The sequence below is a fragment of the Fimbriimonadaceae bacterium genome (assembly GCA_023957775.1).
In the GTDB taxonomy this organism is placed as follows: Bacteria; Armatimonadota; Fimbriimonadia; order Fimbriimonadales; family Fimbriimonadaceae; genus JAMLGR01.
The window spans coordinates 57,672-115,342 of the sequence record JAMLGR010000011.1 but is presented as its reverse complement, the minus strand read 5'-3'; the positions used below and the strand labels follow the sequence as shown (position 1 = coordinate 115,342).

48 protein-coding genes (2 of these 48 cut by a window edge) are annotated in these 57,671 nt (G+C 65.2%); 26 read left to right on the top strand and 22 right to left on the bottom strand.

Annotated elements, in window-relative coordinates:
- From M9921_10660 to M9921_10650, 3 genes are all read right to left on the bottom strand, one after another.
- On the bottom strand, window positions 1-684 hold the 5' end (the start) of the coding sequence (locus tag M9921_10660) for a PAS domain-containing protein (GenBank protein MCO5297307.1). The gene continues 1,959 nt to the left of window position 1, outside the view; the window shows 684 of its 2,643 coding nt (coding positions 1-684); the start codon lies at window positions 682-684; its stop codon lies beyond the left edge, outside the window.
- A gap of 185 nt (window positions 685-869) precedes the next feature.
- On the bottom strand, window positions 870-1,475 hold the full coding sequence (locus tag M9921_10655; protein MCO5297306.1) for a hypothetical protein: 606 nt from the start codon (window positions 1,473-1,475) through the stop codon (window positions 870-872).
- A 114-nt stretch (window positions 1,476-1,589) separates the two neighbouring features.
- Window positions 1,590-2,885, bottom strand: a complete 1,296-nt coding sequence (locus M9921_10650; protein MCO5297305.1) for an MFS transporter — start codon at window positions 2,883-2,885, stop codon at window positions 1,590-1,592.
- A gap of 150 nt (window positions 2,886-3,035) precedes the next feature.
- On the opposite strand from M9921_10650, the gene M9921_10645 reads away from it, so the two are divergent.
- From M9921_10645 to M9921_10610, 8 genes are all read left to right on the top strand, one after another.
- Window positions 3,036-4,676: an NAD(P)-binding protein gene (locus M9921_10645; protein ID MCO5297304.1), complete on the top strand. Its 1,641-nt coding sequence runs from the start codon at window positions 3,036-3,038 to the stop codon at window positions 4,674-4,676.
- A complete protein-coding gene (nifJ, locus tag M9921_10640) occupies window positions 4,669-8,217 on the top strand; it encodes a pyruvate:ferredoxin (flavodoxin) oxidoreductase (GenBank protein MCO5297303.1) in 3,549 nt (1,182 codons plus the stop codon). The genes M9921_10645 and nifJ overlap by 8 nt, the downstream gene beginning before the upstream one ends.
- Window positions 8,218-8,335: 118 nt before the next feature.
- Window positions 8,336-9,214, top strand: coding sequence for a sulfide/dihydroorotate dehydrogenase-like FAD/NAD-binding protein (locus tag M9921_10635; GenBank protein MCO5297302.1), 879 nt, complete (start codon window positions 8,336-8,338; stop codon window positions 9,212-9,214).
- Complete coding sequence (gene gltA, locus M9921_10630) at window positions 9,207-10,700, top strand: NADPH-dependent glutamate synthase (GenBank protein ID MCO5297301.1); 1,494 nt, start codon at window positions 9,207-9,209, stop codon at window positions 10,698-10,700. Before M9921_10635 ends, gltA begins: the two co-directional genes overlap by 8 nt.
- Window positions 10,678-12,633 (top strand): 2-oxoacid:acceptor oxidoreductase subunit alpha, encoded by a 1,956-nt coding sequence (locus tag M9921_10625; protein ID MCO5297300.1) that lies wholly within the window; start codon window positions 10,678-10,680, stop codon window positions 12,631-12,633. Before gltA ends, M9921_10625 begins: the two co-directional genes overlap by 23 nt.
- A gap of 10 nt (window positions 12,634-12,643) precedes the next feature.
- Window positions 12,644-13,630, top strand: a complete 987-nt coding sequence (locus M9921_10620) for a thiamine pyrophosphate-dependent enzyme (protein ID MCO5297299.1) — start codon at window positions 12,644-12,646, stop codon at window positions 13,628-13,630.
- A 13-nt stretch (window positions 13,631-13,643) separates the two neighbouring features.
- On the top strand, window positions 13,644-15,797 hold the full coding sequence (locus M9921_10615) for a ferredoxin (protein ID MCO5297298.1): 2,154 nt from the start codon (window positions 13,644-13,646) through the stop codon (window positions 15,795-15,797).
- A gap of 30 nt (window positions 15,798-15,827) precedes the next feature.
- The gene (locus tag M9921_10610) at window positions 15,828-17,294 is read left to right on the top strand and encodes a PQQ-dependent sugar dehydrogenase (protein ID MCO5297297.1); all 1,467 of its coding nucleotides are present in this window, start codon (window positions 15,828-15,830) and stop codon (window positions 17,292-17,294) included.
- Window positions 17,295-17,382: 88 nt separating this feature from the next.
- Here the strand turns inward: M9921_10610 and M9921_10605 are convergent, their stop codons facing one another.
- Window positions 17,383-19,038: a serine hydrolase gene (locus M9921_10605; protein MCO5297296.1), complete on the bottom strand. Its 1,656-nt coding sequence runs from the start codon at window positions 19,036-19,038 to the stop codon at window positions 17,383-17,385.
- 74 nt (window positions 19,039-19,112) lie between these two features.
- Between M9921_10605 and M9921_10600 the strand changes: the two genes are divergently transcribed.
- Complete coding sequence (locus M9921_10600) at window positions 19,113-19,484, top strand: copper amine oxidase N-terminal domain-containing protein (protein ID MCO5297295.1); 372 nt, start codon at window positions 19,113-19,115, stop codon at window positions 19,482-19,484.
- Between the two features lie 152 nt (window positions 19,485-19,636).
- On the opposite strand, the gene M9921_10595 is transcribed toward M9921_10600, so the two are convergent.
- Window positions 19,637-20,482, bottom strand: a complete 846-nt coding sequence (locus tag M9921_10595) for a DMT family transporter (GenBank protein ID MCO5297294.1) — start codon at window positions 20,480-20,482, stop codon at window positions 19,637-19,639.
- 117 nt (window positions 20,483-20,599) lie between these two features.
- Here M9921_10595 and M9921_10590 point away from each other — a divergent pair, with 117 nt between their 5' ends.
- The 3 genes from M9921_10590 to M9921_10580 all read left to right on the top strand — a co-directional run bounded on the left by M9921_10590 (window position 20,600) and on the right by M9921_10580 (window position 22,614).
- A complete protein-coding gene (locus M9921_10590; GenBank protein ID MCO5297293.1) occupies window positions 20,600-21,508 on the top strand; it encodes a pirin family protein in 909 nt (302 codons plus the stop codon).
- A 9-nt stretch (window positions 21,509-21,517) separates the two neighbouring features.
- Window positions 21,518-21,871, top strand: a complete 354-nt coding sequence (locus M9921_10585) for a hypothetical protein (protein ID MCO5297292.1) — start codon at window positions 21,518-21,520, stop codon at window positions 21,869-21,871.
- A gap of 80 nt (window positions 21,872-21,951) precedes the next feature.
- Window positions 21,952-22,614, top strand: coding sequence for a DUF1080 domain-containing protein (locus M9921_10580; protein MCO5297291.1), 663 nt, complete (start codon window positions 21,952-21,954; stop codon window positions 22,612-22,614).
- An 83-nt stretch (window positions 22,615-22,697) separates the two neighbouring features.
- Here M9921_10580 and M9921_10575 read toward each other — a convergent pair whose 3' ends face one another.
- Window positions 22,698-24,089, bottom strand: a complete 1,392-nt coding sequence (locus M9921_10575; protein ID MCO5297290.1) for a hypothetical protein — start codon at window positions 24,087-24,089, stop codon at window positions 22,698-22,700.
- A 169-nt stretch (window positions 24,090-24,258) separates the two neighbouring features.
- Between M9921_10575 and rocD the strand changes: the two genes are divergently transcribed.
- Window positions 24,259-25,470: an ornithine--oxo-acid transaminase gene (rocD, locus tag M9921_10570; GenBank protein ID MCO5297289.1), complete on the top strand. Its 1,212-nt coding sequence runs from the start codon at window positions 24,259-24,261 to the stop codon at window positions 25,468-25,470.
- Here rocD and M9921_10565 read toward each other — a convergent pair whose 3' ends face one another.
- Window positions 25,471-26,316, bottom strand: coding sequence for a DUF6159 family protein (locus M9921_10565; GenBank protein ID MCO5297288.1), 846 nt, complete (start codon window positions 26,314-26,316; stop codon window positions 25,471-25,473). It lies immediately after the preceding gene.
- A 207-nt stretch (window positions 26,317-26,523) separates the two neighbouring features.
- Between M9921_10565 and M9921_10560 the strand changes: the two genes are divergently transcribed.
- A complete protein-coding gene (locus tag M9921_10560) occupies window positions 26,524-26,826 on the top strand; it encodes an RNA-binding protein (GenBank protein ID MCO5297287.1) in 303 nt (100 codons plus the stop codon).
- Between the two features lie 71 nt (window positions 26,827-26,897).
- Here M9921_10560 and M9921_10555 read toward each other — a convergent pair whose 3' ends face one another.
- Window positions 26,898-29,573: a DUF5703 domain-containing protein gene (locus M9921_10555; GenBank protein MCO5297286.1), complete on the bottom strand. Its 2,676-nt coding sequence runs from the start codon at window positions 29,571-29,573 to the stop codon at window positions 26,898-26,900.
- Between the two features lie 42 nt (window positions 29,574-29,615).
- Here M9921_10555 and M9921_10550 point away from each other — a divergent pair, with 42 nt between their 5' ends.
- The gene (locus M9921_10550) at window positions 29,616-30,317 is read left to right on the top strand and encodes an alpha/beta hydrolase-fold protein (GenBank protein MCO5297285.1); all 702 of its coding nucleotides are present in this window, start codon (window positions 29,616-29,618) and stop codon (window positions 30,315-30,317) included.
- A gap of 223 nt (window positions 30,318-30,540) precedes the next feature.
- Window positions 30,541-31,275 carry a spondin domain-containing protein gene (locus tag M9921_10545; GenBank protein MCO5297284.1) on the top strand — a complete coding sequence of 245 codons (735 nt, stop codon included), beginning with the start codon at window positions 30,541-30,543 and terminating at the stop codon, window positions 31,273-31,275.
- An 85-nt stretch (window positions 31,276-31,360) separates the two neighbouring features.
- Here M9921_10545 and M9921_10540 read toward each other — a convergent pair whose 3' ends face one another.
- On the bottom strand, window positions 31,361-32,623 hold the full coding sequence (locus tag M9921_10540) for an alpha-L-fucosidase (protein MCO5297283.1): 1,263 nt from the start codon (window positions 32,621-32,623) through the stop codon (window positions 31,361-31,363).
- Between the two features lie 44 nt (window positions 32,624-32,667).
- Between M9921_10540 and M9921_10535 the strand changes: the two genes are divergently transcribed.
- Window positions 32,668-33,846, top strand: coding sequence for an alpha/beta hydrolase-fold protein (locus M9921_10535; protein ID MCO5297282.1), 1,179 nt, complete (start codon window positions 32,668-32,670; stop codon window positions 33,844-33,846).
- Between the two features lie 60 nt (window positions 33,847-33,906).
- Here M9921_10535 and M9921_10530 read toward each other — a convergent pair whose 3' ends face one another.
- The gene (locus tag M9921_10530) at window positions 33,907-34,590 is read right to left on the bottom strand and encodes a PEP-CTERM sorting domain-containing protein (GenBank protein MCO5297281.1); all 684 of its coding nucleotides are present in this window, start codon (window positions 34,588-34,590) and stop codon (window positions 33,907-33,909) included.
- Window positions 34,591-34,789: 199 nt separating this feature from the next.
- Between M9921_10530 and M9921_10525 the strand changes: the two genes are divergently transcribed.
- Together M9921_10525 and M9921_10520 are read left to right on the top strand one after the other, a co-directional pair.
- A complete protein-coding gene (locus tag M9921_10525; GenBank protein MCO5297280.1) occupies window positions 34,790-35,947 on the top strand; it encodes a hypothetical protein in 1,158 nt (385 codons plus the stop codon).
- Window positions 35,947-36,243 (top strand): MoaD/ThiS family protein, encoded by a 297-nt coding sequence (locus M9921_10520; GenBank protein MCO5297279.1) that lies wholly within the window; start codon window positions 35,947-35,949, stop codon window positions 36,241-36,243. The genes M9921_10525 and M9921_10520 overlap by 1 nt, the downstream gene beginning before the upstream one ends.
- A 111-nt stretch (window positions 36,244-36,354) precedes the next feature.
- On the opposite strand, the gene moeB is transcribed toward M9921_10520, so the two are convergent.
- Window positions 36,355-37,524, bottom strand: a complete 1,170-nt coding sequence (gene moeB / locus M9921_10515) for a molybdopterin-synthase adenylyltransferase MoeB (protein MCO5297278.1) — start codon at window positions 37,522-37,524, stop codon at window positions 36,355-36,357.
- Between the two features lie 285 nt (window positions 37,525-37,809).
- On the opposite strand from moeB, the gene M9921_10510 reads away from it, so the two are divergent.
- Together M9921_10510 and M9921_10505 are read left to right on the top strand one after the other, a co-directional pair.
- On the top strand, window positions 37,810-39,966 hold the full coding sequence (locus M9921_10510; protein MCO5297277.1) for a glycosyltransferase family 4 protein: 2,157 nt from the start codon (window positions 37,810-37,812) through the stop codon (window positions 39,964-39,966).
- Window positions 39,947-40,942 carry a hypothetical protein gene (locus tag M9921_10505; GenBank protein ID MCO5297276.1) on the top strand — a complete coding sequence of 332 codons (996 nt, stop codon included), beginning with the start codon at window positions 39,947-39,949 and terminating at the stop codon, window positions 40,940-40,942. Before M9921_10510 ends, M9921_10505 begins: the two co-directional genes overlap by 20 nt.
- A gap of 24 nt (window positions 40,943-40,966) precedes the next feature.
- On the opposite strand, the gene M9921_10500 is transcribed toward M9921_10505, so the two are convergent.
- Window positions 40,967-41,500 carry a DUF3291 domain-containing protein gene (locus M9921_10500; protein ID MCO5297275.1) on the bottom strand — a complete coding sequence of 178 codons (534 nt, stop codon included), beginning with the start codon at window positions 41,498-41,500 and terminating at the stop codon, window positions 40,967-40,969.
- A gap of 180 nt (window positions 41,501-41,680) precedes the next feature.
- Between M9921_10500 and M9921_10495 the strand changes: the two genes are divergently transcribed.
- Window positions 41,681-42,694 (top strand): dihydroorotate dehydrogenase-like protein, encoded by a 1,014-nt coding sequence (locus M9921_10495; protein ID MCO5297274.1) that lies wholly within the window; start codon window positions 41,681-41,683, stop codon window positions 42,692-42,694.
- Window positions 42,695-42,708: 14 nt separating this feature from the next.
- Here M9921_10495 and M9921_10490 read toward each other — a convergent pair whose 3' ends face one another.
- Genes M9921_10490 through meaB form a run of 4 tightly spaced genes read right to left on the bottom strand, consistent with a single transcriptional unit; the run spans window position 42,709 to window position 46,910 of the window.
- On the bottom strand, window positions 42,709-43,851 hold the full coding sequence (locus tag M9921_10490) for an acyl-CoA dehydrogenase family protein (protein MCO5297273.1): 1,143 nt from the start codon (window positions 43,849-43,851) through the stop codon (window positions 42,709-42,711).
- A complete protein-coding gene (locus M9921_10485; GenBank protein ID MCO5297272.1) occupies window positions 43,851-44,270 on the bottom strand; it encodes a cobalamin B12-binding domain-containing protein in 420 nt (139 codons plus the stop codon). Before M9921_10485 ends, M9921_10490 begins: the two co-directional genes overlap by 1 nt.
- Before the next feature lie 8 nt (window positions 44,271-44,278).
- Window positions 44,279-45,910, bottom strand: coding sequence for a methylmalonyl-CoA mutase family protein (locus M9921_10480; protein MCO5297271.1), 1,632 nt, complete (start codon window positions 45,908-45,910; stop codon window positions 44,279-44,281).
- Complete coding sequence (gene meaB / locus M9921_10475; protein ID MCO5297270.1) at window positions 45,891-46,910, bottom strand: methylmalonyl Co-A mutase-associated GTPase MeaB; 1,020 nt, start codon at window positions 46,908-46,910, stop codon at window positions 45,891-45,893. Before meaB ends, M9921_10480 begins: the two co-directional genes overlap by 20 nt.
- 153 nt (window positions 46,911-47,063) lie before the next feature.
- On the opposite strand from meaB, the gene M9921_10470 reads away from it, so the two are divergent.
- Window positions 47,064-48,443: a Gfo/Idh/MocA family oxidoreductase gene (locus tag M9921_10470; GenBank protein ID MCO5297269.1), complete on the top strand. Its 1,380-nt coding sequence runs from the start codon at window positions 47,064-47,066 to the stop codon at window positions 48,441-48,443.
- Between the two features lie 30 nt (window positions 48,444-48,473).
- Here M9921_10470 and M9921_10465 read toward each other — a convergent pair whose 3' ends face one another.
- The gene (locus tag M9921_10465) at window positions 48,474-49,328 is read right to left on the bottom strand and encodes an FAD:protein FMN transferase (GenBank protein MCO5297268.1); all 855 of its coding nucleotides are present in this window, start codon (window positions 49,326-49,328) and stop codon (window positions 48,474-48,476) included.
- Between the two features lie 91 nt (window positions 49,329-49,419).
- Between M9921_10465 and M9921_10460 the strand changes: the two genes are divergently transcribed.
- From M9921_10460 to M9921_10450, 3 genes are all read left to right on the top strand, one after another.
- The gene (locus tag M9921_10460; protein ID MCO5297267.1) at window positions 49,420-50,283 is read left to right on the top strand and encodes a formylglycine-generating enzyme family protein; all 864 of its coding nucleotides are present in this window, start codon (window positions 49,420-49,422) and stop codon (window positions 50,281-50,283) included.
- Window positions 50,284-50,393: 110 nt separating this feature from the next.
- Entirely contained in the window at window positions 50,394-51,389 is a 996-nt protein-coding gene (locus M9921_10455; protein MCO5297266.1) for a PEP-CTERM sorting domain-containing protein, read from the top strand.
- A gap of 54 nt (window positions 51,390-51,443) precedes the next feature.
- Window positions 51,444-52,442 (top strand): ThuA domain-containing protein, encoded by a 999-nt coding sequence (locus M9921_10450; protein ID MCO5297265.1) that lies wholly within the window; start codon window positions 51,444-51,446, stop codon window positions 52,440-52,442.
- Window positions 52,443-52,814: 372 nt separating this feature from the next.
- Here the strand turns inward: M9921_10450 and M9921_10445 are convergent, their stop codons facing one another.
- The 5 genes in view from M9921_10445 to gnd are tightly spaced (at most 16 nt apart) and all read right to left on the bottom strand, a layout consistent with a single transcriptional unit that may run on beyond the window.
- On the bottom strand, window positions 52,815-53,762 hold the full coding sequence (locus M9921_10445; GenBank protein MCO5297264.1) for a class I mannose-6-phosphate isomerase: 948 nt from the start codon (window positions 53,760-53,762) through the stop codon (window positions 52,815-52,817).
- Entirely contained in the window at window positions 53,759-55,402 is a 1,644-nt protein-coding gene (pgi, locus tag M9921_10440) for a glucose-6-phosphate isomerase (protein ID MCO5297263.1), read from the bottom strand. The genes M9921_10445 and pgi overlap by 4 nt, the downstream gene beginning before the upstream one ends.
- A gap of 16 nt (window positions 55,403-55,418) precedes the next feature.
- Entirely contained in the window at window positions 55,419-56,171 is a 753-nt protein-coding gene (gene pgl / locus M9921_10435) for a 6-phosphogluconolactonase (protein ID MCO5297262.1), read from the bottom strand.
- Window positions 56,168-57,565 (bottom strand): glucose-6-phosphate dehydrogenase, encoded by a 1,398-nt coding sequence (gene zwf / locus M9921_10430; protein ID MCO5297261.1) that lies wholly within the window; start codon window positions 57,563-57,565, stop codon window positions 56,168-56,170. The genes pgl and zwf overlap by 4 nt, the downstream gene beginning before the upstream one ends.
- Window positions 57,558-57,671: the 3' portion of a decarboxylating 6-phosphogluconate dehydrogenase gene (gnd, locus tag M9921_10425; GenBank protein ID MCO5297260.1), read on the bottom strand. Its footprint extends 894 nt past the window's final position; only the last 114 of its 1,008 coding nucleotides appear in the window; the start codon falls outside the window, past its right edge; the stop codon is at window positions 57,558-57,560. The genes zwf and gnd overlap by 8 nt, the downstream gene beginning before the upstream one ends.

The window sequence follows — 57,671 nt, the reverse complement described above, 5'->3', positions numbered from 1 at the left end:
CTCGTCCCGCTTCCGTGCCGTGATGTCGCGCAAATAGATCACCAGGCCGTGGGACGAGGGGTAGACGGCGACGTCCAGCCAGGCGCCGCGCTTCTCATCGAACTGCTCGAGGCGCTGGGGGGCCGAGGTCGCCAACGCCTCCCGCACCTTCGCTTCGATCTCCGTGGAGACCCAGTGGGGTGCGACCTCCCACAAAGTGCGCCCAAGCACCGTCTTCGAAGCGCCCATCGCCCGGATCGCCTCGTCGTTGACCTGGATCAGCCGCAGATCCGGTGCAACGACCACGAGCCCGTCGGTGACGCTGTCCAGAAGGCTCGCCATCCGGAGGCGACTGTCCTCAAGGTGCGTCGCGATTTCACGGTTGAAGATCGCAGAATTCCTGAGCCGTTCGCACAGCCAGGTGATCGTGAGGGCGACCAACGTGTAGGACGCGGTCACCACCTGCTCTCGATACCCGAGGGCTCCCGTGTCCCCGCGCAGAAAGAGGACCGCCCCGAGCACAGCGGTCGCCACCGAAGCGAACAGGCCCGGGCCGATGCCTCCGATGTACGCCGAAACGACGACCGCGAAGAGGAGCAACGCGATGGGTCCGCGCGGGCCGAGAAGGGGGTCCAGGCCAAGTCGGAGCCACAAAGCACCGGCGACCGCCGCTGAGGCGACCGCATAGCCAATCCAGGGAGGCAATCGCCTCCCTCCGACCTGGATGCTCACGACACTCTCACCCGATCCACCATTCCGTCACGCAACCGTTGAAGGAAGATCCGGCGAGGGTCTTGGCAGGTCCTCGCCGGGCGGTTCCCAAACCCAAGCATACGACGCCTCACCCGAATCGCCAAAGGATGCCGATGAGGGAGTGGGCGGCCTCGTCTCTACCGTGTCGCACCACGGCCGGAGGCGGTCGCGGCATCCATCGAGGCGTAGGATGCGACGTCGAGGCCCCCATACTTCGCGAGAATCCCCTCGACCTTGGACTCCGACACGGTCCCGGAAGGCGCCGTGACGGCAATCAAGGCGCCGCTCGCGGCCAACGTCTCGTGGTAGCGCACGATCATGTCCTCGCCGACACCCTGGTCCTTGAGATAGCCGGTCAGCCCGCCCGCAATGGCTCCCGCCGCGGTTGCACCGGCGACACCGGCCAGCGCCGTGCCGAGCGCCCCGCCGCCGAGCACCAATCCGACGCCGGGGATGAACACGGTCGCCGCCGCAGCCAGCACACCCAGACCCAGGCCGAACCCCGCCCCCACTTCCGCGCCGGCAGCGGCGTCATCGGCCGTGGTCGTCGTGATGCCTGTTTCGACATTTTCGCGGAGCCGAACCGAATGGCCAAGGGCCGTCTGGTTGGAACGGTCAAGGTACTCGTGGTCGAACACCACGCTCACGTCGTCGGATTCCACGCCGTGGTCGAGCAAAGCCCCGATGGCCTTCTCCGCACCGTTGGACTCTTCAAATCGCGCTAGAACCGTTCGTCTCATCATCAGCGTTCCTCCTAAGGGAAACCGTCGGATCGGCGCCTCAGCTGCCACCCGCGGTCCCACTTGCCGTTTTCCAACGCGCGTGCGTCGAGCGGGGATCCCATCTAAACGGATTTCTTACTCCACCGCGGCGGGCGTGGGCGCCGACGTCTCGGAGGGGCGTTCGCCGACCTCGTGTTCCGACTCGTGCGTGTACTCGACCAGGGCCGTCGCGCGCGACCACAGTCCCGCGACCCCGACGCAGAGCGCGCCGCCGAGCACGATCGAGAACCGCACTCCGGCCAATGTCGCCACGGCACCGGCCTCGAAGTCCCCCAGTTGAGGACCCGAGATGTGGAACAGGCTGCTGGTCGCGGTCATGCGGCCGCGCAACTCGTCGGGCGTCGCAAGCTGCCGGATCGTCTGCCGCATCACGGTGCTGATCATGTCGGCGGCCCCGCCGACCGCCAAGCTCAGGGCGGCAACCCAAAGGTTGGGGGACAACCCAAACGCGATCGTCGCGAGACCAAACACCCCGATCATGATCACGACCAATCGCCCCTGTCTCCGCACCGTCGGCATCAGCGCCAGACCGGCCGCGGCAAGCATCGCTCCCACCCCGGTGGCGGCCGACAGCACGCCAAACGCCACCGCGCCCAATCCCAAAACGTCGGCGGCAAAGGAGGGGATCAACGCCTCGGCGCCCGACAGGAACGTCGCCCAAAAGTCGATCCACATCGCGCTGCGGACGGCGGGAGTCCGGTTCACGAAGGTCAGGCCGTCCTTGATGCGATCCAGGACCTCCCAAATCGACCGCGCGCGGTCCGCGGCGTTCTGCGCCCGCATCGACGGGAAGCGGTAGATCACGAGCAGCACAGCGCCAAACGAGATCGCGTTGAGCGCGTAGCACAAGCTGATGCCGCCCAGCCCCGCCAAGCCGCCCGAGGCGATCAGAACACCCGCCAACATCGGACCGAGCACGTCGGTCAAACGCCACGTGATGCCGTTGAGGCTCGCCGCGTTCGGAAAATCCGTCCGGGGAACGAGGTTCACCACGAGCGATTGGCGCGCAGGACCGTCGAACGCCCTCGCGACCGAGTAGATCGCCACGACCACGTACATCGGCCACACGGACTCCTCCGCCCGCAGGCTCAGCAAGAACAGGGCGAGCGCGGTGATCGCCATCCCGGTTTGCGTTGCGAGGAGCACTTTGCGCCGATCGGCTTGGTCGGCCAGCACCCCGCCAAAGAGCGTGAACAAGACCAGGGGTCCGACGCGGACGAGGCCCAACAGCCCCACCATCAGCGGGCTTCCGGTCAGTTGGAAAATATGCCACGCCAGTGCGGCTCCCTGGATGCGGGTCCCCAAATTGGATACAAACGCGCCCGTCAGATAGCTGCGAAAGTAGTGGTGGCGGAGTGCGGGCAGGCGCATGGGCGGGGGTTCAACCCATTATGAAGCCCTGCACGGCCTGCCGTCCGTTCTCTGTCCAACGAAACACGGACAGAGTAGCAAGGTCACGCTCCCAAGTCCAACATCGCACAAGATGGAAGCGGGGGACGGGCCTCCCCCTGAGGAGAGCCCATGGACGAACGTCGTGCCGATCTGACGCAAACACCCGACCTTCGACGCGAAGGGGGGACGGGTGCAACCCGCACGCGTCGCCCGATCTACCAGGACCTGATGCCTCCGTGCAACCACGCCTGTCCCGCGGGCGAGAACATCCAGGCGTGGCTCGCGCACGCGACGGCGGGAAGGTTCCGAGAGGCGTGGGACGTGCTCGTCGCCGACAACCCCCTCCCGGCCGTGCACGGACGCGTCTGCTACCACCCGTGCGAGAGCGCCTGCAACCGCGGCGAACTCGACAACGCCGTGAGCATCCACGCCGTGGAGCGCTACCTCGGCGACCTCGCTTTGGAGGAGAAGTGGACGCCGAAGGTCGATGCCAAACCGTCCGGCAAGCGCGTGCTGGTCGTCGGCGGCGGTCCGAGCGGTCTCTCCTGCGCCTACCACCTGGCCCGGTTCGGGCACCAAGTGGAAATCCGCGAAGCCGGCCCGCTCGCGGGCGGCATGATGCACTTCGGAATCCCCGCGTACCGCCTGCCCCGCGACATCCTGGCCGGAGAGATCTCCCGCATCGAGCGCATGGGCGTCTCGATCGTCGTCAACCACAAGGTCGAGGACCTTCGGCGCGAGATGAAAGAGGGCCGCTTCGACGCGGCGTTTGTGGCGGTCGGCGCTCACCTTGGCAAGAAGACCGAAATCCCCGCACGCGACGCGGGCAAGATGCTCGATGCCGTCCACTTCCTCAAGGACGTGGAGCTTGGGGAGGCCCCCAAACTTGGGCGCCGGGTGGCGATCTACGGCGGCGGGAACACGGCGATGGACGCCGCGAGGGTCGCCGTCCGCCTCGGCCACGAACCGATGATCATCTATCGGCGCGACCGCGACCACATGCCGGCGCACGCCTTCGAGGCCGACGAGGCGATGGAAGAGGGCGTCCAGATCCACTGGCTGCGCACGATCAAGTCGATCGACGCGGGTTCGATGACGGTCGAAGTGATGGAGCTCGACGCGGACGGGCGGCCGCGAGGCACCGGTGAGTTCGAAACGCTCGAAGCGGACGATCTGATCCTCGCCCTTGGCCAGGACACCGACACGGGCTTCCTTCGCAGCGTTCCCGAGATCGAGTTCAAGGACGACGGCACCGTGGTGGTGGACGGGTCCATGATGACCGGCCACCGGGGAATCTTCGCCGGGGGCGACATGGTGCCCTCGGAGCGCACGGTCACCATCGCCGTGGGGCACGGGAAGAAGGCCGCGCGGCACATCGACGCGTACCTCGAGGGCCAGATGTACGCGAAGCACTGCACTTCGGACATCGCCACGTTCGACAAGCTGCACCTTTGGTTCTACACCGAGGCGGCCAAGCGGATGCAGGGCCAACTGGAGATGGGCGAGCGGCGCAGCGGCTTCGGCGAGGTGGTACGTGGCCTCACGGAGTCCGAAGCCTCCTACGAATCGCAGCGGTGCCTCTCGTGCGGGAACTGCTTCGAGTGCGACGGGTGCTACGGCGCCTGCCCCGAAGACGCGGTGATCAAGCTTGGCCCGGGGAACCGCTACCGCTACGACTACGATCGCTGCACGGGGTGCGCGGTGTGCTTCGAACAGTGTCCGAGCCACGCGATCACGATGGTTCCGGAACCGGAGGGTGGCCATGTCTAAGAACCGCCTCGTCGATACGATCGACGGCAACGAGGCCGCGGCGTCGGTCGCTTACCGCGTGAACGAGGTGTGCGCGATCTACCCGATCACTCCCTCGTCCACAATGGCCGAACTCGCCGACCAGTGGTCGAGCGAGGGGCGCACGAACGTGTGGGGCAACGTACCCGACGTGGTCGAGATGCAGAGCGAGGGAGGCGCAGCGGGCACGGTCCACGGCGCCCTCCAGTCCGGTTCGCTGACCACGACCTTCACCGCGTCCCAGGGCCTCATGCTGATGACGCCCAACATGTTCAAGATCGCAGGCGAACTCACCTCGTGCGTGATCCACGTGGCGGCGAGGTCGCTGGCGACCCAGTCGCTCTCGATCTTCGGGGACCACCAGGACGTGATGGCCGTGCGGCCCGCCGGGTTCGCGCAACTCGCCTCCTCGTCGGTCCAAGAGGCGCACGACATGGCGCTGATCGCACAGGCCGCCACTCTGGAGGCGAGGTTGCCGTTCCTGCACTTCTTCGACGGGTTCCGCACGTCGCACGAGATCAACAAGATCGAGCTTCTCTCCGACGACCAGATCCGAGAGATGGTCGACGAGAAGCTGGTGATCGCCCACCGGCGGCGCGCGCTCAACCCCGACCACCCCTTCGTTCGGGGAACCGCCCAGAATCCGGACGTCTATTTCCAAGCCCGCGAGGCTTGCGGTGCCTACTACGAGCGGTGCCCCGAGATCGTGGAACACGCCATGGAGCGCTTCCACAAGATCGCGGGAAGGCGTTACCGTCTCTTCGACTACTTTGGCGATCCGGACGCCGAGCGCGTGATCGTCCTCATGGGTTCCGGCGCCGAGGCAGCGCGCGAAACGGTGGAACACCTCGTGGAGCGCGGAGAGAAGGTGGGAGTCGTCCAAGTCCACCTCTTCCGCCCGTTCTCCGCATCGCACCTGCTGCAAGCGCTGCCGGCGTCGGCCCGAGCCGTGGCGGTCCTCGATCGGACCAAGGAGCCGGGCGCGGCGGGCGAACCGCTCTACCTCGACGTGGTGGCGAGTCTGTCCGAAGCCCATGCGGAGGGGCGGTTGGACGCGATGCCCAAGGTGGTCGGCGGCCGGTACGGCCTCTCCTCGAAAGAGTTCCACCCGGGCATGGTCAAGGCCGTGTTCGACGCGCTGGCAGAAGGGCGCCCGAAGAACCACTTCACCATCGGCATCGACGACGACGTCCTGCACACGAGTCTGGCGTACGATCCGGAGTTCTCGACCGAAGGGGACGACGTCCACCGGGCGCTCTTCTACGGCCTGGGCGCCGACGGAACGGTTGGTGCCAACAAGAACACGATCAAGATCATCGGGGACGATCCCCAGTTCTACGCGCAGGGCTACTTCGTGTACGACTCGAAGAAGTCGGGCTCGCAGACCGTGTCGCACGTGCGCTTCGGGCACAAGCCCATCCGCTCGACGTACCTGATCCGTTCCGCCCAGTTCGTAGGCTGCCACCAGTTCGCGTTCGTGGAACGCATCGATGTTCTGCGCCACGCCGCCGAAGGCGCCACGCTGCTCCTCAACAGCCCCTACGCGGCCAGCGAAGTTTGGGAGCACCTGCCGCGCGCGATGCAGGAGCAGATCCTGAAAAAGAAGGTGCGCGTGTTCACGATCGACGCGTCGCGGGTGGCGCGCGAAGTGGGCATGGCCAACCGCACGAACACGATCATGCAGACGTGCTTCTTCGCCATCTCCGGGGTTCTGCCGCGCGAGGAGGCGATCGAGAAGATCAAGAACGCTGTCAAGAAGACCTACGGCCGCAAGGGCGAAGAGGTCGTGCGCAAGAACTTCGAAGCGATCGACCAGACCCTTGCCAACCTGCAGGAAGTCCCGATTCCCGCCCAGCCCGTCGGCGACGTGCGGATGCGCGCGACGGTCCCCGACGCCGCGCCCGAGTTCGTGCAGAAGGTCACCGCGGAGATCATGGCCGGTCGGGGCGACGCGCTCCCGGTAAGCGCGCTGCCCGACGACGGGACCTACCCCAGCGGCACGTCGCGCTGGGAGAAACGCGACATCGCCGAGTTCGTCCCGATTTGGGACCCCGAAATCTGCATCCAGTGCGGCAACTGCGCGTTCGTGTGTCCGCACGCGACCATTCGGGCGCGGCTGTTCTCGCGCGACCGGCTCGAAGCCGCCCCCGAGGGCTTTCCCAGCGCTCCGATCGACGCGCGCGGGTTCCCAGACACGCAGTACGCGTTGCACGTGTTCGAGGAGGATTGCACCGGGTGCGCGCTCTGCGTGGAGGCGTGTCCCGTGCGCAGCAAGGAGGAGGCGGGGCGGCGCGCGATCAACATGGCCCCCAAGCCGCAGCACGGCGAGGCCTCGAAGGCTCGCGCGGCGTTCTTCGAGTCGCTGCCCGTGAACGACCGCTCGTCGGTGGACTTCTCCACGGTGCGCGGCACGCAGTTCCTGGAGCCGTTGTTCGAGTTCTCCGGCGCGTGCGCGGGTTGCGGCGAAACCCCCTACCTGCGGTTGCTCACGCAGTTGTTCGGCGACCGGATGATGGTCGCAAACGCCACGGGATGCTCGTCGATCTACGGCGGGAACCTGCCGACCACCCCCTGGTCGGTCAACCACGAGCATCGCGGTCCGTCGTGGTCGAACTCGCTGTTCGAAGACAACGCGGAGTTCGGGCTGGGGATGCGCCTGGCCGCCGACCGCCACATGGCGCTTGGACACCGCATGCTGCGGGCCTTGGCCCCCGACCTGGGCCAGGAGTTCGTGGAGGAGTTGATCCACGCGCCGCAGCGCCTGGAGTCGGAGATCCGCCGCCAGCGGGACCGTGTCGAGGAGCTGCGCAAACGCCTCGCGACCCTCGATCGCCCCGAGGTCGCCCAGCTCGAATCCGTGGCGGACCACCTCGTCCGCCGCAGCGTGTGGATCGTCGGAGGCGACGGATGGGCCTACGACATCGGCTCGAGCGGCTTGGACCACGTGCTGGCCAGCGGGCGGGACGTGAACATTTTGGTGATGGACACGGAGGTGTACTCGAACACGGGCGGGCAAGCGTCGAAGGCCACGCCCCTGGCCGCGGTGGCGAAGTTCGCCAACGCGGGCAAGCAGGTGGGCAAGAAGGATCTGGCGCTCCAAGCGATCGCGTACGGGTACGTGTACGTGGCGCGCATCGCCCTTGGGGCGAACCCCCAGCAGACGCTGCTCGCTTTGCGCGAAGCGGAGACGTTCCCCGGACCGTCGCTCGTGCTGGCCTACAGCCACTGCATCGCCCACGGCATCCCGATGGAGACCGGGCTCGACCAGCAGTCGCGCGCCGTGCACAGCGGCTACTGGCCCCTCGTTCGGTTCAATCCCGAGCTTCGGGCAGCGGGCGTCAACCCGTTCGCCCTCGACTCGGCCAAGCCCACGCTGAAGCTGAAGGAGTTCACCGACAACGAGCTCCGGTTCCGCATGCTCCGCCAAACGAACCCGCGGAACGCCGACAAGCTGATGGACGACGCCCAAGCCGCGGTCGAGCGGAGGTGGAAGCTCTATGAGGAGATGGCGTCGCTCAGCTAGGAGCCGATGATCGTTGATAAACGACAAACGACCCTGACACCCGTCATAGCGTCCCCGCACCTCGCCCGCCACACTTTGAATGGAGGCTTCCGCACGGAAGCGCCAAGTAGATAGGCCCTTGAAAACCGAACCATCATCCAAGTTCGAGATCGTGACGCGCGAGGATTACTCCGACGTCACGTACATGCTGGAAGTCCACCACCCCCTGATGGCCAAGGCCGCGCAACCGGGCCAGTTCGTGATCGTGATGTCGCACGCCGGAGGCGAGCGCATTCCCTTGACGATCGCGGACTTCGATCGGGAGAGGGGGACGATCACCCTCGTGATCCAAGCCGTGGGCAAGACGACCCGAGCCATGCAGCAGACCTGCCAGGTCGGAACGACGCTCCACGGACTGGCCGGTCCCATGGGCGTCCCGAGTCCGCTGAAGGGGCACAAGAAGGTCGTGTGCGTCGGCGGAGGTCTGGGCGTGGCGCCGGTCTTCCCACAGGCGCGCGGATTCAAGGAGGCGGGAGCCCAAGTGATCGGGGTGCTCGGATTCCGCACGAAGGACCTCGTCTTTTGGGAAGACCGCTTCCGCGAGATCTGCGACGAGCTGATTCTGTGCACCGACGACGGCTCCGCCGGACTCAAGGGGTTTGTGAGCGACGGCATCCGAGCGGCGATCGACCGCCACAACGACATCGACGAAGTCGTCGCGATCGGACCGCCGATGATGATGCGCGCTTGCGCCGAAGTGACCCGGCCCCACGGCATCAAGACGGTCGTGAGCCTGAACCCGATCATGGTCGACGGGACCGGCATGTGCGGCGGGTGCCGGGTCAAGGTTGGCGGCAAGGTGCTGTTCGCGTGTGTGGACGGCCCCGATTTCGACGGCCATCAGGTGGACTTCGACGACTTGACGATGCGGCTCAAACGTTACGCCGAAGAGGAGCGCGTTGCAATGGAGCGCTGGAGCGAGACGTGCCGCATGCGCAAGGAGGCGGACGATGGCTAAGAAACGAACGATCCGGAGCATCCCGCAAACGCGGACCCCGGTTCGCGAACTCGATCCGAAGGAGCGCGCCAGGAACTTCGAAGAGGTGAACTGCGGCTACACCGAGGCCGAGGCGATCCTGGAAACCGAGCGCTGCCTCTTCTGCCCCGAGCCGCTTTGCATCTCCGGGTGCCCGGTGAGCATCGACATCCCCACGTTCATCCGCCAGGTGGGGGAGCGCGACTTCCGAGGGGCGTACGACACGATCGCGGCGACCAACCTCTTGCCAGCCGTGTGCGGGCGCGTGTGCCCGCAGGAGAACCAGTGCGAAGGCGTGTGCGTGGTGGGCGAATCGCTCGAACCCGTCGCGATCGGTCGCCTCGAGCGGTTCGTCGGCGACCGCGCCATCTCCGGCGGCTGGGCCAACCTCCCCTACACGGAGCCCAACGGATTCAAGATCGGCGTCGTCGGTTCCGGCCCAGCCGGGATGGCCTGTGCCGCCGACCTGGCAAAAGCGGGTTGCGCGGTGACCGTGTTCGAGGCGTTCCACGAGCCCGGCGGCGTACTCCGCTACGGCATCCCCGACTTCCGTCTTCCCAATTCGGTGGTGGACGCCGAGATCGAGAACCTCAAGAAACTCGGGGTCGAGTTCGAGTGCAACACGCTCGTCGGCCGACTGTTCACGATCGAGCAGATGATCGACGAGATGGGCTTCCACGCTGTGTTCATCGGAACGGGCGCGGGCTATCCCTCGATGCTCGGTATCCCCGGGGACTCGCTGAACGGCGTGCTCTCGGCGAACGAGTTGCTGACCCGCTGCAACCTGATGGGCGCCCGCAACTTCCCCAACGTGGACACCCCGCTGCCCCTGGGCAAGCGGGTCGCGGTGGTGGGCGCGGGCAACACGGCCATGGACGCCCTGCGCGTGTGCCTGCGGTTGGGCGCGGAGCAGGTGTCGTGCGTCTATCGCCGCTCCAAGGCCGAGGCGCCGGCTCGCGCGGAGGAGGTGCACCATGCCGAACAGGAGGGGATCGCGTTCCACTGGCTCACCAATCCGGTGGAGGTCCTCGACGACGGCGAAGGCAGCGTGCGTGGGATGACCTGCGTGCGCATGGAGTTGGGAGAGCCCGACGACTCGGGAAGACGCCGCCCCGTGCCGGTCGAAGGAAGCGAGTTCGAGATCGAGTGCGACCAGGTCGTGTTCGCGATCGGAACCAACGCGAACCCCATCATCGGCCAGACGTCTCGGCTGGAGCTCAACAAGTGGGGCTACCTCCGGGCGGACGACTCGTTGGCCACGTCGCTGGCGGGCGTCTACGCCGGGGGCGACATCGTGACCGGAGCGGCCACGGTCATCGAGGCCATGGGGGCCGGCCGCAAGGCGGCCCGGAGCATCAAGTCGTATCTGGGGCTTCGCGACCCGCTCGACGACGGGAAGGAAGACGCCCCCACCTTGTTTGGAATCGACACCAGGGAGCAGAACTTTGCCCGAATCCGCCTCGCCTAAAACCCGCCGAGCGAAGCTCGACACGCCCGCGCCCTCGACCAACGGAAACGGTCAACACGTGGCCCCCAAGGGCCGCAAGTCACCGCGCCGGACGGTCGTGACGCTTCAGGAGCACATCGTCGAGGTCATCAGCGACTCGGGCGAGGGCGCCCAGCGTTGCGGCCAATCGTTCGGCGCCATCGCGGCGCGCACCGGCAACGGGGTGTGGACGGTCGAGATCATTCCCGCCGAGATTCGTCCCCCGGCGCGCAGCGTCGCGGGGGCGAGCGGCAACCGCATCCGTGTGGGCGCCAAACGCGTGACCAACGGCGGCAACGAGACGGATCTCGTCGTGGCGTTTAACGAGCAGGTCTTGCTTGGGCGCATCCACTCCCGCGAACTGAAACCGGGCTCGACGATCCTGCTGGAGAGCATGTGGCGCGACGACCCGAATCCCAGCGTCGCGGCGTCCTACATGGACACGGTCCAACGCCTCGTCGCAGCCGGTTACCGGGTGATCGAGATCCCGATGGAGCAGGAGTGCCTGCGGCACGTCTCGGATGCGCGCAAGGGCAAGAACATGTTCGTCCTGGGCATGCTCTGCAACATCTACAGCTTCGACATGGAGCTCGCGCGCGACCAGGTCGCGCTCACCTTCCGCAAGAAGACCCAGGCGGTCATCGACAAGAACCTCGATCTCCTGGAGGCGGGCTACACGTGGGCCGAGCGGAACCTCGACTTCCAGTACAAGATCCCAGCCGTCCGCGCGACGGAGCCCCAGATCGTCGTGAACGGGAACACGGCCCTGGCGCTCGGGGTGCTCGCCTCGGGGATGGAGATCTGCGCGATGTACCCGATCACCCCGGCGACCTCGGTTTCGCACTACTTGAGCGAGGCGTTCGACAAGGTCGGCGGCCTGGTGCACCAGGCCGAGGACGAGATCGCCGCCTGCGCATTCGCCATCGGCGCCTCGTACGCGGGCAAATGCACGGTCACCGTGACCTCCGGCCCCGGATACTCGCTCAAGCAGGAGGCCATCGGGTTGGCCGTGATGGGCGAAATCCCCTTGGTCGTGGTCAACGTGCAACGTGGCGGTCCCAGTACCGGGCAGCCCACGAAGACCGAGCAGGGCGATCTCCTCACGACCATGTTCGGAAGTCACGGCGACGCGCCCAAGGTCGTCATGGCGCCTGCGACGATCGAGGACTGCTTCTACTCCGTGATCGCCGCCCGCAAGATCGCGGAGACGTTCAACATGGTGGTGGCGATCCTCTCCGACGCCACGCTGGCCACGTCGCAGCAGCCCTTCCCACGGCCGTCATTCCAAGAAGATTGGATGGCCCCACCGATCGACCAGACGCCGATCGAGCCCGGCTCGAAGCCGTACGACTGGGACCCTGAAACGGGTCTCGCGCGGCGGTTCTTGCCTGGGCAGGCAGGAGGCACCCACACGTTGACCGGGCTGGCCCACGACGAGTTGAGCCACGTGGCCTACGATTCGGACACCAACGAGCGTAGCCTGCGCGCCCGGAGCCTGAAGCTCGCCGCGCTTCAACGGACGCTGAAGACTCCGCCGGTGTTCGGCCCCCCCAAGGGCGATCTCCTCGTGGTGGGATGGGGCAGCACGAAGGGTGCGATCGAAGAGGCCGTGGGGCAGCTACAAGAAGAGGGACACAAGGTGTCGTCGCTTCATCTGACCTTCATCCAACCCATGCCGAAGGGGATCAAGGAGATCCTTCAGCGCTTCCACCAGGTGATGACGATCGAGGGCAACTGGAGCGACCGTTTGGAGGACTCGATCATCGACGAGAGCAACCGCCGCTACTCCGCGCTCGCCATGCTGCTGCGCGCGCGCACCCTGATCGCCGTGGACTGCTGGAGCGAGGTCCGGGGTCAGCCGATCAAGCCCAACACGATACGCCAAGTGCTTTTGGAGAAGCTCAAGAAGGCCTAGCGAGGAGACGATGCACAACGCACCCACCGAATGTCTGCTGCGGATGGTCGAAGAACGATTCGACCTCGAGGACTACCAAAAGGGCGTGCCCCGCTGGTGCACGGGCTGCGGCGACAACGCGATCCTCGCCGCCGTGCAGAGACTGTGCCGCGATGAAGCCTTGCGCCCCGAGAAGACCGTGTTCGTCTCGGGCATCGGATGCTCGAGCCGCCTGCCCCACTACATGAACACGTACGGGTTCCACGGCATCCACGGCCGTGCGCTTCCGATTGCAGAGGGGATCAAGATGGCGCGTCCCGATCTGGACGTGTTCGTCAGCACCGGGGACGGCGATTGTTGCAGCATCGGCGCCGCGCACTGGCTGCACGCCCTTCGCTACAACATGAACCTGACGGTGATGCTGCACGACAACCAGATCTACGGCCTCACCAAGATGCAGGCCTCCCCCACCTCTCCCCTCGGCCTGGTGACCAACACGACGCCCCGGGGCTCGTATCTGGGCGCGATGAACCCGCTTTCGGTCACGTTGGGCGTGCATAGCGCGTCGTTCGTGGCCCAGGCCGTGGACTGGATTCCCGAGGTCCTCTACCAGATTCTGCTGGCCGCCTACCGCCACCAGGGCTTCTCGTTCGTGCGCATCGTGCAGCGCTGTCCGGAGTGGCTGCCCAAGAACATGGACCCTTGGCTGCACGATCCCCAGCGGGTCCTATTGCTCAAGCACGAGAACGGATTGACGTTCGACGCCGACCTATCCCGCGTGTACTCGCGGCAGGAAGAACACGATCCGGCGAACATCGACCGCGCACGCGAGATCGCCTCCGCGGGCGACCCAATTCCCGTCGGCATCCTCTATCACAACCCCGATGCCCCGCTGTACGAGAACCTGAGGAGCGACAAGAGGCTGCGCACGGCCCGCATGGTTCAGGAGGGGCTGGACCGCGAGTTCGACAAGTTCACCGTTTGGCCGCAAGGCAGCGAGGGAGGATCCAACGCCTGACCACGGAGCCGCCATGGAAACCGATCGACAAGCCCAACTGACGTTTCATCTCACCGGCCGCATCGACGCGCCGGGAGTCCAGCCCCTCCAGGCGGGCGACCTTCGACCCGCCTTGTTCGCGCGCTTCCGGGACCTAACGAACCTGCGCTACGACTTCCCTCTGGTACTCGCCCCAAACGAGGTGTTGAGCCTCTCCGAGCTGTTCGACCGGGCCCTGGCAGGCTTTCCTGAAGACGCCGACCGAAGCCAACTGGTCCACCACGCCCGCGCCATCGAGCTAGACGTGCGCACCCGAGTCGCCGGAGGTGCACAGGGCGACCTCTCGGAGTTGGTGCAGAAGTCGATCGCCCGCCTCGTGCTCGAACGGGACGAGGTGTTCGCGAAGAATGCGGAATCGCTTCGCGCTGCGCTCGGAGCCGACGGCCCCGTGGTGGATTGCGATCGCGCGATGCCGTCCCGGCTGTTCGCCCACCTTTGGCGCGCGGCGCACACGCGAAAGGGCCGCGCCCTCCGGGCCGAGGTGGAGCGCCTCGTGCTCCGGCTGTCCGAAATCCTCCGGGCGGACTTCGTCCGCTCGGAAGCAGGCCGCAGCCCAGCAAACCTCAAAGCCTCGATCGGTTCGAGCTTCGAGTCGGCGTTCGACTTCGACGCGCTTTCGCGGACACTTGCCCGCAATGCACCCGTCGAAGCCCTGCCCGAAGCGAGACGGCAGCGGATCGAGTCGCTTCTGGAGGTCCTCCGCGGGCAGCGCTTCTATCCCAGTTCCGACGGCGGTGCCCAGCCCTACGAGTTTGTCTTCGAGAGCGCGTCCGCGGCCTTGGAGGCGTACCACGATCGGCTTCCCCACGCCATCGAACTCGCCCGCGCGATGGCTATCGCGGACCTGGAGGTCCGGGGGGAGTACCGCGAGTCGTGGCATGAGCCGCTCTTCGCAGACTTCGGGGCCAACGGCCTGGACCCCTCGGACCTCGACTCGTTTCCGGATTACCTCGTGTGCGTGAATTCGGGGAAGATGAAGGCGCCGGAGAACGCGCGTCTCGTCGAAATGCTCGCCATGGGCCTCCCCATGAAGATCGTGATCCAAACCGACGACCTCTTGGGAGGAGACCGCGCCGGCGACGAGCACCTCGCCTTCGGGCTCCACAACCGGCACCTGGTCTCCACCGCGCTGAGCCTCAGCGACGTGTTCGTGCTCCAAGCCGGCGCCTCAAGCCTTCCGGCGATGCGCAATCGCCTCGCCAAGGGCATTGCCGCGCCGGGACCGGCCCTGTTCAGCGTGTACTCCGGCGCCGGAGGCTCGCACGGCCCGATTCCTCCCTATTTGGTGGCGGCGGCGGCGACGGAGTCCCGGGCGTTTCCCGCCTTTGTGTACGACCCGTTCGGCGGAGGCGACTGGGCGACGCGGTTCCGCCTCGACGACAATCCCCAGCCCGAGTTGGATTGGCCCGTTCATCGTTTCTCGTACGAGGGTGCCGACATGCAGCGCGTGGAAGAGGAGCTCGCCTTCACCTTCCTCGACTTTGCGGCATGCGACCTTCGGTTCGCCAACCACTTCGCGCGCGTCGATCGGGAGCGGTGGAACGGCACGATGATGACGGCGCCGGACGCGTTGGCGCGCGAATCCAAGGGCCTCCCGGATCAGGTGCCGTACGTGATGCTCGTCGACGGAGACGATCGGCTGCACAAGGTGCTGGCCGACCAACGGCTGCTGCGCGAGGGGCGGCGTTGCCTCGGCATGTGGCGCAGCCTGCAGGAGTTGGGGGGCATCCACAATTCGCATGCCCAACGGCTGCTCGAGGCCGAGCGCCACGCTTGGGAGGCCCAAGCAATCCCTTCTGTGGAATCCTCCGAGGTAGTGCCCGCCTCCCCCGAGCCGGCGACTCCGGAGGAGCCCGTCGAACCCGTCGAGACGCCGCAAACGGACGATCCCTACATCGAGACGGCGCGGTGCACGAGCTGCAACGAGTGCACCCAGGTCAACGCGAAGATGTTCGCCTACAACGAGAACAAGCAGGCCTACATCGCCGACCCCGATGCAGGCACCTTCCGGCAGCTCGTCGAGGCGGCGGAAAGCTGCCAGGTGGCGATCATCCACCCTGGAAAGCCGCGCAATCCCGACGAGCCCGGATTGGAGGAGTTGCTGGAGCGGGCCAAGGTCTTTGCGTAGACACCGGAGCGAGCGGGTACCTTCCCTAGCGTGATCGCCCGACAACTTCTTTTCGCACTGGCGGCCTCCAGCCTCGCCGCCGCATGCTCCTTCGCCCCCTCCGATCCGGCCGACCCGACGGGCGGAGGACCTTCCGAAGCCGGCCAAGCGCGCAACGTCACCCAGCTCTACAACGACACGTGCGCCAAGTGCCACGGCGTGAACGGCGAGGGTGGTGGTGCAGGCGCCCACAGCTTCAACACGTGGGGGCGATTCGACCAGGACAACGATCGGATTTACTTCGACACGATCAAGAACGGACGGAAGGACATGGGGATGGAGGCGTACGGGCCAACGCTGACCGACCGGGAGATCTGGGCGCTCGTCGTCCACATCCGCGAGCTGCAGGCCAAGGCGCTGCGCGCCGAGACCGGCTCGACGCGGCCGGTGAACGGCGTGGTGAAGACCGACCTTCACAGCTACCGCATCGAAGACTTCGTCGACTCGGGGAAGGGACTCTCCACCCCGTGGTCCATCGACTGGCTCCCCGACGGGCGCGCGCTCGTCACCAACCGCCCCGGCGTGCTCTTTGTGATCGACAAGGGGACCCTGACCAAGGTGGACGGGATTCCCCCGAGCATCGAACTCGGCCAAGGCGGACTCCTCGAGGTGGCGCCGCACCCGGACTACGCCAAGAACGGCTGGATCTACCTCGGGATCGCCGACCAGGCGAAATCCGGGAACAGGGAAGCGCTCACGAAGATCGTGCGCGGCAAGATCGACTTTTCCAACGGCGGTGCGAAGTGGACGGCCGAGCAGACCATCTACGAGGCGGACCAGAAGTTCTACTCCGGCGCGGGCATCCACTTCGGCACCGAGGTCGTGTTCGACGGCAAGGGCCACATCTTCTTCTCGGTGGGTGAGCGGGGCACGAACATGCGGGCGCAGGACCCGACGACCCCCTACGGCAAGATCATGCGCCTCAACGAGGACGGCAGCATCCCTTCCGACAACCCCTACCCGGGCAACCCGATGTGGACCCTCGGCCACCGAAACCCGCAGGGGCTGGTGTTCGACCTCGACGGCAACCTCTGGGACACCGAGCACGGTCCGCGCGGCGGCGACGAGGTCAACCTGATCCAGAAGGGCCACAACTACGGCTGGCCGGTGATCTCGACTTCAATCAACTACAACGACTCGCCCTTCGTGCTCCCCTGGCCGACGGGCGACCAGGATTTCACGATGCACGTGTTCCGCTGGCTGCCGTCGATCGGCGCCTGCGGGCTCGACGTGTGCCGAGGCAAGGCCTTTGCGAAGTGGAAGGGCGACCTCTTCGCCGGAGGCCTGGCAGGCGCCAACGTCGACCGCCTTCGCATGAAGGACGGCGAATTCTACGACCGCGAGGAGATCCTCCACGGCATGGGGCGTGTGCGGGACGTCGCCTTCGGCCCCGACGGGAACCTCTACGTGATCCTGAACCAGCCGGACAAGATCATCCGCCTCGTCCCCACGGACTAGCTGGGAACTCACGCCCGTCAAGCGGGCGTGGCACCCTTTCCGCAATGGCTCTCAGCACGCCCGTCAAGCGGGCGTGGCACCCTTTCCGCTAGGGGTCGCGTTTTCGTTGGAACGGCATGCGTTTGACCCGGCCTCCGTACACGACGTACGAACTTGCGTCGGGGGCGAAGGAGACCCGGCCCAGGGGGCATGTGAAATCCCCGTTGGGCAGCGCCTTGAGGGTGTGCTTGTCGTCGTACACCTTGAGCACCAACGCACCGTCCTCCATCACGATCTGGTGCTCGGCCCCCACCTCTTCCGACTCGTAGGTGCCAGCAAACTTCTCGAGGGCCTTTGCGTCGTACGTCACGCGCACCTGGCGCTCGAAGGTGCGGGCTTTCCCCTCTGGCGGCTTCACGGTGAACCCGACGGGGCGCCCGTTGCGGGACACGATCGCGACCTCTTCTCCCTTGGTGGGCTCGTAGAAGCGGTCGGCGCCTTCGGCGACGAGACGCTTCTGGACGGCCGCATCGTCGACCAGCACGAGGCCCGCCTCGCCCAGGGTCACCTCGAGGAGCGCGTTCGACTCCGCGTCGAGATAGAGCCCCACCAGCGGCAGCAGGGAGGCGGGCTCTACGGGAACCGGTTTCGCTTCCCGCGGCTTCTCGGGAGGCTTCGGCTTTTCAAACTGGTCGGCCAGAACGATCGCCTCGATCTTGTCGGAGAGGGCGTCCGGATCGATCGCGTAGGAGTTGCAGAACACGAAGCTCATCGTGTCGGAGTCCGGATAGTAGTTCACCCGCGTTCGATAGCCGGCGAAGAACCCGGTGTGCGCGATCCGCTTCACTCCGCGGATGTCTCGCACGATCAACCCGCAGGCGTAGGTCATAGGCGTGCCGTCGTTGAACTTCTGCGGGGTCGTGAGTCGGGCGATCAGCTCTTGCTTGCCCTTGCCCAGCTTGTTGTGCTTGAAGTTGTCGAACCACTTCTGGAAGTCGTCGATGGTCGTCAAGAGGCCGCGCGTGCCCACCACGGCGTCGCTGTTGTGCGCGTTGGCGAACCCGCCTTCGATCGAGCCGCCATAGGCGAGGGCGCGCCCCGGGACGAGCATGCCCACACCGTCCTGGTACCGCGTATGGCTCATGCCGAGGGGCTCGAAGATCTGCTCGTGGCTGAACTGCTGGATGCTCTGCTTGGAGACGCGCTCCACGATCGTCTTGAGCAGGAAGTATCCCGAGTTGGAGTAGGAGTACTGGTCGCCGGGCTTGAAGTTCAGCTCCTTCTGGCGGCAGATCAGGGAGAGGATGTCGGCATCGGTGTAGTACGACTCGATGTCGATCCCCTTCAGCTCGTTGAGGCTGTAGTAATCGCGGATGCCGCTCGAGTGGTTGAGCAGGTGCTGGATCGTGGGTTCGGGGTCGTAGTGGGGCAGTTCGGGGACGTACTTGCGCACCGGATCGCTCAGCTTCAGCTTTCCCTGCTCCTCGAGCAGCAGCACGCACGTCGCCGTGAACTGCTTGCTGACCGAGGCGACGAAGAACACGTGCTCTGGAGTGAGCTTCACGTTCCGCTCGAGGTCCGCCATGCCGACGCCTTTGCGATAGAGGAATTTGCCGCCCCGAACCACACCGACGACAGCGCCCGGGGCGTCGGGCTGGGCGTAAGGGTGGAGGGCCAGGTCGATCAGCCGCGTCTGGCGCGCATCGAGCGGACCGGGCCCGGCAAGGGCGACCATAGCGATTGACAGGGTGGCCAGGAGAGCCATGGGTCTCACCATGGCGCGAGAATACCGTTGCAAACCCGCGATATCCGCTGGAGCGGGCGTAGTAAGGCTCAGCCATGCTGTTTCTTCCACCCATCGACGTCTACGTCAACCAAGAGCGGGTCACCTTCCCCGACCAGCAGCCGCTCATCGCCCACTCGCGGGTGCTGGTCCCGGTGCGGGGCGTGTTCGAGAAGATGGGCGCGCGCGTCGAGTGGACACCGCTGGTCACCGCCGTGACCATCGACAAGGACACCCTGCACATCGAGATGTCCATCGCGGACCGCACGGTGACGGTGAACGGCCAGACCCGAGCCATCGATCAAGGGGTCAAGGTGGTCGAGGGACGCCTGTTGGTCCCGATCCGATTCATCAGCGAGACCCTGGGAGCCACCGTCCGGTGGGATCCGGACGGGCGCACGGTCCACATCGACGCCCCGCCCCGCTAGGCATCGAGTCATCGGCCTCTTTGAGCGGACACCTTCGGAGGCAAGTTTCATCACGCCCGTCCAGCGGGCGTGGAACCCGATGGATTGCAGCCGGCCGCCATCCGCTTTCCAGCCATCGCCACTGGGGCGAACCTCCTGCGCATGCCGCAGTGTTACCGTCTACGGCTTCTGCCGAACACGGCGATTCCCACACCACCCAGCGTCACGACCGATGCGAGTCCCAGGCGCCACGTCAGCGACTCTCCGAGCAACAACACCCCGCCGAACGCTGCGACGATCGGGACGGCCAACTGCACCACCGCGGCCCGCGTCGCGGTCAATCCACGCAGCGCCTGATACCAGATCACATAGCCGACGCCCGAGGTGAAGGCGCCGGATACTGCAGCAAGCAAAACTCCTTCGGACGTCACGTGGAGTTGGCGCGCGAGCAGAGCCAGGGGGATCAGTCCAAACGGGGCCGCGCGCACAAAGTTCCCGGCGGTGGCGGCTCCTGGTTGAGGCACGCCGCGGCCCCACAGGGAGTAGAAGCCCCACGCGACGCCGGCCATGGCCATCGACGCCGCACCCAGGGGATCCGGCGCCTCCAACCCGGGGGAAACGAGGTACACCAAACCTCCCACAGCACCCGCGAGCCCCAGCCACTCCCACGCGGTGGGTCGCTCCCCGCCGACGATCCCCGCGGCGATCATGGTGGCCTGCACCGCGCCGAACAGGACCAGCGCGCCGGTTCCCGCGTTGAGCTCCAGATACGCGAACGAGAACGCGACGGCATAGAGAACGAGTGCGCCCGCCATTCGGGCCGACCCTTCCGCGAGCGGAGACCTCCGCCGCGGAACGGCCACCAGAATCCACAGCGCGACCGCACCCGAAGCAAGGCGAATCGACGTAAAGCTGGCCCAGTCGATCGCCCCATCGCGCAGCGCAAGTCGGCACAGCAGCGAGTTCGACGCGAACGCGACCAAGGTGAGAGCCACAAGCGCCAACGTGCGGGGTGACACCCGCTGAACGTACCTCAGGGGGACGGGAATCGGGAGTCGGGGGACGGGAATCGGGAGTCGGGAGTCGGGAAACGGGACGGTCGCAACACGAAGCCTTGCGCGTGCGTCGAATAAACCATGTCCATCCGACCCGTCGAGCGTGTGATCCAGACCAAGCCGACCCTGGAGGGTGCCGGGGTGCACCTTCAACGGGCATTTGGCTTCCACGAGACCAACGCGTTCGACCCCTTCCTGCTCCTCGACGACTTCCGCAACGACGATCCGGACCAGTATCTGGCTGGGTTCCCGTGGCATCCCCATCGCGGCATCGAGACGATCACCTACGTGCTCGCCGGAACCGTCGAGCACGGCGACTCGATGGGCAACCGGGGGGCGATCGAAGCGGGCGACATCCAGTGGATGACCGCCGGGCGCGGGATCATCCACCAAGAGATGCCCAAAGGCGACGCCCAGGGACGCATGCATGGGTTCCAGCTCTGGGCCAACCTCCCCTCGTCACTCAAGATGACGGCCCCCCACTACCAGGAGATCAAGTCCGCGGAGATCCCAGAAGTGATCGACGACGACGGCACCAAAGTGCGCGTCGTGGCCGGCGATTTTTGGGGCAAGCGCGGCTCGGTGGACGGCATCGCCGCCGACCCGATCTACCTCGACGTCTCCATTCCCCCTGGGGTGCGCAAGGTGCTGCCCATGGACACCCGCCGCCAGGCGTTCGCGTACGTCTTTGCGGGCGAAGGCGTGTTCGCCAACGCTTCCGATCCCCAACCCGTGCCCACCGAGGGGATCGACGGTTCGATCCAGCCCTCGGAGGTGAAGAACCGCTCTCTCGTGCAGTTTTCGAGCGGCGACGAGATCGTGGTGCAGGCGGGCGAAGAGGGATTGCGGTTCCTGTTGGTCTCGGGCAAGCCGCTCAAAGAGCCCGTCGCCTGGTACGGCCCGATCGTGATGAACACGAACGACGAAATCAAGCGGGCGATCAAAGATCTGAACGAAGGCACCTTCTTGGAGGCGGCCGACACGCGCTAGACTCGGTGCATGCTCATCGTGGTGTATCCCGACGAGTTTCTCTCGCACCACATCGCCAGGGGCATCCGCCGCAAGGGTCTCGACGTACGACGCTTCGAGTCTGTTCGAGCGGCATGGATGGAGATGAAGAGCCCAAGCGTCTCGGCCCTCGTCGTCCCTTTCGAGGAACCCGAGTTCGGCCGTCTCGGGGCACTTTCCGAAGTGCGCGCCGAGCCGACCCTGGCTCACGCGATGGTCATCGTGGCGAAGATCGACCCGGACTTCGATGAGATCCTCGACGCGTACGGCGCCGGCGCGGACCTCGTGCTCGACCTCAAGGACCCCGAATTCGCAACCCTGATCCTCAAGATTCTAAGAGCGTGAAACCCCTCCCCTTGCGCCCTTTGTGTTCCTTGCGTGCAACACCCTTCCCTCTGCGCGCCTCCAAGGTGCACAATGGAACCATGCTCACGGCCCTCGTCGCACTCATCGCCCTCCAAGCTCCCAACACGCTCTCCGACGCGGAGGTCAAAGCGGGGTGGAAGCTCCTGTTCGACGGAAAGACCACCCATGGTTGGCACAACTTCATGAAGGAGGGGATCGGATCCGGCTGGGTCGTCAAGGATGGCGCGCTCACCTCCGAAGACCCGGGCAAGGCCGGAGACATCGTCACCGACGACCAATACGACTGGTTCGAGCTGATCGTCGACTTCAAACTCACCCCGGGCGGCAACAGCGGGATCATGTTCCACGTGCAGGACACGGGAGAGGCCACCTGGCACAGCGGCCCCGAGGTGCAGATCTACGACAACGGGGCGAACGAAGCGGCCCAGAAGTCTGGCTGGTTGTACCAGCTCTACAGCTCCGACAAGGACTCGACCAAGCCCGTGGGCGAGTGGAACGAGATCCGCCTGCTCGTCACCCCGAAACACTGCGAGACCGATGTGAACGGCGTGAAGTACTACGATTTCGTGCTTGACAGCGACGACTTCAAGGCCCGAGTCGCCAAAAGCAAATTCGCCGAGCACGAGATGTTCGCATCGAAGCGGATCGGCCGCATCGCGATCCAAGGCGACCATGGGGTCGTCTCGTTCCGCAACATCAAGATTCGTCCCATCAAACAGTAGCTCGGGAACCCAGCCGGGGGAGAGACCTCCTCCGCGACGATTCCTTGAAGGCACCGCAACCGCGACCCTTCGTGTCGGTCGAGCTACTCCTTGGGAAGGCTGAACGTGAACGTCTCGTCGGTGGCGTCGGGCCGAATCAAGCGCAGAGTTCCCAACAGTTGGTTGGCATAGGGAGCCGTGGAATACGGCCGAAGGTCGTACTGGTATTGGCCGTCGGGGCCCTGGAAGGTCCCCACATGTGGGAATCCAGGGGTCGTGACATGGGCGACCAAGTAGATGGGTCCGTCTTGGATGTAGGTGAACACCCAACTCGCGTCGTTGTGCATCGCCCCAGCGTCGCCAAGGATGGAGTACTGACCGTTGATCTCCAGATTGCCGTGGGCCCCTCGGTTGCTCACCACCGGGCCGTAGAACCTCTGGAACGCGTCGGTCCCGGCGGGCAAACAGAAGTAATCGTAGTTCCCATTGAAGCTGTGGCAAGCTGCGGTCGAAAAGACGGTAAATCTGCCGAACCGCGAACCATTCTCGATCATCGTCAAGCTTGCTTCCGTTTGGCCGGCCGGAATCTGGATCTCGCTGGGTTGGAACGTCGCCGTGCCTGAGACGAACTGGTAGGTGCTGTCCTGGTTGCAGGGAGCCGCGAACCGGATCGTCACCGTCGCCTGTTCACCGGGCTTGAGTATCCAAGGGTCCCAACTGATCGTGGCCTGGGGACCTCCTCCGGCCTGAGTGTCGACGACCATCTGGTCATGGTTGCCAAATCGAATCACGCGACCGTCGAGGTACTCCCAGCGGACGGAAAACGTCGTCGAGCCTTGCGGGAGGTTGAAGTCGACGGTCGTTTGCCCGTCGAGCACGTCTCCCACCGGCACCTGGACCGAGTTCAGCCCAGAACCACCCGGCAGGACCCGCAGGTGATGCGTGTCGTCCGGAATGTTGGCGACGGCCAGATGCAGCTTGTAGGGGTTCCAATCCAGAAAGTGCTGGGCGTTGCCCTGGAGGTGGATGTCGTAGTCCGACGCGTCCGGCGTCCTGACGTTCAAGAGACCGTCACTTCCCGAGTAGTGGTACTTGGGGTCGAGATCGTTGAGGTCGTTCCCGTTGGCGTCGAGAATCTGGACCTGGAAGTGGATGACGTGGTCCGGCGCGCCCAGCTCGACGGAGGTGTTGAACATCTCGTACTGCGGCCAGTTCGTGCCGCCGGGGTAGTTGGCCAGCCACGGGGATGTGCCAATGGAGGGCGAGTCGTGCGTCACCCGAATCGAGTGGGCCACTTGCAAGAACTCCGGGGTCGGCTCCTTCAGTTCGAGTTGGACTTCAAAGGCATCGCCCGGCTTGACCACCCAGTCGTCAATGATAAGCCTGTAGGCGATCTCGAGATTTGTCACGGGATCGTCGTTGTTGGGACAACCCGAATTGCCCCCGCAGCCTCCCAGCCAGACGAACAGGAAGAGGAAGCCGACTACGAACTTCAATGAACGATACGAGCAACTCCGCACTATTGCACCATTTGGATAAGAGTTTCGATCCCCCAACAAGATAGCAACAAATGGACACAATGGCAACCGATCGTTCCAGGGCCTCCAGGAGGATCTCTCGCCGCGGGGGTTCACAAACCCCCTTGCTAACATCCATCATGGAGGCATGAGAGACGACGAAGTCCTCGCCATGACCGAGCGCTACGGAACCCACAACTACCACCCTCTTCCCGTGAACATCGTCCGCGGAGAGGGACTTTACGTGTGGGATGGCAGCGACAAACGGTACTTCGACTGCATCGGTTCCTACTCGGCCGTGGCGAACGGCCACGCCTCACCGGCCGTCGTCGCGGCCGCCAAGGCGCAGCTCGAAAAGCTGACGCTCACGAGCCGGGCGGTGTACACGACCGAGCTGGCACTCTTTCTCAAGAGGGTCTGCGAATACACCGGGACCGACATGGCCTGCCCCATGAACACCGGCGCGGAGGCCGTGGAGACGGCGATCAAGCTCGCACGCAAATGGGCGTATTCGGTGAAGGGGATCGAGCCGGACAACGCGGAAATCCTCGTGGCGAAGAACAACTTCCACGGGCGCACGACCACGATCGTCGGGTTCAGCACGGAAGCCCAGTATCGGGATCTCTTCGGACCCTACGGCACCGGCTTCAAAGTCGTCGAGTTCGGGAACCTGGACGCCGTGGAAGCGGCGATCACGCCCAACACGTGCGCGGTGCTGATGGAACCGATCCAGGCCGAGGCGGGGATTCTCTTCCCCCCGGAGGGCTTCATGGCCGGTCTCAGGCGGCTTTGCGACAAGCACAACGTGCTGCTCGTTTGGGACGAGATCCAGACGGGTTTTTGCCGGACCGGCAAGAAGTTCGCCTGGCAGCACGAGGACGCGGAGCCGGACCTCATGTGCCTCGGCAAGGCGCTCGGCGGCGGCGTCCTACCGGTCTCGGCCGTGGTCGGCAAGCGCAAAGTGATGGAGGTGTTCGAACCCGGAGACCATGGAAGCACGTTTGGAGGCAATCCCCTCGCGTGCTCGGTGGCGGTTGCCGCGATGGACGAAATGGACGAGCTCGACCTGGCCGCCAACTCGGCTTGCCAGGGCAAACGAATGGTCGACGCGATGCGCGCGATGGCCAAAGGCCCGTTGGCTTCCGTGATCCAAGACGTGCGCGGACGAGGCTTGCTGGTAGGCCTCGAAGTGCGCCCAGAGGTGGACACCCAAGCGCTGCAGAGTTCGTTCCTCAAGCACGGAGTGCTGACCAAGGAGACGCGCTCCCGGACGTTCCGGTTCGCGCCTCCCCTGATCCTCGACGACGGGTCGTTGGCCGATCTGCTGGCGAGGGTCGAGCGCGCGCTGACCCCAGACTAGCTATCCCCAGGGCCGCTTCTTGGCGGGTTTCTGGGTGAACGCCTGTCGGATCGTCTCGCCGTCGAAGCCGCTTGGAATCTCGCCGCTTTGCGCGTAGCTGAACACCGCGGTCGTGTAGATCCCGTTCATGCACGCCCCCACGGCGGCGAGGACCGCCCAGTAGAGAACGGACAGGGCCACTGCGCCGATGATGAGGGCCGCGATGCCGGTGAAGGCCGTCGCAACGATCAAGACCACCGCCGGAATCGCCATCACGAACACGGCCAGGGAAACCCCTGCGTTGCCGATCAGGGTCTCGCCCCACGTCTTCTTGATGGTCGCCCAAGAGCCCTTCACGGCATCGAAGGGGCCGACTCCCTTCAACACCAACATCGGCACCGCGAAGAACGTGACGATGTTCCACGCCGCGCCCAAGAGCCCGATGATGATCTGCCCGACGATGCCGAGGCGCTCGGAAATCGCGTTGAGGATCGTGCCGATCGTCGCCGAGAGCAGGGACCATCCGATAATCGGGCCCAGCCGGCTCATCGCCGCGTGGATCCCGTCTCCGAACTCGGCGCTCCGGCCCTCCAGGGCCTCGTTCGCGCAATGGATCAAGGCCGCGTTGAAGAACACGACCACGAAGTAGCTGACGAGGTAATAAGCGAACGTGACGGCATAGGCGTAGGCAGGCGGTTGCTCGAGGTTCTTCAGCCCGACCGCCGCAACCAGGGGAATAAAGAAGCTCGCGGTCACCAAGAGGATCGCGACCGACGAGACCACGGGGAACACCGCCAGTTTCGGATTTCCACGCAACACGGCCCAGCTCTGCTTCGCCAGGCTCCAAGATCGTTCCAACCTTCCCATGCCTTCAGTATAGTGCGCCTGAGTCCGGACGATGGGACATTCGGCGTTCCGGGCAATCGGTAACGAAAGTTTGCAAACGAGGTAGAATGGAGGCGTTACGCTCCATTAGCTCCAGGTTTTCCCGTTGGCTCCCGCCTCCTTGGCCGGTTCTCAAAGCGATCTCCCTGTCTTTTGAACCGAAACAACTACGATACGAGGAGGCCATCCATGGCTACAAAAACACTTTACGTCGGCAATCTGCCGTACTCCATGACCGAGAGCGATCTCCAGAACCAATTCTCCAAATACGGGGCCAGCAACGCCCGCATCATCGAGGGGCGCGGCTTCGGCTTCGTCGACATCGATGCGGACCAGTTGGACACCGCCGTCGAGGAGTGCAACCAGAAGGACGTGGGCGGTCGAACGCTCACCGTCAACGAGGCCAAGCCGAAGTCCAGCTCGGGCGGCGGCGGTGGCGGTGGCGGTGGCTACGGCAACCGCGGCGGCGGTGGCGGCGGAAACCGCTGGTAGGTTTTGCGCTCTGACGAGAAGCCCAGTCGGCATCGAGCCGGCTGGGCTTCTTTTGTTTGTTCGGCCGTGACTTAGCCCGGCCGGATCCACCCCTGAGGCCAAACCACATCTTTGGCCCGCGCTTTGGGCGTCACGTCGAGACTCACGATGCGGCCCGCGCGCGCCACGCACTGCACGGTGGTGTTGCCTGGGGCACGGAGCTTGAAGTCGACGGCCCACGTTTTGGGCCAAGCGGGCAAGAGGAGGATCTTCCCTCCCGCCTCCAACGGCTCGGTCTGCAGCAGCATGAGATTCGCGGTGTTCAGCAGGTTGCCGCCGTGGTTCTGGTCGGGCAGCCAGTCGTAGTTCGGGCCCCAAGTCGCGGGCCATCGATAGGCGGGGTTGGAGTTCGCGCACTTCACTTTGAGAATCCGCGCGGCCTCCTCGGTCATCCCAAGCAGGGCCGCCACGTTGCCGTCGTACCCCCATCCCGTGTCGAGGTGGCTGCCTCGGTGGGCGTACGCCCGTTTCGCCTCATCGAGCAACTCCGGGTGGCCAAGCGACACCAGTTGGAAGGGCCAGACCGCATAGAGTTCGCCGTTCTCGACGTTGCTTCGGGTCGGATCGTACTTCTGCGCCGGGGCAAGTTCACGTTCGCCTTCGTTGGTCTCCAACGGAAGGTCAGGACACGCCGAGCGCATGCGTTCGAAGAACTCGCGCTGGACGCGGGTGACCAGGCTCTGGGGCAGCGCGGTCAACCGCTGAGTGATCGCGATCAGGCCGGCGGCGGTCGGCATGTCGTTCACGACCCCGGTCCAGTACGTCTCGACCACTTGCGTAGGGTCGAGGCGGATCTTGCCCATGGAGTCCTTCCGAAAGCGACTGTCGAAGTAACGCAACACCGACTCCGCCATCGGAAGCACGCGACCTTTGAGGAAGTTGGCATCGCGCGTGTAGTCCCAGCGGTCCAGCATGAGGGCGACGAGCTCGGGTCCTTGGTTCCACGCGTCGTCCCACCAGGGGCACAGCACGTCTCTGGGCTCGTGGCCGGTGCGGTCCCAGCCGTAGTCGCCCCCGGAGTAGGTGCCCCAGACCGTCATCGTCTCCGGGAAGTACGCGCCCTGCGCGTAGTGGTATTTCCGGCTCCTCGATTCGGCCAGTGGCCGCGCGTTCTCGTAGAGCTTGAAGAACGGCTCCATCAAATCGAAGTCGCCCGTCGCGAGCATCGGGTGGACGGTGTGCCGCACGTTCTGGAACCAGTGGCAGTCGCCCCAGTTGCGCCAGTCGGGGTTGAAGGGCCGCCCCATCGCCGTCGGCTCGACCGTGTAGCTGCCCCCGTTGAACTTGATGGGAAACTCGCCTCGGCCCTGACACGCGTTCACGAAGCGTTGGAGAACGTAGCCGCGCGTCACCAACGAGCCGCGTTCGGCGGGCCGATGGGCCACTCGCACCCCGTCGAGGTATATCGCCGCTTCGCCCGTCTCGGCGTCGTAGGTCGCGCCGACCCGTTGCGCGACGCCGAGTTTGAGGCACTCCGGTGCGACGAGCGTCATGGAGCCCACGATCAGCCGCAACGCGTTGCCCGGGTGCGTGTCGAACAGGTAACCGTCCATTCCGCCCGGCGTGATCTTGTCGAAGATACGTCCGGGCTTCAGTTCGGTGGGAACGATCGTCGCCATCAGGGTCAACCCCTGTCGATGGGCTGAGTCGGGAAAGGAGGGGTCTGTCGAGGCGGCCATCTGAAGAAACGCGGGTCCAGACACCGCTGCATCCCACTGGCGCCACGCGTCGATCGTCCCGGAAAACACATTGCCGCCCGATCCATCGACCCCTCGGCGCAACGCGTGCATGTTGGCGGGGACCGGGTGTGCGTCGTCATCGCCGTCGACGAACACCCAGGACCGGTCCCAGAAACCCCGCCACCAACCCCGCGTCCGCTTCTCGGCCGTCCGGAGATCGGACCGACGCGCCTCGCGGCGAAGTCCGGCCAGCCACGCCTCGAGGGTGCGGGTTTGGGCGGTGTGGGTGGCGATCTTGACGTCGAACTGGCTGAGCGCCCCGTCCGACGCGAGGGTCTGATCGTCTCTCCGGTGGAACTTCGCCCCTTCGACGCGGCCGCCGAACGTGCGGTGAAGCAACGGGTCCCTCGTTCCCTTCAACCCGGTGAGGGACTGGTTCGCCAGCACCTTCGGCACCACCGACGTCTCGTTGCGGTGGACCCACTCGACGGCCGGATCCGCGGTCTTCAGGAAGCGGTCGGCCGACTCCACCAAGGGGAATGGGGCGTCGTGGACCGACCATGCCGACTGCTTCTCGGCCGCCGGAAGGGCACGATCTGCCGTTCGCCACGATTCGACGGCGACGGAGACGCGCACCGGTCGCTCCGATCGGCCGCTCAGGTGGATGACGTTGGCTCCCGAGTCGACGAACAGCCCCAACGAGAGCCCCCCGCCGGCAACTGTCACAGCTCCATCGCGGAGGTGGAGGTGCTGGAGGAAATCGGAAGCGCGCCCGAGCACGTTCGGCGAGAAGTGGACGCGCACCCTTCCCAGCTTGAGGATGCGGCTGATCTCGGAGAGCGTGTCGTCCCGCGCGATCAGGAAGAGAAGGTCCCCGGTTTCTTGCTCGACCCACACATTGAGGACGACTTCGCCGTTGCCGATCGGCATCGATCCCGCGGCGTCCGCGGACGGGGAGTTCCACACGACATCGTACGCGTCGAGTTTGTGCGGGCTCATCGGAAGGAGGAGGGCAAGGACGGGCAACATCGCTTCCAGTGTCCCCCATGGCCGGTGGGGTAGCGTCGTTTCATGCTGCAAACACTGGTCGCCCTCGTCGCGGCCTCGGGGGTTCCAGTATCCCCGCCCCAGGCCGCCCAGTCGTTTTCACGCAAAGTGAGCGTGACAGTCTCCGGCCGCTACCAGTTGTCGTTGCCGGAAGGCTACGAAAGCGGCCGGGAGCGCTACCCCCTCCTGCTGTTCCTGCACGGTGCTGGGGAGCGCGGCGACGATCTGGAGCGCGCAGGCATCCACGGGCCGCTCAAAGAGATCCGCAAGGGTCGCAAGCTGCCGTTCATCGTGGTCGCCCCCTTGTGTCCGTCCGACATGGCCTGGGATCCTCTCATGCTCTCGGGGTTGCTGGACGAGGTCGAGTCGAAGTGGCGCGTGGACAAGGACCGCGAGTACGTGACGGGGCTGAGCCTCGGCGGGTTCGGGACCTACACGCTCGCGTCCTTCTCGCCCAAACGCTTTGCGGCCATCGCGCCGATCGCGGGCTGGGCCAGCCGCTGGATCGCGTCGACGATCAAAGAAATCCCCATCTGGTCGACGCACGGCGACGCCGATCCGGCGGTGCCGCTCGATCAGGAAGCACCCTTGATCGCCGCCTTGAAGGAGGCGGGCGCGGACGTTCGGTTCGACGTGATCGCGGGCGGAACGCACGACGTATGGAGCGACGTGTATGCGGGCGACGCCCTCTACGCGTGGCTCCTCGAGCATCGCCGCAAGAGGTAGCTCATATGCGCGGTCGCGCGTGGGCTTTAAGGATCGCGTCGGTTGCGGCGGGCCACGTGTGGCCGCCCTCGCGCGCGAACCAGACGACGTCGTAGCGGTTCTTCGACGGCCCGTACTTCACGCGGGGGCTTCGACGGGCGCCAAACAAAAAACAATGGAACTTCCGCAGGGACACAGGGATTCCCCAACTGTGGTCGAATCGCTTTCGACCCTGGAGGTCTCAATGAAAAGAAGCTTAGTCACCCTATCCCTGTTCGCACTTGGCGCCGCCTCGTTCGCGCAGACGTTTCAGTTCCAAGTCACCATCGAGAACCTCGGCCCACAACCCTTGAGCCCCTTGTTCTGGTCGGCTGGCAACAGCAGCTTTGACATCTTCCAGCTCGGCGGCACGTCCTCCGCCGGCATCAAGGCCATCGCGGAAGGCGGCAACACCGCCCCCATGATGGGCATCGCCGGTGCGGCCGGCGCAGATGTGTTCTCCTTCGGAACGCTTCCGGGCGGCCCCTTGGGCCCCGGCGGGTCGAACTCGGGGCTCTTCTCGACCGACAACGCCCACCCTTTTTTCAGCTTTGCGATGATGCTCGGCAAGACCAACGACGGGTTCCTCGGGGAGAGCTTCTCGACCTCGAACCTGAGCCTTTTCAATCAGGGGACGCCCGAGGGCTTCTCCATGACGATCACCGGGCTTCGCGCGTGGGACGCGGGCACCGAGATGAACACGCAGAACGCCGCGGACCTCGGGTTCTTGGGCGGATCGGGCAATCCGGCGGACGCGAACACGGCCATCCGAATCCACGACTCCGTCACCCCTGGCGTCGGCGACAGTTGGGCGCAGATGCCGGACTGGGATCGCGGCACGCCCCTTGCGCGGGTCACGGTCACTCCGGTTCCCGAGCCCGCTTCGATGCTGGCGCTCGGTCTTGGCGCGGTGGCTCTGCTTCGTCGACGACGCAAGTAGGGCGGTCGGAGCCCACTCGGCCCGCTCGAGAGTTCGAGCGGGCCGTTCCCATGTCCTCGGAGCAGCTACTTGCCGACCGCTCTCTTCAACCTCCCGTTCGATACAGCGCCAATCGCCGAATCAGGGGCGTTCCCACACTCTTCACCACGCGGAGCCGCACTTCGGACACCCTCACGGGCTCGAACTTGTCGATCTTCTTGTGCCCGATGGCGGTGCCGTGGGCGATCACCTTCCACTCTCCGTCGACGCGGCCCTCGATCGCGTACTCCCGCACGCGCTCGCCCTCGGCGATCTCCTCCATTGTCACCACCGCGTCGATCACCGACGGCGCCGAAGGGCTGACGCTCACCACCTCGCCCTTGCCGCTGACATCGGCGATCGCCAGGCCGTACCGGCGCTCGATCTCCGCACCGAACTCGGCCGACCGCTTCACGTCCGCCTCCGGAATGAGCCCGGACGTGTCCGGGGTGTTGTTCAGCAGCAGCACGGCCCCGTGGCCCACGCTCTTCTCGTACATCTCCATCAGCTTGTCCACCGACTTCAAGGAGCCGGCGTTGTGCGTGTTCCAGAACCACGTGTTGCGCATCCGGCAGTCCACCTCGTTCGGCAGCCACCGGTCCCCATCGGGATCGCCGTCCGCCGAAGTGAGCGTTCCCCACGTCTTCGGGTCGAACTTCGCACCGTTCCACGACGGGTAGGGCGCAAACCCCTCCTCGTTGCCAACCCAGCGGATGCTGGCGTGCGGCCCCTGGAACACGACGGCCTTTGGAGCGTACTTCTCAAGAATGTCCCCCACTGGAAACACGAGACTGCCGTCGAACCACACCTCGAAAATCGGGCCGTATCGAGAGAGCAACTCGGTGAGCTGGGTTCGGAACCTCTTCTCGTAGGCCGATTGGACCTCCGGGGTCTTCGCCTTGCCCCCGACCGCCACCCCGAACTTGCGGTCCATCGGCGACAGATACACGCCCAGCTTCAAGCCGAACTTCTGGCACGACTTCGCAAGATCGGCCATCACGTCGCCCTTGCCGCCCTTCCAAGGGGTGCTTTTCACGCTGTAGTCCGTCGTCGTTGTCTGCCACCAGCAAAAGCCGCCCACGTGCTTGGCGACAAACACGATGTACTTTGCGCCCATCGATCGAGCCGTGCGCGCCCACTGGTCGGTGTCGAGCTTGGCGGGGTGGATCGCACTCATCGGAGTGCTGAGATCGTCCCCCTCGTTGTCCTGCCATGTGTTGGGTGCGAAGTGGATGAACATCCCGATTTCCGCGTCTTGCCACGCGAGTTGTTCGGGAGTTGGTTTGGGCAGGTTCTGGGCGAGGATCATGGCGGCGAGAATCGAGAGCATTTGGGCGCGGTTTACCTGATGGACATCGCGCACAATGCGGGGGTGTGGAGGTCGTGTCGATGATCGGATTGTTGTTGGTGTGCGCGGCGTTGGCCGGGCAGGGACCCTGGACTCCCCTTCGGTTGGCCGACGGGTTGGCGCGCGGGGCGGTCGCATCGGGCGACGAGGCGTCGCTCGAGCAGTGGTTCGGGGGCAGGGAGAAACTCGCGCAAGGTGCCGATCCCAAGGTGCAGGATCGAACGGTGGCCTGGGCGATCGAGCCGCCTCAAGGAAGTCGCAACGTCGCGGTCCGCGCGGAAGGTGGTCCTTTCGAGCTGCGCCTCCAGAAGGTAGGAGCGAGGCTGTTCGTCGGCGCCGAGCAACTGCCCGAAGGGGAGGGATTCCGTTGGCGCTACGTGGTGGACGGCGATCCGGTCGGGAACCCTCGGGACCTCGAGGTGTACACGATGCCGCCCGAGTCCAAGGCAGACCCGAACGTGCCCGCGGGCAAGCTCGAGCAGCAGCCAAAGTTGGAGAGCAAGATCTTCGGCGGCACGCTGCACGACTGGTGGGTATACACGCCCGCCGGGTTTGATCCAGAGAAGGAGTCGAACCTCGTGATCTTCCAAGACGGGCAGTGGGCCCAGAGCTACGCGCCGGTGTATTTCGACCACTTGATCGCGAGGGGCGAGCTGCCGCAGACCGTGGTGCTCTTTGTGACGCCCGGGACGTTCCCCGATGGCAAGTCCGACCGTTCGCGCGAGTACGACACCCTCAGCGACGCCTATGTGAGGTTTCTCTTGGAGGAGCTGCTCCCGCCGGTCGACGCTCGATTCCGGATCACGAAAGACCCGATGCGCCGATGCGTTGCCGGACTGAGTTCAGGCGGCATCTGCAGCTTCACTGCGGCCTGGCAACGTCCCGATCGGTTCGGTCTCGTGATGTCCTGGATCGGCAGCTTCACCAACATCGCTTCGGGCGAGTCACTCCGCGAGGGCGGACACAACTACCCCGCGTTGATCCGCAAGACGCCCAAGAAGCCCATACGGGTGTTCCTGCAGGACGGGGAGAACGACCTGGACAACGTGCACGGGAACTGGCCGCTTTCGAACCGGCAGATGGCGCGCGCGCTCGAATTCCGCGGCTACGACCTCAAGACCGTGTGGGGCAAGGGATTCCACTCGGACAAGCAGGGGCGCGCCACCATGGCCGACGCCCTGCGCTGGCTCTTCCGCCCTGGGTAGGGGGGCTCGCAAAGAAAAAACGCCTGGACCCTAAGGGGCCCAGGCGTGGGTGGCCTCCGCTCAGCGGCGGCGGCGGCGCGCGGCGAGGGCGCCGATTCCCGTCACGATGGCGAGCATCGAAGCGGGTTCGGGCACGGGGTTGGCCGAGACGATCACATTGTCCACGCGGTCCGTACCTGCGCTTGCGACCGTTCCGCCATTCGCGGAGACCGTGCTGGCGTCGGTCAATCGAAGGTAGATGTTGGCCTGGTTGTCCAGCGCCGTCACGCTGCTCATGTCCACGTCGAACGAGTAGGCGGGATCGCTGGTCGTGGGGTTCCAAGTGTTGTTCGGGGATGCGTTGGCAAGCACCGTGTACACCGAGCCGAAGTCCGTGAACGTCGTCCCGTTCGTGCTGTATTGGATCTGGAAGTCGCGCGGGCCGGTGTTGCTGCTCGCCTGGTCGAACTGGAAGCGCACACCGAACAGTCCGATGGTCGAGACCTGGAACTGGTAGTAGTCGCCGACTCCCCAGTTGTTCGAGCTGAACGACTCCGTCGAGCCGTTGCCCGACGGGTTGCTGTAAACCGTCGCCGTGCTCGTGTGGAATCCGGTCGCGGCTCCCGCGCCGCTCTCCGGGCTGAAGGGTCCCGCAGATGTGGGAACCGAGACTTCGAAGGTCCAGTTCGCGATCTCGACGGCATTGGCCGCAGTCGCTGACATGACGAGAGTGGCGACCGCCACGGAAAGAATGGTGTTTTTCACGAGTCTCCTTTTTGAGGCACCCAATGCCCCACAACTTGCCACTCACTTTACCGGAGCCCGTTGAATGGATGGATTAAGCAACTGCTAAGGAGGCGCGCGCACGTGTGGAGGATTCGCAATAACTGGTGACTTTGCCAGGTAGGTTTGCCCTGGTACGATTGCGTGTACCACTGTGGAGGATGGAAAAGAAATGGGCAAGGTGAGAGTTCTGGTTGGCACCAAGAAGGGCGCGTTCGTCTGCACGGCGGACGCCCAGCGGCGGGACTGGAAGATCGAGGGGCCCCATTTCACGGGCTGGGAGGTCTACCACGTCAAGGGTTCACCCGTCGATCCCAACCGCATTTACGCTTCGCAGACCAGCGGCTGGTTCGGGCAGGTGATCCAGCGCTCCGACGACGGCGGCAAGACGTGGGATACGCCTGGAAGCACCGAGGAAGAGCGCATGACGTCTTGGGGCATGCCAGGGGGCGAGAGCAACAAGTTCGTCTACGACGGGGTCGCCGGTACGCACAAAACGTTCGATGGCACCGAGGTGCCTTGGGTCTTCAAGCGGGTTTGGCACCTCGAACCTTCGCTCGACGATCCGGATTCGGTCTACGCCGGCGTCGAAGATGCCGCGCTGTTCAAGTCGACCAACGGAGGAGCCACCTGGTCGGAACTGTCGGGTCTGCGCCAGCACACGACCGGCAAGGATTGGCAACCCGGCGCGGGCGGGATGTGCCTGCACACGGTGTTGATCGATCCTTCGGACCCGAAGCGCATGTTCGTGGCGATCTCCGCGGCCGGCGCCTTTCGGACCGACGACGGCGGCGCCACGTGGAAACCGATCAACAGGGGGTTGCGCTCCGGGTTCATGCCCAAGGAGGATGCCGAGGTCGGGCACTGCGTCCACCGCATCGCGTTCCACCCGTCCAATCCCGACCGCCTGTACATGCAGAAGCACTGGGACATCATGCGCAGCGACGACGCGGGCGAGATGTGGGCCGAGGTGAGCGGCAACCTGCCGTCCGATTTCGGCTTCCCGATCGACGTGCACGCGCACGAACCGGAGACGATCTACGTGGTGCCGATCAAGAGCGACTCCGAGCACGTTCCGCCGGACGGAAAGCTGCGGGTGTACCGCAGCCGGACCGGGGGCAACGAGTGGGAAGCGCTCACCAACGGCCTGCCGCAGAGCCACTGCTACGTGAACGTTCTGCGCGAGGCCATGGCCGTGGATTCGCTCGACGAGTGCGGCGTCTACTTCGGCACCACTGGGGGTCAGGTCTATGTCTCTCCGGACGGCGGCGATCACTGGAGCGCGATCAACGAGCACTTCCCGCCCGTGCTGAGCGTCGAGGTTCAGACCCTGGCGTGATGGTTCGAGTCGTGCTTCCCCACCACCTCCGCAACCTCGCCCGCGTGGGTGCGGAGGTGTCCGTGGACGTTGCCGGTCCGGTGTCTGTCGCCTCGATCCTCGACGCTTTGGAAAGGGACTACCCCAATCTCAGGGGCACGATCCGCGACCACGGGACGCTGAAACGGCGACCCTTCCTTCGGTTTTTCGCTTGCGGCGAGGACTGGTCTATGGAGCCACCGGAGACCGAGCTTCCCGAAGCGATCGCGACGGGCGAAGAGCCGTTCCTGGTCATCGGCGCAATCGCCGGCGGCTGATCCTGACAAACCCAGGGGTGCCACGCCCGCTGGACTGGCGTGCCGAGAACTGCCGCTCCTACGAGGGAACACGCCCGACGAGCGGGCGTGGCACCCTCGACAGGGAGCTGGCTAGTACGTCGCCTGTTCCGGTTCCACGTGCTCGACCCAGGCACGGATGCCCCCGGCGACGTTGCGCACCTTGCCGAAACCAGCCGTACGAAGGAATAGGCACGCCTCCGCGCTGCGGGCGCCGGAGAGGCAGTAGACGACGATCTCGTCAGCGGTGTCCAACTCGTTCATGCGTGCCGCAAGGTCCTGCAACGGGATGAGCCGCGCTCCTTCGATTCGGTTGATCTCCCACTCGTGAGGCTCCCGCACGTCGATGAGCACGTGGGGCGCGCCCGCGTCCCGCAGCTTCTTCAGCTCCCCGACCGAAATCTCGTCCTCGAACACCGCTTGGTTGGAGCCGTGCCCGGGCACGCCGCAGAAATCGTGGTAGTCGATCAACTCCGTCACCGTGGCTTGGTCGCCGCACACCGGGCAACTGGGGTCGCGACGGATCGCAAGTTCGCGGAACCGCATCGCCAGCGCGTCGTAAAGGAGGAGTCGACCCACCAACGGTTCGCCCTTGCCAAGAATCAGCTTCACCGCTTCCGTGGCCTGGATGAGCCCGATCACGCCCGGCAAGATGCCCAACACTCCGCCCTCCGCGCAGCTCGGAACCAACCCGGGAGGAGGGGGCTCGGGGAAGAGACAACGGTAGCACGGCCCGTCCGGATGCGCCAAAACCGAAGTTTGGCCGTCGAACCGGAAGATCGAGCCGTAGACGTTCGGCTTGCCAAGCATCACACAAGCGTCGTTCACGAGGTAGCGCGTCGGAAAGTTGTCCGTCCCGTCGACCACCACGTCGTAGTCGGAGAGAATCTCGAGCGCGTTCTCGCTCGAGAGCAACACCTCGTGGCGATCTACCCTCACGTGGGGGTTGATGCCGCGGATCGTCTCAGCCGCCGAGTCCAGTTTGCTGCGCCCTACATCGTCGGTGCCGTGGATGACCTGGCGCTGAAGATTCGTCAGGTCCACCACGTCGAAGTCCACCAATCCTATTCGCCCAACTCCGGCGGCGGCCAGATACATCGCTGCGGGGGAGCCAAGACCCCCTGCCCCAATGAGCAGGACGCTTGCCCCTTTGAGTCGCCGTTGGCCCTCAAGGCCCACCTTGGGCATGATCAGGTGCCGGCTGTACCGGAGAATCTCTTCGCGGGAGAGCCCGTCGGATTGCCCAACCACCTTCGGCTTCATCGTCTCCAACCTCCGGCAACACCCTCGACGTCCGCATCGAGGGCCGCCTAGACGCCCGATCCATTATGGAGCTAGGGGCTCCTATCGAGCCCACCAAGCCCTCCGGAAAGGGTACAATACACCATAGATAAAAACAACCAAAGTCCTTCGAGTCGAAGGCCCCCCACCACCATCGCGCTTGTGGGCAGCTACGTCCCTCGCCAATGCGGAATCGCAACCTTCAGCGCCGATCTTGCGCGCACCCTATCCGAAATCGATTCCACTCTGACCATCGACTCGGTCGCCATGAGCGACCGCACCGATTACCCCTACCCTGAGCGCGTTCGGTGCGAGATTTCCGAACAGGACCTGGAGTCTTACGGCCCCGCGGCCGACTTCATCAACCACGCGAGATACGACGTGCTTTCGGTTCAGCACGAATACGGCATCTTTGGCGGCGAGGCCGGCAGCTACCTGCTTCGGCTGGTGCGCGAGGCGAAGATGCCGATCGTCACGACGCTCCACACCGTGCTGCGCGAGCCCTCCAACGCCCAGAGAGAAGTCCTGGACGAGCTCCTTCAACTCTCCGAGCGAGTCGTGGTCATGAGCAAGAAGGCGGTCGGATTCCTCTCCGACGTCCACGCCGTTCCTCTGGACAAGATCGATCTCATCCCCCACGGGATTCCCGACATCGCCCAAGCGGCGGGTTCGGACTTCCGCGCGACACTGGGAATCGAGGGTCCGATGATCCTCACCTTTGGCCTTCTCTCGCCGGACAAGGGCATTCAGTACGTGATCGAGGCGATGCCCGAGATCGTGCGCACCCACCCGGGGACGACCTACTTCGTTGTGGGCGCAACGCACCCGAACGTTCGCGCCTCGGCAGGCGAGAGCTATCGCGAAAGCCTGGTCGCGCTCGCCGAACGCCTTGGCGTGGCAGGAAACATCCGCTTCGTCGATCGGTTCGTGACCAGCGAAGAGCTGGTCGACTACCTGGCCGCGATGGACCTGTACATCACCCCGTATCTGAACCCCCACCAGATCACGTCGGGAACGCTCGCGTATGCCGTTGGGGCGGGCAAGGCGGTCATTTCCACGCCCTACTGGTACGCCGAAGAGCTGCTTGCCGAGGGCAGAGGCAGGCTCGTGCCGTTTCGGGACGCCGAAGCGATCGCCAAGGAGGTGTGTGCGATCCAATCGAGCCCCGAGGAGCGCCTCGAGATGGGCCGGCGCGCCGCCGACTACGGCCGCCAAATGCTGTGGCCCGAAGTGGGACGGAGGTATCTCGAATCCTTCGCCCGAGCGAGCCGAGAGAGCTCCGAGAGGCTTCGGGAGCTGGTGCATCCGACGCAGCTCTCCAGGTGGTCGCCGGAATCGCTCCCCTCGATTCGACTCGACCACCTCCACGATCTCAGCGACGACACGGGCATCCTCCAGCACGCGAACTTCGCCATTCCCAACCGCCCGGAGGGGTACTGCGTCGACGACAACGCACGGGCGCTTCTGTACACCGTGTTCTTGGCCGAACTCAAGCCGCTTTCGGCGAGGACGGCTCGACTCCAGAGCCGCTACCTCAGCTTCGTCCACCACGCGTACAACCCCGACAACGGCCGGTTCCGAAACTTCATGAGCTTCGACCGGCGGTGGCTCGAATCCGCAGGTTCGGAAGACTCGCATGGAAGGGCACTCTGGGCTCTTGGCGTCACGGCCCGCCGGTGCGAGATCGCATCCCGGCGCCATCTGGCCCGCAACCTCTTCGAGCTGGGCGCCCCCGCACTCTTGGAAACGACGAGCCTTCGCACTTGGGCGTACGGCGTCTTGGCAATCGGCGAATACCTGCTTGCGCCAGACAGCGATCCCAAGATGCGGCTTCTGCTCCGGACGATGGCCGATCGACTCTGGACCGCCTACCAAACGTCCCAGAGCCCCGAGTGGCCCTGGTTCGAACATCGACTCACCTACGCCAACGCCCGCCTCGCCCAAGCCTTGCTCGTCGCGGGACACACCCTTGAGAACCAGGCCATGAGCGATGCGGGGCTGGACTCGCTCGCGTGGCTCATGGACATCCAGACCGGCCCAGGCGGAGTCTTCGCGCCCATCGGTTCGAACGGCTTCTACCTGCGCGGCGAAGAGCGCAGTATGTTCGACCAGCAGCCGATCGAGGCGGCGGGCTCCGTCTCCGCGTGTCTCGCGGCGGGCACTCTCACTGGCAACCCCGTCTGGAGATCCGAGGCCCTGCGGGCATTCCGTTGGTTCCTAGGCGAAAACATGCTCGGACTGCCAGCCTACGATCCGAGCACGGGCGGCTGCTGCGACGGCCTTCATGCCGAGCGGGTCAATCGCAACCAGGGTGCCGAGTCGACCCTTTCCTACCTCATGGCATTGGCGGAACTTCGCAAGACCCCTCATTCCATTCGAACCCGCCCCATGGAGACCTTCTCGCATGAAATCAAACCAGTTTGAGGTCTTGCTCGAGCGGCACCCCAACAACCCCATCTTGACAGCGGCGGATTGGCCCTACCCAGTCCACAGCGTCTTCAACCCGGGTGCGACCCTGCTCGCCGACGGCACCACGCTGCTCCTTTGCCGAGCGGAAGACCGACGGGGGATCTCCCATCTCTGTGCCGCGCGTTCCGAGAACGGCATCGACGGTTGGACCATTGACGACGAGCCCACCTTCTCGCCCGACCCCATCAACTATCCCGAAGAGCTTTGGGGCATCGAGGACCCGCGCATCACCTTCATGCCCGAGTTGGGGGAATACCTCGTCACGTACACAGCCTTTGGGAAGTCCGGGCCCGGAGTGGCGATCGCGGCGACCCGCGACTTCAAGAAGTTCGAACGCTTCGGACTGGTGATGCAGGCCGACGACAAGGACGCCGCGCTCCTGCCGCGCCGATTCAACGGCGAGTACGCCCTGATCCACCGCCCCTCGGGGGCCCACATGTGGCTGTCTTTCTCTCCCGACCTTCGGAACTGGGGAGGGCACATGATGTTCTTGCCTGCCCGCCGCGGCGCGTGGTGGGATGCCAACAAGATCGGCCTGTCGCCGCCTCCGATCGAAACCGAGCGAGGTTGGCTGGTGATGTACCACGGGGTCCGCCACCACGCGTCCGGCTCCATCTACCGGCTCGGCCTGGCCCTGTTCGACCTTGAGAATCCTCAGACGTGTCTCATCCGGAGCCAGTCCTGGATGTTCGGCCCCGAGGCGCCGTACGAGGTTGCTGGCGACGTGGGCTACGCGGTCTTCCCTTGTGGAACCACACTCGCTTCAGATGGCGATACGCTTCGCGTCTACTATGGTGCGGCAGACAGCAGCATCTGTCTTGCCACGGCAAGCGTTCGGAAGATGTTGGACTGGCTCGACCGGGACGGGACCGAGTTCACCGGTGTGGCGGGGCAACTTGCCGAACGCATCCAACTCGGATCTGCGTTCTAAGCCCAGCCATCCCTGTTCTTCGAATCAGCCTGAATTGGCATCGATCTTCGCGCGCACCGCAACCCGATCGAGGGGGCGCGGCGCCCCATCCGGGCCGAACGGCTGTTTGAAATTGAAGGCCTCCGGCGACGGGCCGCACACGTCCAGCTGGGACATCCGCGCGGCCGCCTCCTCGAACGTCGGGACGTGATCGTCGGGAATCCACCACGCCACGAATCCGGGCCGTCCGGTCGGTTCGAACCACTCCCGCCGCTGGGACATCGCTTCGCCGTGCGCTCCGTGGTAGGCGTAAGCGGCCACGGACTCGAGATCATCCCAAACCGACAGGGTCATGGGAAGGCGGCGCGGCTCTCCGATCGCCTCGTAGTAGCGAGGCGGCACGAGTTGGCCCCAGGAGTGCTCCATGTTGGGGTAGCTTCGCCGCGATCGGTCGACGAACCCCTTGCTCGCCTCGGCTGCCTCGAAGACCGCTTGGAACCGATCGACGAATCCCTGTACCTCCGGATCGCCCATTGGGGACCTCAGAAGCCCGATCGTGCTGAACGCCAGCCTCGCCATTTCGATGCAAGCATACCGATCCCCCGGCGCTGAGGTGCGATCGGTGGACAATGAAAGCATGTCCGCCGGATGGCGACCGCCGGAGCTACCCTGCAGTCAAGGGTGCCCTGCCGCCTTGCCTGTCGTTGTCGCCAGATCGGCCCCAGGACAAGCGAGCACCGGCACGCCAAGGAACGCACGATGGATCTCAAGACGACCTACCTCGGATTCGAACTCCCCCATCCCCTCGTCGCCTCCTCGTCTCCCCAATCGAAGAACGTGGACGGCATCAAGCGCCTTGCCGACGCCGGCGCTGCGGCGATCACGCTCTTCTCCCTGTTCGAAGAGCAGATCCGCAACGAGCAGGAGACCATGGAGTTCCTCATGGGCAGGAGCACCTACAGTTCGCCCGAGTCGCTGGACTACTTCCCCTTGGCGGACGAGTACAACGTGGGTCCGGACGCCTACCTCGAGCTGATCTACCAGGCGTCCAAGGCCGTCGAAGTCCCGATCATCGCCAGCCTCAACGGCATCACCGAACTGGGCTGGATCCAGTACGCGCGCGACATGGTCGAAGCTGGCGCGCGCGGGCTGGAGCTGAACCTCTTCTTCCTGCCCGTCGACCTCGAGCTGACCACCGAAGAGATCGAGCAGCAGTACGTGAACGTGGTCGCGAACGTACGGGAGGCGGTCGATGTCCCGATCGCGGTCAAGCTGTCCCCCTACTTCACGGCGACGGGCAATATGGCCAAGCGGCTGGTGGACGCCGGAGCGAGTGGCCTCGTCCTGTTCAACCGCTTCTACCAACCCGACTTCGACATCGAAGGCCGCGTGGTGGAGTCGAGGCTCGAACTCAGCCACCCGATCGAGATCCGGCTTCCGCTGCTGTGGATTTCCGTCTTGTACGGCCGTCTCGAGTGTTCCTTGGCAGCCACCACCGGCGTGGAGAGCGCCACGGAGGTTCTCAAGTACGTCATGGCGGGCGCCGACGCCGTGATGACGACCTCGGCGCTCCTACGCCACGGGGAGCGCCACCTGCGCACGATGCTGGACGGCGTGAAACGGTGGATGGAGAAGCACGACTTCGAGTCGGTGGAGCAGATGAAGGGCTCGATGAGCCTCGAAAAGTGCGGCGAGCCTGGAGCGTTCGTCCGCGCCAACTACCTCAAGATGCTGCAAAGCTACATCCCGGCCGGCCCCATGGGCATCCTGTAGCCGGCTGCCCTGTCTTAGTCGCCCAACATGGCCCTGGCGATGACGACGCGCTGGATCTCGCTCGTGCCCTCGTAGATCTCTGTGATCCGCTGGTCGCGGTACAGGCGCTCGACGGGGAACTCTTTCATAAACCCATAGCCACCGTGGATCTGGAGCGCCTTGTGGCACACGCGGTGCGCCATCTCCGCCGCGAACAGCTTGACCATCGCGGACTCCTTCGTGTGCCGGATGTGCTGGTCCTTCATCCACGCCACGCGGTAGAGCATGGTCTTGGCGACCTCGACCTCGGTGGCCATGTCGGCGATCATGAACTGAAGCGCCTGGAACTCCGAGATCTTGTGTCCGAACTGCTTGCGGTCCTTCGCGTACTTGATCGCCTCGTTGAGGGCCCCCTCGGCAATGCCCACGGCTTGCGCCGCGATGCCGATGCGTCCGCCATCCAACGTGGTGAGCGCGACGTTCAAACCCTTGTTCTCGATGCCCAGCATCGCGCTGGCGGGCACGCGGCAGTCCGTGAAGACCATCTCGGTGGTGCTCGACGTGCGGATCCCGAGCTTGTTCTCGTGCCGCCCGACCTTGAACCCGGGGGTCGAACTGGGGATTAGAAACGCCGAAACGCCCTTCGCGCCTTTGTCGGGATCGGTCTGGAAAAAGCCGATGATCACGTCGGCGAACCCGCCGTTCGTGGTGAAGTTCTTGGTGCCGTTCAGCACGAACTCGTCGCCCTCGCGCACCGCCACGGCCTTGAGGGACCCGGGGTCGCTTCCCGCCCCCGCTTCGGTGATCGAGAAGCAGCCCATCCACTCGCCGCTGGCGAGTTTCGGCAAATAGGTGCCCTTCTGCTCGTCCGTTCCCCACTTGCCGATCGTGTCGTTCACCAGCGAGTTTTGGACCGAGACCGCCACAGAGGTGCCCGCGTCGATCTTGCTCAGTTCGATCATGACCCCCACGTAGGCAAGCGCCCCCAAATTCGTGCCGCCATACTCCTCGGCCACGGTCATGCCCATAAAGCCGAGTTGTCCGAGTTCGCGCAGGGCCTCGTGATTGACCTCCTGCTTCTCGTCCAACTCCTCGACCCTCGCTGCGAGGCGCCCCTCGGCGAACTTGCGGGCCTCCTCCCAAACGAGGTGGATCTCGTCGTCCAGATGGAAGTCCATTAGTGCACCTCTTCGCGCGGATGGGTCTTCACCCAATCGCGGATGTAGTCCACGATATCGCCCGGGTCGTCCCCCGGGCCGAACAGGCGTCCCACGCCCAGCTTGGTCAGGGTCTCCTGATCCTTCGTGGGAATGATGCCGCCGCCGGTCAGCAGGCGATCCCCGATGCCCTCTTCCAGCATCAGCGCCCGGATGCGCTTGAAGTGCGTCATGTGCGCGCCCGAAAGCACCGACAAGCCGATGACGTCGGCGTCCTCTTCGAGCGCCGCCGCGACGATCGACTCCGGCGTCTGCCGCAGGCCGAGATAGACGACCTCCATCCCCGCCTCCACCAACGACCGCGCGACGACTTTCGCCCCGCGGTCGTGCCCGTCGAGGCCGGGCTTGCCCACCACCACTTTGATCGGAACCTCGCTCATTGCCGCTCCTAGAAGAAAGAATCCTCCCGATACTCCCCAAACACGTTGATCAGCGCCTGTGTGATCTCGCCCTCGGTCGCATAGGCCCTCGAGCAGTCGAGCAGGTGCGGAATCAGGTTTTCCTTGGTCCGTGCGGCCTTTTCGAGCTTGTCGAGCCGGTCCTTGACCGCCACGTTGTCGCGATTCTCGCGGACAGCCTTCACCTTCGCGATCTGGTCGGGCTCCACGGCCTCGTCGATCTCGAGGATCGGAATCTCAAGCGTCTCGTCCTCGTTGACGAACTCGTTGACGCCCACCATCACCTTGGTCTTCTCCGAGAGAGCGCGCTGATACTCGAAGGCCGCGTGGGTGATCTCCTGCTGCGGATAGCCCTTTTCGATGGCCTTGACCATGCCGCCCATCTCTTCGATCTGCTTGAAGTAACGCTCGGCGTCCTCCTCGATCTCGCGGGTCAGCGCTTCGACGAAGAACGAACCGCCCAGCGGGTCGGCCACGTTCGCCGCGCCGCTCTCGAACGCGATGACCTGCTGCGTGCGCAGCGCGATCTCCACAGCCTTGTCCGAAGGAAGGGCGAGCGCCTCGTCCATCGAGTTCGTGTGCAGACTTTGGCAGCCGCCGAGCACTCCGGCAAGCGCCTCGAGAGCGGTGCGGACGATGTTGACTTCGGGTTGCTGCGCGGTCAGGCTGCATCCGGCAGTCTGCACGTGGAACCGGCAGAGCCACGACCGCGGGTTCTTCGCGCCGTAGCGCTCCTTCATGTGCCGCGCCCAGATACGCCGGGCCGCGCGGAGCTTGGCGATCTCCTCGAAGAAGTCGAGGTGCGAGTTGAAGAAGAACGAGAGCCGGGGGGCGAACTCGTCGACGTCCAGCCCCGCTTCGATCGCGTGCTCGACGTAGGTGAACCCGTCCATCAGCGTGAACGCCAGCTCCTGCGCGGCCGTGGCGCCGGCCTCGCGGATGTGGTAGCCGCTGATGGAAATCGTGTTCCACTGCGGCACGTGGTCGGCGCAGAACGCGAACAGGTCCGTGATGATCCGCAGGTGCGGCTCGGGCGGGAAAATCCACTCCTTCTGCGCGATGTACTCCTTCAGGATGTCGTTCTGCAGCGTGCCGCGCAGCTTGGCGAACGGGATGCCCTGCTTCTCGGCGTTGGCCAGGAACATCGTGAAGATCCACGCCGCCGGCGCGTTGATCGTCATCGAGGTGGAGACCTGATCGAGCGGGATGGCGTCGAAGAGCCGCTCCATGTCGGCCAGCGAGTCCACGGCCACGCCGGTCTTGCCCACTTCGCCTTCCGAAAGCGGATGGTCCGAGTCCCAGCCGTAAAGCGTGGGGTTGTCGAAGGCGGTGGAGAGCCCCGTCTGCCCCCTGGCCAAGAGGAACTTGAACCGCTCGTTCGTCTGCTCGGCGTTGCCCATGCCCGCGAACTGGCGCATCGTCCAGAGCTTGCCGCGGTACATCGTCGGGTGCACGCCGCGCGTGTAGGGGTACTGGCCGGGAAGGCCCAGTTGGGCGTGCAGGTCTTCGGCGTGCACGTCGTGCTCGGTGTAGAGGGGCTTCACCGGCCGCCCGGAAACGGTGGTGTAGTCTGCCTCGCGCACGGGCGCGCCGGTCTGGGTGTCAATCGTCTTTTCGGCCATGTTTTTTCGCCGTCCTTCGGCTTATCTCTATCTTGGAACACGCGTCGCGCACATAGGTATACGGGGATTCGCCCGACTTGACAAGCTCCTCCGCCTTGGTTCGGATCTCGGCCTCGGCCCCGGTGAGCTCCTCCACCTGGCGCCACAAGTGTTGCTGGATGCGTTCGCGGATCTCCCGTTCCATACGCTCCTGGCGCAACTCGTCGTGCCGACCGGATTCCACGAGGGCCTCCGCCTGACGCTCGATCTCGGCAACGAGCTTGTCGATCCCCTCCTTGTTCTGGGCGGACACCCGAAGCACGGGAGGAATGGGTTTGTGCGGTCGAGGGCCTCCCAAACTGAACAGGAATCGAAGCGATTGCAGAACGGTCTCGACCCCGGGCAAATCGGCTTTGTTGACGACGATCAGGTCCGCGGCCTCGATAATCCCAGCCTTGAGGGTTTGGATCGCATCCCCCGTGCTGGGCTGAAGCACCAGCACGACGATGTCCACGCACGACATGACGTCGAGCTCTGCTTGGCCGACCCCCACGGTCTCGATGAGGATGCGGTCCATGCCGAATCCTTCGAGAACGTCGGCGACGTACGGTGTCGCGGGCGACAGTCCGCCGTGCCCTTCGCGCGACGCCAGGGACCGCAGGAAGATCCGGTGGTCGCCGACCAGCTTCTCCATGCGCACCCGGTCGCCCATGAACGCCCCGCCGGTGAAGGGGCTCGAAGGATCGACCGCGACCACTCCGATGCGGTGCTCCTGGTCCGCCAAACCCAGCGCCACGGTCGCGGTGAGGGTGCTCTTTCCCACGCCGGGCGGGCCGGTGATGCCGATCCGGACGGCTTTGCCGAGCTTCGGCATCAATCGATCCCGCACGGTGGGGACGAGGCGCGGATCGTTCTCGATGAGCGTGATCAGGCGCGCGCACGCGCGGCGGTTGCCCGCGAAAAACGAATCCCAGAGGCTAGGCGCGGGGATCTGTGCGCTTTCCCTGCTGGTCGATTTCATGCTCTCCGATTTCACCGCCAATGGCTCCACTATGGCTCATTGGAGGCCTCCCGAGCCAAGGGGGTCGAACCTCTCGTTGGATTGAGATTGCGAAAAAGGAACGCAACGCGACTTGCGATTTGGTAGGCTCGAAATGGAGTAGCGAGCAAAACCATGAGCACTGATAAGATCACCCCTTCGAGACGACAGTTCCTGCAAGCGACGGGAGGTCTGGCTGCCGCCACGGCGGTGTCCGGATTCCGCCTGCCCAACGTCCACGTCCAAGGCAGCGACATGATCCAGGTCGCCTTGGTCGGTTGCGGCGGCCGGGGCAGCGGCGCGGCGGTCAACGCGGTCTCCACCACGAGCGGCCCCATCAAGCTGGTGGCGATGGCCGACCTGTTCGAAGATCGGCTCAAGAGCAGCTACGACAACCTCAGCAAGGGACTGGGCGACAAGATGGACGTTCCGCCGGACCGGCGCTTCCTGGGCTTCGACGCGTACCAGAAGGCGATGGCGTGCCTCAAGCCCGGAGACGTCGTCATCCTCACCACGCCGCCCGCGTTTCGGTGGGTGCATTTCGGGCACGCGATCTCGAAGAAGCTGAACGTGTTCATGGAGAAGCCGGTCACGGTGGACGGCCCGACATGCAAACGCATGATGCAGTTGGGTGAACAAGCCTCTGCGGCGAACCTCAAGGTCGGCGTGGGCCTCATGTCGCGCCACGCGCACGGGCTCCAAGAGCTGCACGAGCGCATCCAGAACGGCGAACTGGGCGACATCGTCCTCATGCGCGGCTACCGCATGCACGGCCCCGCCGGGTTCTTCGAGTCCCTGCCCAAGCCGGACGACATCAGCCATCTCGACTACCAGATCCGCCGGTTCCACAGCTTCCTCTGGGCTAGCGGCGGGTGCTTCAGCGACTTCTACATCCACCACGTCGACCACCTGTGCTGGATGAAGAACGCGTGGCCCGTCAGCGCGCAAGCCCTCGGCGGCCGCCACTACAAGACCAACGCGGACGGCATCCCGTTCGTGGACCAGAACTTCGACACCTACTCGGTGGAGTACACGTTCGAGGACGGAAGCAAGTTCTACTTCGACGGCCGGTGCGTCGCCGGAGCCCACGGCATCTACTCGAGCTACGTGCACGGCACCAAGGGGGTCGCGATCGCGGCGCGCGCCAACGACTGCGGCGGGCCTGCGGCGATCTACAGCGGCCAGAACCCGGACTCCTCGAAGGTGGTCTGGCAGTCGAAAGACAACACGAATCCGTACCAGAACGAGTGGGACGAGCTGATCGCCGCGATCCGCGCCGACAAGCCGTACAACGAGGTCAAGCGCGGCGTACAGGCGAGCATGGTGACGAGCATGGGGCGGATGGCCGCCCACACCGGCGAGCTGATCACCTACCAGCAGATGCTGGATTGCCCGCACGAGTTCGCCCCGGGGCTCGACAAGCAGACCAGCGACGCCCCGTCGCCGCTGATGCCCGGCCCCGACGGCCGCTATCCGATCCCCGAGCCCGGAAAGAAGCCCGGACGGGAGTATTGATCGTTCGTCGTTTGTCGTTTGTCGTGGGGCCTACCCGCCCAGCACGCGCAGGTACATCTTCGTTCCCGGATAGGCTCTTAGCAGTTTGGCCCGCTCCTTCTCCCGGACCACGGTCAACACCGTGGCGAGGGGGTCGGAGGTCAGACCGTTCGGCGCGACGATCGTCGCCTGCACGCGGTTGGTGAGCGCCTGGCCCGTCCTTGGATCGACGACGTGCGAGTACTGCACCCCGCCGATGATCGTGAACTGCTCGGTGTCTCCCGAAGTGGAGACGGCGCATCGGGCGAACACGAGGTCCTTCGGGCCGTGGTCGTCGCCGGCGTTGGGCACGCGGATCGTCCACCCTTCGGCGCCGGGAGGGGGCTCGCTCACCACGATGTCGCCGCCCATCTCGACCAGCGCGCGCGTGATGCCGCGCTCCCGCAACACGCGCTGGGCCTCGTCGTCGGCGTAGCCCTTGGCGATGCCGCCCAAATCGAGGCGCATCCCCGTCACGGCAAGCCGGACCGTCCTTGCCTTTGGGTCGAGGGTCATCTTCTTCCAACCCACCAACTTCCGAGCCTGCTTCAGATCCTCTTCGGACGGAAGCGCACCCGTCTTGCGGGCCGCGCGCCAAAGCGCGATCACCGGGCCGGCGGTCACGTCGAAGGCCCCTCCGGATCGTTTTGCCAACTCCTGGGCGCGGGCCAAGACGTCAAACAGTTCGGAAGAGACCTTCACAGGGGGCCCGCCAGCCTTCTCGCAAAGGCGGTTGAGTTCGCTGTCGCGACGGTAGTCGCTCATGATCGCGTCGAGTGCGGCGATCCGGGCGAAAGCCGCCGTGCAGGCCGCTTCCGCAGCGGCTTGGTCCGATGCGTACACAACCAGGCGGGCATCGACACCCATGTGGTACTCGGTGTAGGTAAAACGAGACAGTGGCTGACTCTGCGGCGCGGCGCCGAGCAGAGCGAGTCCCAAACCGAGCAAGCAACCAACCATGAGCATAGAACGAACAACTGTCATTGCGCGCATCATCTTCCGGCCTTGGGCGGGCTGGGCGCTTGCCCTCGGGACGTTGGCCGGGGTGGTGGCGGCAACGTCCGCCCAGACGCCCGCATCCCAAACGGGAGCCAAGCCCTACACCGAAACCCTACCCAATTCCCTGGTGAAGGTCGAGATGCTGCCCATTCCGGGAGGCACCGTCACGATCGGGGGCAAGACGGTCGAGGTCAAGCCGTTCTTCATGGCCAAAACCGAAACGACCTGGGAGGCGTTCGACGTGTTCATCGCAAGCGGCCCACCCTCTCCTTCGTACGACCAGACCGAGTTCGGGCCCGACGCGATCGCCCGGCCCAGCCGAAGCTACATCCTTCCCGACCTTGGCTGGGGACACAACGGGTTCCCGACGATCAACGTGAGCTTCACGACCGTGGAGATGTTCTGCCGGTGGCTCTCGCAGAGCACGAAGAAGAAGTATCGCCTGCCGACCGAAGCGGAGTGGGAGTTGGCCTGTCGGGCCGGCCAAACCGGCGAGTGGAAGATCGAGAAGGACGCGCTGGACAAACAAGCCTGGTACGCGGACAACAGCGATGGGTACACCAACCCTGTCGGAGAGAAGGCCGCCAACGCGTGGGGTCTCCAGGACATGCTCGGCAACGTCGGCGAGTGGGCCACCGACATGGAGGGCAAGCCCGTGCTGTGTGGGGGCACGTTCCGCGATCCCGCGGCAGAGGTCAACCCCGGAACCCGGCGCTACTGGTCCCTGAAGTGGCAGGAGACCGATCCGCAATTTCCCAAGAGTCGTTGGTGGCTGGCGGACGCACCTTTTGCCGGTTTTCGCCTGGTTTGCGATCCCGATTAGCTCTTTGCCCGGGTTCGTTCGAACTCCACAGTTGTGTATGATTGGGGTGTTAGGATTTTGCGACGACCCCGGGCGTTTGGCCCGTGGGCATAGTCGAAAAGAGGAGAATCATGATTCGATTTCGCTTATTCCCGCCCTTGGCGCTCCTTGCCGCCGCATGTTCGGTGGGCGCCCAGACCGTTGACGGGACGCTCGACGGTGCGTACGGGTCTGCGCTCGCCGTCCAGTCCGTCCAGACCCAGTTTGGAGATGCCGCACCTCCCGGAAACCTCGGGGGCAGCGAACTGGATGCCGCTTACGCCACGATCTCCGGCGGGCGCCTGTTCCTGATGCTCACCGGCAACCACGAGCCCAACTTCAACAAGCTCGACATCTTCATCGACTCGGTCGCCGGCGGTGAAAACACCCTGAGCGGTACGCCGCAGTACGACTTCTTCACCGGAAGTAGTTGGATCAGCCAGAACATGGGCGGTCTCACCTTCGATACGGGCTTCGCCGCGGACTATCACCTCTTCTCGAGGTGGGGCGGAGGCGGCACACCGGGACCGTATCAAGTCGACTTCATCAACCGTCAGGGCGGTGTGAGCGCGATGGTCGCGGGGGCCACCGGCACAAGCGGAAACCCTGCGGGCCTGGTCGCCGCCGGGCAGATCAACGCCGGCAACGTCGGGCCCAACGCCTCGGGCTCGTCGCTGTCCCAAGACCTGTTCTTCGCGATCAACGACAACAACGCGGGCGGAGTGATTGGAGGGACGGAAGCTGCGGACGCTGGCGCGGCCCTCGCCGTGACGACCGGCATGGAGTTCTCGATCTCGCTCGCCGATCTTGGCAACCCGACTCCCGGATCTACGATCCGGATCGCCGCGATGATCAATAACGGCGACCACAACTACCTCTCGAACCAGATTCTGGGAGGTCTCGCCGCACCGCAGGGCAACCTGGGCGGTGACGGCGCGGGTGGCTTCACCGGGTCGCTCAGCGGCGTCAACTTCAACCAGTTCGCGGGCAACCAGTACTTCGAGTTGCAGGTCGTTCCCGAGCCGACGACCATGGTCGCGCTCGGACTCGGCGCCGCCGCACTGCTGCGACGCCGACGCAAGGTCTAACCCAACCGGGCCCGGAGAGTGCACTCTTCGGGCCCGATGCTTTATGCTCGATCCATGCTTCTCGCCGCGCTCGCAGCGCTTGCTCTGACCACCCTGCCGACGCAACGCTCCTGGGTGGTTTACGAAGGGAATTCGGGGCCGGGCCAAGGCAAGCACGTCGTGTTTTTGGCAGGCGACGAGGAGTATCGCTCGGAAGAGGGCTTGCCCCAACTCGCCCGCATCCTCGCGTTCCGGCACGGCTTCAAATGCACGGTTCTGTTCTCGATCGGCCCGAACGGAACGATCGACCCCAACCGCCACGACCACCAGCCCGGCATGGAAGCGCTCGACTCGGCCGACCTGTGCGTCATGCTCCTGCGGTTTCGCCAATGGCCCGACGCGCAGTTGCGGCACTTCGCGGATTACCTGGCCTCAGGCAAACCGATCGTTGCGTTGCGGACCAGCACCCACGCCTTCGACTACCCAGCCGACTCGCCCAGCCCCTATCGCCGATTCGGGTGGCGGAGCGGCGAATGGCCGGGCGGCTTCGGGCGCCACGTGTTGGGTGAAACGTGGATCAGCCACTGGGGCGTCCACGGCAAACAGGCGACCCGGGGCGTCCCGGTCGCGAAGGACGCCCCGCTTCTGAACGGCGTTCACGACCTGTTTTGCACGACCGACGTTTACGAGGCATCTCCACCCACGGACGCCGAGGTGTTGGTCCGCGGTCAGGTCGTGGAAGGCATGGGCCCCGACGATCCGCCGGCCACGGGCCGAAAGAAGACCGCCCAAGGCACGGAACAGCCGCTCAACGAGCCCATGATGCCCGTGGCATGGACCCGCGCTCCACGGAACGGGTTCGGGAAGGTCTTCACGACCACGATGGGCGCCGCCACCGACCTGCTGAACGAAGACCTTCGACGACTGTTGGTCAACGCCGCGTACTGGGGGGTTGGTCTCGACGTTCCATCGAGGGCCGATGTCGACCTCGTCGGACCGTACCAACCCAGCCCCTTCGGGTTCGACGGGTTCCGCAAAGGTGTGAAGCCAGCAGACCTCGCCTGGCCGCACTAACTCGAACGGACGTGGCCCCCTGGGAGTGCGCGCGCTTGCGCGTCGCCCTGCACTCACCGGGCTCGCCCGGCGCACGCCCGTCGAGCGGGCGTGGCACCCCTGGGAGTGCGCGCGCTTGCGCGTCGCCCTGCACTCACCGGGCTCGCCCGGTGCACGCCCGTCGAGCGGGCGTGGCACCCCTGGGAGTGCGCGCGCTTGCGCGTCGCCCTGCATTCGCCGGGCTTCGCCTTCGGCGCACGCCCGTCGAGCGGGCGGCACCGAGGTGCGCGCTTGCGCGTCGCCTTTCACCGAGCCGCTTGCGGCGACCACCAAGGCGCCGGGCGAGCCCGGCGGGTTCAGGGCGACGCGCAAGCGCGCGCACTCCCAGAGTGTTTACAACGCGATTTCGAGCACGTTGGCCATTCCCACCGGGCGGCACGTGCACCTGCCCCGCGAGGCGGGCAACAACACCACGTCCCCCGAGCGCAACGAAGTACCCGACACCTCGGCGGAGCCCTCCAAACACACCAGCACCCGCGGTTCATCGGTCTCACCGACAGCAAACGGATCCGCCCCCTGTCTTCGCCAAACCCGAAAGTGCTCGCAATCGAACAGCGGATCTGCCCCTGCGTCCACCGGATCCACGGGCCCGCGGTCAAAGTCGATGCTCCGGAGCCCCTGTTCGATATGAAGCTCTCGGGGGCTTCCCGTCTTGGCGTCGACCCTTCCCCAGTCGTGGAGGCGAAACGTCACGTCGCTGTTCTCCTGCACCTCGAACACCATGACGCCCCCGCCCAACGCGTGCACGGTTCCCGACTGGAGGAACACCCCGTCGCCGGCCTTGGGCACGAAGCGATGGAGCAACGGTTCGACCGAGCCCTCGGCAAGCGCCGCCTTCAGCTTGGTGGGCGTGGTCCCAGGCTTGAGGCCGGCGGAGATCGCACTGTCCGCGTCGGCCTCGAGCACCACCCACGCCTCGGTCTTGCCGCGCTCGCCCGGCGGAAGCAGGTCGGCCTGGTCGTCCGACGGATGAACCTGAACCGAAAGCATCTCGCGCGCATCGAGGAACTTCAGCAGAAGCGGAAAGCGCTCGTAGCGACTGGAAAACCGTCCCAGAATCGCGGCGTGGTGCTCCTGCACGAGGTCCGAAAGCGTGCGTCCTTGGAAAGCCCCGTCGGCCACCACGCTCGGGAAGTCGTCCCGATCGCTCAGCACCCAAGCCTCCCCGATCGGGCCCTCCCCGGGAAGCGGGGTCTCCAGGACGCGCTCCAGCCGCCGTCCGCCCCAAAGGCGATACTGGAAGATGGGCTCGAACCGAAGCGGCGCGGTCAGACCGCTCATGCCCGTCGCTCCCGGCAGCGCCGGATCAGCGAGTTGGTGGAGGCGTCATGCGCCAGGTCCGGCTCCGCACGGGACTCAAGCTCGGGAAGGACCCGCTGGGCCAAGACCTTTCCCAACTCGACCCCCCACTGGTCGAACGAATCGATCCCCCAGATCGATCCTTGCGTGAACACGCTGTGCTCGTACATCGCCACCAGCATGCCCAGGCTGCGCGGGGTGAGCCGGTCCATGAGGATCATGGTTGACGGACGGTCGCCGGCGAACGTGCGGTGGGGCACCAGCTCGGGCGCCGTGCCTTCTTCGGCGACCTCCTCGGCACTCTTGCCGAACGCGAGCGCCTCCGCTTGCGCGATCGCATTTGCCAGAAGCACCTCGTGGTGACGTCCCAGATCCCACAGCGGTTGGACAAAGGCGATGAAATCGCACGGGATCAGCTCCGTCCCCTGGTGGATGAGTTGGTAGAAGGAGTGCTGTCCGTTCGTCCCGGGCTCGCCCCACACGACCGGCCCGGTCGCGTAGTCGACCTCCCTTCCGTGGCGGGTGACGTGCTTTCCGTTGCTCTCCATCGCCAACTGCTGCAGGTAGGCGGGGAACCGTTTGAGATACTGTTCGTAAGGCAGCACGGCCAGCGTGCGCGCCCCGACGAAATCCGCGTACCACACGCCCAGCAAACCCATCAGCACCGGCACGTTGCGCTCGAACGGGGCGGTGCGGAAGTGCTCGTCCATCCGGTGCATGCCGTCGAGCATCTCCCGGAACCGAGCGTCCCCGATCGCGATCATCGTGGAGAGCCCGATCGCCGAGGACATCGAGTATCGTCCTCCGACCCAGTCCCAGAACTCGAACATGTTCCGGGGATCGATGCCGAACCGAGCCACTCCGTCCTCGTTGGTGGAGACGGCCACGAAGTGCTTGGCGATGGCCGCCTCGTCTCCGAGTTTCTCGAGCGCCCAGGCGCGGGCCGTCTGCGCGTTGGTCATCGTCTCCAACGTGGTGAAGGTCTTGGAGGAGACGATGAACAGCGTCTCCTCCGCGTCGAGGTCGAGCACGGCCTCGGCAAAGTCCGTTCCATCCACGTTGGAAACGAACCGGAAGGTGAGATTGCGATCGCTGAAGTGGCGCAACGCCTCGTACGCCATCACCGGCCCCAGATCCGAACCGCCGATCCCGATGTTCACCACATTGCGGATCCGCTTGCCCGTATGGCCGGTCCACTGACCCTCCCGGACCGCGCGCGCGAACGCGCCCATCTTGTCCAGCACCGCGTGCACATGGGGGACGACGTCCTCGCCGTCGACCTCGATGGAGGTGCCGCGCGGAGCGCGCAACGCCACATGGAGCACCGCGCGATCCTCGGTCGTGTTGATACGGTCGCCCCGAAACATCGCGTCGATATGCTCACGCAGCCCCGTTTCCACCGCCAAAGCGATCAAGAGTCCCAGGGTCTCGTCCGTCACCAAGTGTTTGGAGTAGTCGAACAACAGGTCGTCGACTTCCACCGACATCTTCTCCGCGCGGTAGGGCTCGTTGGCAAAGAGCGTGCGCAGAGACAGGCGCGTCATCGACTGCCGATGCGCAGCGAGGGCCTTCCACGTCGCAAGGGCCGTCAGCGGGGAGTGGGGGATGGAGGGTTCTGTCATCGATCTCACCCTAAACCTACCCTGCCCACTGGCGGCGGGACGTGCGCTCCGTGAGGCCCTCGGCCGCGGCACGATCGACGAGCCAAAGCACATCCCCGTCGACGGGCTGGACCCGAGCGGCCGGCAGCGTCGTACGCCCTGGAACGAGTTCAAGAACCTCCCGTAAAACCTCGGCCTTCGCCGCGCCTTGAACCAGGAACAACACCCGCCTGGCCGCGTTGAGGACCGGCAAAGTGAGGGTGATCCGCTCCACGTCGGGCGGAAGTCTTCCGGGAGGAGCAGCCACTACCCACCTCGTCTTCGTCTCCAGAGCCAAGGACCCGGGAAACAGCGAAGCGGTGTGGCCATCCTCCCCCAAACCCAGCAGCACAAGGTCGATCTTAGGCGGCTCGATCAAGCGCGCCCGCAAGGTGCCCTCGTAGGTACGCGCGCACGCGTCCGCGGACGCACCCTCGGTGGGAATCGGAAAGACGGACGACGCGGGGACCCCTGCCGGGTCGAGGAGGTGCCGGCGTGCGCTTCCGAAGTTGCTCGCCGGGTCGTCCGGCGGCACCACCCGCTCGTCGCCGAAGAACAGTTGGGTCCTCGCCCAATCCAAAGCGTGTTTGGAGAGGCCACGATAGGTCTCCAGCGGAGTCGAACCGCCCGCAAGAGCAAGCGAGAAGACCCCTCGTTCCGCCTGCGCGCTTCGTGCCGCCTCGACGAGGATGGAGGATGCCGCCGTCGCAAGTTCGGCAGGATCGGCGCACACCAGGACGTCCCGCTTCACTCGGGCACCGACGCGGGAAGCGGATTGTGCCACCCGCCGTCCGCGGCGATGAGCGCGGACGCCTCTTCGGGGCCCCAAGTGCCCCGCTTGTAGGGAATGGCCGCCTGGTGGTTCTCAAGCACCGGATCCACCACCGCCCAAGCGGCTTCAAGGGCGTCCTGTCGGGTGAACAGGGCCGAAACCCCCTTCATGGCGTCCGTGAGGAGCCGCTCGTAGGGCGCCTCCTCTCCAAACAGCTCCTCGAGAAGAAACAGCTCGTGCTGCTCTCCCAAGTACTCCTCGCCGGGCAACTTCATCCGCGCGGCAAGCGCGACCGCCGCTTCGGGTCCGAGGCGGAACCGGACGTAGTTCGCGCGTCCATCCTTCGGCACAGAGTCGCCAAAGAGGGGTGTCGGGGGCGGCTTGAGCTGCACCAGCACCTCCGCGGCCTTCACCGGGAGGTGCTTGCCGGACCGCAGGTACCACGGGACCCCGGCCCACCGCCACGAGTCGATGTGCAGCCGCAACGCGCAAAACGTCTCGACATCGGAGTCGGGAGCGACGGCCGCCTCGTCCCGGTACCCCTCGTACTGCCCCCGCACCAGGTCCTCCGGCCGCAGGGGGCTCATGGCCTGAAACACCTTGGCTTTCTCGGTATGCACCGCACGGTAGTCACGAATCGCGGGAGGCTCCATTGCGAGGAGGGCGACGATTTGGAACATGTGGTTCTGCACCACGTCGCGCAGGCAGCCCGCGCTTTCATAGAACCCGCCGCGACCCTCGACGCCAAAGTCCTCGGCGAGCGTGATCTGCACGCTGGCGACGTGGTCGCGGTTCCAGATGGGCTCGGGGAAGGAGTTGGCGAACCGGAAGTAGAGGATGTTCATGATCGCCTCCTTCCCGAGGTAGTGGTCGATTCGGAAGATGGCCTCTTCGGGGAACACCGCCTGGGCGATGCGGTTCAACTCGCGGGCCGATTGGAGGTCGCGTCCAAACGGCTTCTCGACGATGACCCGCGCATCGTTGGCGAGGCCCGCATCGCCGAGCCCGTGGATCACCGTGCCGAAGAGCGAGGGCGGGATCGCGAGGTAGAACGCGGGCCGCGCGACGTTGCCCAAGGCCTCCTTCAGGCGTTGGAACGTCGCGAAGTCGTTGTAGTTGCCCTGGACGTAGCTTGCCGCGGCCAGCAGCGCGTCCAGCGTTGGCCCATCGACCTTCGGCACGGCCTGGCGCACGCTTTCGGAGATGCGCTTGCGGAAATCATCGAGGCTGCAGTCGGAAGAAGCGACGCCGAGAACCGGCACCTTCAAGTGGCCGTGACGCTTCATCGCGTACAACGCGGGAAAGATCATCTTGTGGGCGAGGTCGCCCGTCGCGCCAAACACCACGAGCGCGCCTGAGAGGGGCTTACTCATGGCCATCGGCTCCCTTCTCCACGTGGCCTCCGAACTGGAAGCGAAGCGCCGAGAGCAGTTTGTCGGCGAAGTCGGCTTCGCCTCGCGAGCTGAACCGCTGGAACAG

Bases quoted from the DNA above. Each gene is read 5' to 3' on its own strand.
- M9921_10555 (MCO5297286.1), bottom strand. From the start codon at position 29,573: ATGTTGCCCGTCCTTGCCCTCCTCCTTCCGATGAGCCCGCACAAACTC.
- M9921_10655 (MCO5297306.1), bottom strand. From the start codon at position 1,475: ATGATGAGACGAACGGTTCTAGCGCGATTTGAAGAGTCCAACGGTGCG.
- M9921_10545 (MCO5297284.1), top strand. From the start codon at position 30,541: ATGAAAAGAAGCTTAGTCACCCTATCCCTGTTCGCACTTGGCGCCGCC.
- M9921_10600 (MCO5297295.1), top strand. From the start codon at position 19,113: ATGCTGTTTCTTCCACCCATCGACGTCTACGTCAACCAAGAGCGGGTC.
- M9921_10485 (MCO5297272.1), bottom strand. From the start codon at position 44,270: ATGAGCGAGGTTCCGATCAAAGTGGTGGTGGGCAAGCCCGGCCTCGAC.
- moeB (MCO5297278.1), bottom strand. From the start codon at position 37,524: ATGAAGCCGAAGGTGGTTGGGCAATCCGACGGGCTCTCCCGCGAAGAG.
- pgi (MCO5297263.1), bottom strand. From the start codon at position 55,402: ATGACAGAACCCTCCATCCCCCACTCCCCGCTGACGGCCCTTGCGACG.
- M9921_10495 (MCO5297274.1), top strand. From the start codon at position 41,681: ATGGATCTCAAGACGACCTACCTCGGATTCGAACTCCCCCATCCCCTC.
- M9921_10450 (MCO5297265.1), top strand. From the start codon at position 51,444: ATGCTTCTCGCCGCGCTCGCAGCGCTTGCTCTGACCACCCTGCCGACG.
- M9921_10470 (MCO5297269.1), top strand. From the start codon at position 47,064: ATGAGCACTGATAAGATCACCCCTTCGAGACGACAGTTCCTGCAAGCG.
- M9921_10445 (MCO5297264.1), bottom strand. From the start codon at position 53,762: ATGAGCGGTCTGACCGCGCCGCTTCGGTTCGAGCCCATCTTCCAGTAT.
- meaB (MCO5297270.1), bottom strand. From the start codon at position 46,910: ATGAAATCGACCAGCAGGGAAAGCGCACAGATCCCCGCGCCTAGCCTC.
- M9921_10460 (MCO5297267.1), top strand. From the start codon at position 49,420: ATGAGCATAGAACGAACAACTGTCATTGCGCGCATCATCTTCCGGCCT.
- M9921_10500 (MCO5297275.1), bottom strand. From the start codon at position 41,500: ATGGCGAGGCTGGCGTTCAGCACGATCGGGCTTCTGAGGTCCCCAATG.
- M9921_10550 (MCO5297285.1), top strand. From the start codon at position 29,616: ATGCTGCAAACACTGGTCGCCCTCGTCGCGGCCTCGGGGGTTCCAGTA.
- nifJ (MCO5297303.1), top strand. From the start codon at position 4,669: ATGTCTAAGAACCGCCTCGTCGATACGATCGACGGCAACGAGGCCGCG.
- M9921_10505 (MCO5297276.1), top strand. From the start codon at position 39,947: ATGAAATCAAACCAGTTTGAGGTCTTGCTCGAGCGGCACCCCAACAAC.
- M9921_10605 (MCO5297296.1), bottom strand. From the start codon at position 19,038: ATGGCTCTCCTGGCCACCCTGTCAATCGCTATGGTCGCCCTTGCCGGG.
- M9921_10615 (MCO5297298.1), top strand. From the start codon at position 13,644: ATGGAAACCGATCGACAAGCCCAACTGACGTTTCATCTCACCGGCCGC.
- M9921_10540 (MCO5297283.1), bottom strand. From the start codon at position 32,623: ATGCTCTCGATTCTCGCCGCCATGATCCTCGCCCAGAACCTGCCCAAA.
- gltA (MCO5297301.1), top strand. From the start codon at position 9,207: ATGGCTAAGAAACGAACGATCCGGAGCATCCCGCAAACGCGGACCCCG.
- M9921_10590 (MCO5297293.1), top strand. From the start codon at position 20,600: ATGTCCATCCGACCCGTCGAGCGTGTGATCCAGACCAAGCCGACCCTG.
- M9921_10520 (MCO5297279.1), top strand. From the start codon at position 35,947: ATGGTTCGAGTCGTGCTTCCCCACCACCTCCGCAACCTCGCCCGCGTG.
- M9921_10510 (MCO5297277.1), top strand. From the start codon at position 37,810: ATGAGCGACCGCACCGATTACCCCTACCCTGAGCGCGTTCGGTGCGAG.
- M9921_10480 (MCO5297271.1), bottom strand. From the start codon at position 45,910: ATGGCCGAAAAGACGATTGACACCCAGACCGGCGCGCCCGTGCGCGAG.
- M9921_10560 (MCO5297287.1), top strand. From the start codon at position 26,524: ATGGCTACAAAAACACTTTACGTCGGCAATCTGCCGTACTCCATGACC.
- M9921_10465 (MCO5297268.1), bottom strand. From the start codon at position 49,328: ATGGGTGTCGATGCCCGCCTGGTTGTGTACGCATCGGACCAAGCCGCT.
- M9921_10620 (MCO5297299.1), top strand. From the start codon at position 12,644: ATGCACAACGCACCCACCGAATGTCTGCTGCGGATGGTCGAAGAACGA.
- M9921_10565 (MCO5297288.1), bottom strand. From the start codon at position 26,316: ATGGGAAGGTTGGAACGATCTTGGAGCCTGGCGAAGCAGAGCTGGGCC.
- zwf (MCO5297261.1), bottom strand. From the start codon at position 57,565: ATGAGTAAGCCCCTCTCAGGCGCGCTCGTGGTGTTTGGCGCGACGGGC.
- M9921_10645 (MCO5297304.1), top strand. From the start codon at position 3,036: ATGGACGAACGTCGTGCCGATCTGACGCAAACACCCGACCTTCGACGC.
- M9921_10580 (MCO5297291.1), top strand. From the start codon at position 21,952: ATGCTCACGGCCCTCGTCGCACTCATCGCCCTCCAAGCTCCCAACACG.
- M9921_10650 (MCO5297305.1), bottom strand. From the start codon at position 2,885: ATGCGCCTGCCCGCACTCCGCCACCACTACTTTCGCAGCTATCTGACG.
- M9921_10455 (MCO5297266.1), top strand. From the start codon at position 50,394: ATGATTCGATTTCGCTTATTCCCGCCCTTGGCGCTCCTTGCCGCCGCA.
- M9921_10490 (MCO5297273.1), bottom strand. From the start codon at position 43,851: ATGGACTTCCATCTGGACGACGAGATCCACCTCGTTTGGGAGGAGGCC.
- M9921_10585 (MCO5297292.1), top strand. From the start codon at position 21,518: ATGCTCATCGTGGTGTATCCCGACGAGTTTCTCTCGCACCACATCGCC.
- rocD (MCO5297289.1), top strand. From the start codon at position 24,259: ATGAGAGACGACGAAGTCCTCGCCATGACCGAGCGCTACGGAACCCAC.